The 56,471-nt window shown below is 56.6% G+C and carries 55 protein-coding genes, 4 tRNA genes and 1 riboswitch (1 of these 60 running past the window's edge); of the genes, 38 read left to right on the top strand and 21 right to left on the bottom strand.

The genetic code is table 11. The features are described 5' to 3' along the window. A protein-coding gene (locus JL015_RS06330) for a short-chain dehydrogenase (protein WP_201017851.1) crosses the window boundary here: on the bottom strand, position 1 shows a 1-nt sliver of it. It extends 725 nt beyond the left edge of the window; a 1-nt sliver of its 726-nt coding sequence is all that appears in the window; the start codon is cut by the window's left edge — 1 of its three bases falls inside, at position 1; the stop codon falls past the left edge of the window. Positions 2–1,393: 1,392 nt separating this feature from the next. Between JL015_RS06330 and JL015_RS06325 the strand changes: the two genes are divergently transcribed. The 3 genes from JL015_RS06325 to JL015_RS06315 all read left to right on the top strand — a co-directional run bounded on the left by JL015_RS06325 (position 1,394) and on the right by JL015_RS06315 (position 2,628). Then, on the top strand, positions 1,394–1,642 hold the full coding sequence (locus JL015_RS06325) for a hypothetical protein (RefSeq protein ID WP_201017850.1): 249 nt from the start codon (positions 1,394–1,396) through the stop codon (positions 1,640–1,642). Positions 1,643–1,765: 123 nt separating this feature from the next. Further along, positions 1,766–2,080 carry a hypothetical protein gene (locus tag JL015_RS06320; protein ID WP_201017849.1) on the top strand — a complete coding sequence of 105 codons (315 nt, stop codon included), beginning with the start codon at positions 1,766–1,768 and terminating at the stop codon, positions 2,078–2,080. Between the two features lie 209 nt (positions 2,081–2,289). Continuing rightward, positions 2,290–2,628, top strand: a complete 339-nt coding sequence (locus tag JL015_RS06315) for a hypothetical protein (protein ID WP_201017848.1) — start codon at positions 2,290–2,292, stop codon at positions 2,626–2,628. A gap of 33 nt (positions 2,629–2,661) precedes the next feature. Here JL015_RS06315 and JL015_RS06310 read toward each other — a convergent pair whose 3' ends face one another. Continuing rightward, positions 2,662–3,351: a DsbA family protein gene (locus JL015_RS06310; RefSeq protein WP_236250174.1), complete on the bottom strand. Its 690-nt coding sequence runs from the start codon at positions 3,349–3,351 to the stop codon at positions 2,662–2,664. 198 nt (positions 3,352–3,549) lie between these two features. On the opposite strand from JL015_RS06310, the gene JL015_RS06305 reads away from it, so the two are divergent. Next, positions 3,550–4,020 (top strand): cyclophilin-like fold protein, encoded by a 471-nt coding sequence (locus JL015_RS06305; protein ID WP_236250173.1) that lies wholly within the window; start codon positions 3,550–3,552, stop codon positions 4,018–4,020. A gap of 24 nt (positions 4,021–4,044) precedes the next feature. Here JL015_RS06305 and JL015_RS06300 read toward each other — a convergent pair whose 3' ends face one another. After that, positions 4,045–4,938 (bottom strand): LysR family transcriptional regulator, encoded by an 894-nt coding sequence (locus JL015_RS06300; RefSeq protein ID WP_201017847.1) that lies wholly within the window; start codon positions 4,936–4,938, stop codon positions 4,045–4,047. A 290-nt stretch (positions 4,939–5,228) separates the two neighbouring features. Between JL015_RS06300 and JL015_RS06295 the strand changes: the two genes are divergently transcribed. Then, complete coding sequence (locus tag JL015_RS06295; RefSeq protein WP_201017846.1) at positions 5,229–6,245, top strand: XdhC family protein; 1,017 nt, start codon at positions 5,229–5,231, stop codon at positions 6,243–6,245. A 77-nt stretch (positions 6,246–6,322) separates the two neighbouring features. Here JL015_RS06295 and JL015_RS06290 read toward each other — a convergent pair whose 3' ends face one another. Then, positions 6,323–7,231: a LysR family transcriptional regulator gene (locus JL015_RS06290; protein WP_201017845.1), complete on the bottom strand. Its 909-nt coding sequence runs from the start codon at positions 7,229–7,231 to the stop codon at positions 6,323–6,325. A 169-nt stretch (positions 7,232–7,400) separates the two neighbouring features. On the opposite strand from JL015_RS06290, the gene arfB reads away from it, so the two are divergent. Then, positions 7,401–7,814, top strand: a complete 414-nt coding sequence (gene arfB, locus JL015_RS06285) for an alternative ribosome rescue aminoacyl-tRNA hydrolase ArfB (protein WP_201003453.1) — start codon at positions 7,401–7,403, stop codon at positions 7,812–7,814. Here arfB and JL015_RS06280 read toward each other — a convergent pair. From JL015_RS06280 to phhA, 4 genes are all read right to left on the bottom strand, one after another. Beyond that, positions 7,808–9,022: an MFS transporter gene (locus tag JL015_RS06280; protein ID WP_201017844.1), complete on the bottom strand. Its 1,215-nt coding sequence runs from the start codon at positions 9,020–9,022 to the stop codon at positions 7,808–7,810. The two genes, arfB and JL015_RS06280, sit on opposite strands and share 7 nt — an antisense overlap. Before the next feature lie 150 nt (positions 9,023–9,172). Continuing rightward, positions 9,173–9,352, bottom strand: a complete 180-nt coding sequence (locus JL015_RS06275) for a hypothetical protein (protein ID WP_201003449.1) — start codon at positions 9,350–9,352, stop codon at positions 9,173–9,175. A 394-nt stretch (positions 9,353–9,746) separates the two neighbouring features. Continuing rightward, positions 9,747–10,103, bottom strand: coding sequence for a 4a-hydroxytetrahydrobiopterin dehydratase (locus JL015_RS06270; RefSeq protein ID WP_201003447.1), 357 nt, complete (start codon positions 10,101–10,103; stop codon positions 9,747–9,749). A gap of 14 nt (positions 10,104–10,117) precedes the next feature. After that, on the bottom strand, positions 10,118–10,921 hold the full coding sequence (gene phhA, locus JL015_RS06265; RefSeq protein WP_201017843.1) for a phenylalanine 4-monooxygenase: 804 nt from the start codon (positions 10,919–10,921) through the stop codon (positions 10,118–10,120). A gap of 226 nt (positions 10,922–11,147) precedes the next feature. On the opposite strand from phhA, the gene acs reads away from it, so the two are divergent. The 14 genes from acs to astE all read left to right on the top strand — a co-directional run bounded on the left by acs (position 11,148) and on the right by astE (position 26,830). Then, positions 11,148–13,103, top strand: coding sequence for an acetate--CoA ligase (acs, locus tag JL015_RS06260; RefSeq protein WP_201003443.1), 1,956 nt, complete (start codon positions 11,148–11,150; stop codon positions 13,101–13,103). A 522-nt stretch (positions 13,104–13,625) separates the two neighbouring features. Next, complete coding sequence (locus tag JL015_RS06255) at positions 13,626–14,402, top strand: ABC transporter substrate-binding protein (RefSeq protein WP_201017842.1); 777 nt, start codon at positions 13,626–13,628, stop codon at positions 14,400–14,402. A gap of 84 nt (positions 14,403–14,486) precedes the next feature. Further along, the gene (locus JL015_RS06250; protein ID WP_201003439.1) at positions 14,487–15,176 is read left to right on the top strand and encodes an ABC transporter permease; all 690 of its coding nucleotides are present in this window, start codon (positions 14,487–14,489) and stop codon (positions 15,174–15,176) included. Then, positions 15,173–15,871, top strand: coding sequence for an ABC transporter permease (locus JL015_RS06245; RefSeq protein ID WP_201017841.1), 699 nt, complete (start codon positions 15,173–15,175; stop codon positions 15,869–15,871). Before JL015_RS06250 ends, JL015_RS06245 begins: the two co-directional genes overlap by 4 nt. Before the next feature lies 1 nt (position 15,872). Further along, on the top strand, positions 15,873–16,985 hold the full coding sequence (locus JL015_RS06240) for a succinylglutamate desuccinylase/aspartoacylase family protein (protein WP_201003435.1): 1,113 nt from the start codon (positions 15,873–15,875) through the stop codon (positions 16,983–16,985). A 22-nt stretch (positions 16,986–17,007) separates the two neighbouring features. Further along, entirely contained in the window at positions 17,008–17,772 is a 765-nt protein-coding gene (locus tag JL015_RS06235; protein ID WP_201003433.1) for an ABC transporter ATP-binding protein, read from the top strand. Between the two features lie 132 nt (positions 17,773–17,904). Further along, positions 17,905–18,897, top strand: a complete 993-nt coding sequence (locus JL015_RS06230) for a GlxA family transcriptional regulator (protein ID WP_201003431.1) — start codon at positions 17,905–17,907, stop codon at positions 18,895–18,897. 232 nt (positions 18,898–19,129) lie between these two features. Beyond that, entirely contained in the window at positions 19,130–20,347 is a 1,218-nt protein-coding gene (locus JL015_RS06225) for an aspartate aminotransferase family protein (RefSeq protein WP_201003429.1), read from the top strand. A gap of 135 nt (positions 20,348–20,482) precedes the next feature. Beyond that, complete coding sequence (aruF, locus tag JL015_RS06220) at positions 20,483–21,514, top strand: arginine/ornithine succinyltransferase subunit alpha (RefSeq protein WP_201017840.1); 1,032 nt, start codon at positions 20,483–20,485, stop codon at positions 21,512–21,514. Positions 21,515–21,575: 61 nt separating this feature from the next. Then, entirely contained in the window at positions 21,576–22,601 is a 1,026-nt protein-coding gene (astA, locus tag JL015_RS06215; protein ID WP_201017839.1) for an arginine N-succinyltransferase, read from the top strand. Next, entirely contained in the window at positions 22,598–24,067 is a 1,470-nt protein-coding gene (astD, locus tag JL015_RS06210; protein WP_201017838.1) for a succinylglutamate-semialdehyde dehydrogenase, read from the top strand. Before astA ends, astD begins: the two co-directional genes overlap by 4 nt. A 54-nt stretch (positions 24,068–24,121) precedes the next feature. Continuing rightward, positions 24,122–25,468: an N-succinylarginine dihydrolase gene (astB, locus tag JL015_RS06205; RefSeq protein ID WP_201003421.1), complete on the top strand. Its 1,347-nt coding sequence runs from the start codon at positions 24,122–24,124 to the stop codon at positions 25,466–25,468. Positions 25,469–25,532: 64 nt separating this feature from the next. Next, a complete protein-coding gene (locus tag JL015_RS06200) occupies positions 25,533–25,823 on the top strand; it encodes a topoisomerase II (protein WP_201003420.1) in 291 nt (96 codons plus the stop codon). A gap of 14 nt (positions 25,824–25,837) precedes the next feature. Continuing rightward, positions 25,838–26,830: a succinylglutamate desuccinylase gene (gene astE / locus JL015_RS06195; protein ID WP_201017837.1), complete on the top strand. Its 993-nt coding sequence runs from the start codon at positions 25,838–25,840 to the stop codon at positions 26,828–26,830. 70 nt (positions 26,831–26,900) lie between these two features. Here the strand turns inward: astE and JL015_RS06190 are convergent, their stop codons facing one another. Continuing rightward, the gene (locus JL015_RS06190; RefSeq protein WP_201017836.1) at positions 26,901–27,413 is read right to left on the bottom strand and encodes a 6,7-dimethyl-8-ribityllumazine synthase; all 513 of its coding nucleotides are present in this window, start codon (positions 27,411–27,413) and stop codon (positions 26,901–26,903) included. Positions 27,414–27,537: 124 nt separating this feature from the next. Continuing rightward, a riboswitch (FMN riboswitch) is annotated at positions 27,538–27,706 on the bottom strand. Positions 27,707–27,918: 212 nt separating this feature from the next. Between JL015_RS06190 and ltaE the strand changes: the two genes are divergently transcribed. From ltaE to JL015_RS06155, 7 genes are all read left to right on the top strand, one after another. After that, positions 27,919–28,923 carry a low-specificity L-threonine aldolase gene (gene ltaE / locus JL015_RS06185; protein ID WP_201003414.1) on the top strand — a complete coding sequence of 335 codons (1,005 nt, stop codon included), beginning with the start codon at positions 27,919–27,921 and terminating at the stop codon, positions 28,921–28,923. A gap of 144 nt (positions 28,924–29,067) precedes the next feature. After that, positions 29,068–31,692 carry an alanine--tRNA ligase gene (gene alaS / locus JL015_RS06180; RefSeq protein ID WP_201017835.1) on the top strand — a complete coding sequence of 875 codons (2,625 nt, stop codon included), beginning with the start codon at positions 29,068–29,070 and terminating at the stop codon, positions 31,690–31,692. 93 nt (positions 31,693–31,785) lie between these two features. Further along, complete coding sequence (locus JL015_RS06175) at positions 31,786–33,018, top strand: aspartate kinase (protein ID WP_122313746.1); 1,233 nt, start codon at positions 31,786–31,788, stop codon at positions 33,016–33,018. A 175-nt stretch (positions 33,019–33,193) separates the two neighbouring features. Continuing rightward, positions 33,194–33,382 (top strand): carbon storage regulator CsrA, encoded by a 189-nt coding sequence (gene csrA / locus JL015_RS06170; RefSeq protein WP_002554426.1) that lies wholly within the window; start codon positions 33,194–33,196, stop codon positions 33,380–33,382. A gap of 62 nt (positions 33,383–33,444) precedes the next feature. Then, positions 33,445–33,535: transfer RNA gene (locus JL015_RS06165), tRNA-Ser, on the top strand. A 109-nt stretch (positions 33,536–33,644) separates the two neighbouring features. Beyond that, positions 33,645–33,721 (top strand) — tRNA-Arg (locus JL015_RS06160). A gap of 86 nt (positions 33,722–33,807) precedes the next feature. Then, a tRNA-Arg gene (locus tag JL015_RS06155) sits at positions 33,808–33,884 on the top strand. A gap of 43 nt (positions 33,885–33,927) precedes the next feature. Here the strand turns inward: JL015_RS06155 and bamE are convergent. Next, positions 33,928–34,407: an outer membrane protein assembly factor BamE domain-containing protein gene (gene bamE, locus JL015_RS06150; RefSeq protein WP_201018086.1), complete on the bottom strand. Its 480-nt coding sequence runs from the start codon at positions 34,405–34,407 to the stop codon at positions 33,928–33,930. Between the two features lie 322 nt (positions 34,408–34,729). Between bamE and mgtE the strand changes: the two genes are divergently transcribed. Then, on the top strand, positions 34,730–36,172 hold the full coding sequence (mgtE, locus tag JL015_RS06145) for a magnesium transporter (protein ID WP_201003408.1): 1,443 nt from the start codon (positions 34,730–34,732) through the stop codon (positions 36,170–36,172). Positions 36,173–36,235: 63 nt separating this feature from the next. Here mgtE and JL015_RS06140 read toward each other — a convergent pair whose 3' ends face one another. From JL015_RS06140 to JL015_RS27640, 4 genes are all read right to left on the bottom strand, one after another. Then, positions 36,236–37,315: a polyamine ABC transporter substrate-binding protein gene (locus JL015_RS06140; RefSeq protein ID WP_201017834.1), complete on the bottom strand. Its 1,080-nt coding sequence runs from the start codon at positions 37,313–37,315 to the stop codon at positions 36,236–36,238. A 189-nt stretch (positions 37,316–37,504) separates the two neighbouring features. Beyond that, positions 37,505–37,831 carry an Arc family DNA-binding protein gene (locus JL015_RS06135; protein ID WP_002554423.1) on the bottom strand — a complete coding sequence of 109 codons (327 nt, stop codon included), beginning with the start codon at positions 37,829–37,831 and terminating at the stop codon, positions 37,505–37,507. Positions 37,832–38,271: 440 nt separating this feature from the next. Further along, positions 38,272–38,457: a PA3371 family protein gene (locus JL015_RS06130; protein WP_201003404.1), complete on the bottom strand. Its 186-nt coding sequence runs from the start codon at positions 38,455–38,457 to the stop codon at positions 38,272–38,274. 36 nt (positions 38,458–38,493) lie between these two features. Continuing rightward, the gene (locus JL015_RS27640) at positions 38,494–38,994 is read right to left on the bottom strand and encodes a hypothetical protein (protein ID WP_236250172.1); all 501 of its coding nucleotides are present in this window, start codon (positions 38,992–38,994) and stop codon (positions 38,494–38,496) included. A 41-nt stretch (positions 38,995–39,035) separates the two neighbouring features. Here JL015_RS27640 and JL015_RS06120 point away from each other — a divergent pair. From JL015_RS06120 to JL015_RS06110, 3 genes are all read left to right on the top strand, one after another. After that, positions 39,036–39,112: transfer RNA gene (locus JL015_RS06120), tRNA-Arg, on the top strand. Positions 39,113–39,834: 722 nt separating this feature from the next. Further along, the gene (locus tag JL015_RS06115; protein ID WP_201017833.1) at positions 39,835–40,353 is read left to right on the top strand and encodes a BRO-N domain-containing protein; all 519 of its coding nucleotides are present in this window, start codon (positions 39,835–39,837) and stop codon (positions 40,351–40,353) included. A gap of 859 nt (positions 40,354–41,212) precedes the next feature. After that, complete coding sequence (locus JL015_RS06110; protein ID WP_201017832.1) at positions 41,213–41,830, top strand: hypothetical protein; 618 nt, start codon at positions 41,213–41,215, stop codon at positions 41,828–41,830. A gap of 52 nt (positions 41,831–41,882) precedes the next feature. On the opposite strand, the gene sfnG is transcribed toward JL015_RS06110, so the two are convergent. Together sfnG and JL015_RS06100 are read right to left on the bottom strand one after the other, a co-directional pair. Then, positions 41,883–42,971 carry a dimethylsulfone monooxygenase SfnG gene (sfnG, locus tag JL015_RS06105; RefSeq protein ID WP_201017831.1) on the bottom strand — a complete coding sequence of 363 codons (1,089 nt, stop codon included), beginning with the start codon at positions 42,969–42,971 and terminating at the stop codon, positions 41,883–41,885. A 182-nt stretch (positions 42,972–43,153) separates the two neighbouring features. Then, the gene (locus tag JL015_RS06100) at positions 43,154–44,056 is read right to left on the bottom strand and encodes a LysR family transcriptional regulator (RefSeq protein WP_201017830.1); all 903 of its coding nucleotides are present in this window, start codon (positions 44,054–44,056) and stop codon (positions 43,154–43,156) included. Between the two features lie 114 nt (positions 44,057–44,170). Between JL015_RS06100 and JL015_RS06095 the strand changes: the two genes are divergently transcribed. Further along, entirely contained in the window at positions 44,171–44,599 is a 429-nt protein-coding gene (locus JL015_RS06095) for a VOC family protein (RefSeq protein WP_201017829.1), read from the top strand. Next, positions 44,596–45,183, top strand: coding sequence for a glutathione S-transferase family protein (locus tag JL015_RS06090; protein ID WP_201017828.1), 588 nt, complete (start codon positions 44,596–44,598; stop codon positions 45,181–45,183). Before JL015_RS06095 ends, JL015_RS06090 begins: the two co-directional genes overlap by 4 nt. Here JL015_RS06090 and JL015_RS06085 read toward each other — a convergent pair. After that, positions 45,165–46,097 carry a LysR family transcriptional regulator gene (locus JL015_RS06085; protein WP_201017827.1) on the bottom strand — a complete coding sequence of 311 codons (933 nt, stop codon included), beginning with the start codon at positions 46,095–46,097 and terminating at the stop codon, positions 45,165–45,167. The genes JL015_RS06090 and JL015_RS06085 overlap by 19 nt on opposite strands. A 128-nt stretch (positions 46,098–46,225) precedes the next feature. Here JL015_RS06085 and JL015_RS06080 point away from each other — a divergent pair, with 128 nt between their 5' ends. Continuing rightward, positions 46,226–46,489, top strand: coding sequence for a DUF2798 domain-containing protein (locus tag JL015_RS06080; protein ID WP_201017826.1), 264 nt, complete (start codon positions 46,226–46,228; stop codon positions 46,487–46,489). 189 nt (positions 46,490–46,678) lie between these two features. Continuing rightward, on the top strand, positions 46,679–47,209 hold the full coding sequence (locus JL015_RS06075) for a glyoxalase superfamily protein (protein ID WP_201017825.1): 531 nt from the start codon (positions 46,679–46,681) through the stop codon (positions 47,207–47,209). Positions 47,210–47,219: 10 nt separating this feature from the next. Here JL015_RS06075 and JL015_RS06070 read toward each other — a convergent pair whose 3' ends face one another. After that, positions 47,220–48,110: a LysR family transcriptional regulator gene (locus tag JL015_RS06070; RefSeq protein ID WP_201003382.1), complete on the bottom strand. Its 891-nt coding sequence runs from the start codon at positions 48,108–48,110 to the stop codon at positions 47,220–47,222. A 141-nt stretch (positions 48,111–48,251) separates the two neighbouring features. On the opposite strand from JL015_RS06070, the gene JL015_RS06065 reads away from it, so the two are divergent. After that, positions 48,252–49,136, top strand: a complete 885-nt coding sequence (locus tag JL015_RS06065; protein WP_201017824.1) for an arginase family protein — start codon at positions 48,252–48,254, stop codon at positions 49,134–49,136. Positions 49,137–49,195: 59 nt separating this feature from the next. Here the strand turns inward: JL015_RS06065 and JL015_RS06060 are convergent, their stop codons facing one another. Together JL015_RS06060 and JL015_RS06055 are read right to left on the bottom strand one after the other, a co-directional pair. Beyond that, a complete protein-coding gene (locus JL015_RS06060) occupies positions 49,196–49,873 on the bottom strand; it encodes a type 1 glutamine amidotransferase domain-containing protein (protein ID WP_201017823.1) in 678 nt (225 codons plus the stop codon). A gap of 87 nt (positions 49,874–49,960) precedes the next feature. Further along, complete coding sequence (locus tag JL015_RS06055) at positions 49,961–51,379, bottom strand: coniferyl aldehyde dehydrogenase (protein ID WP_201017822.1); 1,419 nt, start codon at positions 51,377–51,379, stop codon at positions 49,961–49,963. A gap of 229 nt (positions 51,380–51,608) precedes the next feature. Here JL015_RS06055 and JL015_RS06050 point away from each other — a divergent pair, with 229 nt between their 5' ends. Next, the gene (locus JL015_RS06050; RefSeq protein ID WP_201017821.1) at positions 51,609–52,517 is read left to right on the top strand and encodes a LysR family transcriptional regulator; all 909 of its coding nucleotides are present in this window, start codon (positions 51,609–51,611) and stop codon (positions 52,515–52,517) included. 59 nt (positions 52,518–52,576) lie between these two features. On the opposite strand, the gene JL015_RS06045 is transcribed toward JL015_RS06050, so the two are convergent. Beyond that, positions 52,577–54,208 carry a methyl-accepting chemotaxis protein gene (locus tag JL015_RS06045; protein WP_201017820.1) on the bottom strand — a complete coding sequence of 544 codons (1,632 nt, stop codon included), beginning with the start codon at positions 54,206–54,208 and terminating at the stop codon, positions 52,577–52,579. 207 nt (positions 54,209–54,415) lie between these two features. Between JL015_RS06045 and JL015_RS06040 the strand changes: the two genes are divergently transcribed. Continuing rightward, complete coding sequence (locus JL015_RS06040) at positions 54,416–56,119, top strand: J domain-containing protein (protein ID WP_201017819.1); 1,704 nt, start codon at positions 54,416–54,418, stop codon at positions 56,117–56,119. The last annotated feature ends 352 nt before the right edge of the window (positions 56,120–56,471 follow it).

Here is a 56,471-nt window from a genome sequence, read left to right as displayed (position 1 = left end):
TGAATGGATTATAGGAGGAAACGTTTAAACAAAAGCTCTGTGGAGTTGGAAAACTTCCTATACTCTCCGGTATGCTAGAATTTTTACTCATTATTAAATTTTCTACATTGGTTTTAAGTGTAATGAAATAGTAAGAACTTCACACTCATGAGTGGGCAAGCCAACCTACCACGCACAGTATTCACCAAAGATCCATCAACAGGCTGATTACATAGCTTCAATCAGCCCGGATTTCTCCAGTTCATTCATGACGACAATTGCTGCGCAAAGATTTACCCAATAAGTGTTACTGATGTCGCTATGCTATTGCAACCCCAAATGCATGTCGAATTATCGCTTGATCTACGGTAAAATAATGTTTGCTGTGCTCAAGGCAGCCGTTTCAAAGGCTTGCCTTTTGACCGCGAGCCTGCCCCGGTAAAGTCATATTCCTAATTGGCCACCGCTGGCCTCACGCTTGAAAAACAGCAAGTACCCGACCGGCATAGGAAAACCGTAGGACCACTACATAAGGTTTATCAACGACTTACGAATTCACGGAAACCAAGCATGAAGTATGGGCACGATCAACCAATTGGCGCGGTTGCCTCTCGAGTTGTTTCTCGGGGTGAGTCTTTTGAATACAAGACTCTCGATTCAGCCCGTGACTCAAGTGTGCCGCTCCCGGTCAAAGACCCAAGTAAGGCAATGCGCGGCTCACCTACGTTCATCAATTTAACCGGTACCAAATTTGGAAGGCTAACTGTTCTTGGACTCTCGGCCGAGGTTGATGCGCGCTGGGTATGTAGGTGCTTTTATGGGGCTTACACCATGAGAACGTCAAAGGCTATCAAGGCAAAGGCAGGCGACGCCTCATGCTGCCAGTGCTACCTCCTAGCTGTTTCCAAGCGCAAGGAGTATGAGCGCCGCACTGGCAAATCCAAAGACACCAGTACCTTTTTCTAGGAAACCGGTGCTGACAGGTGCCTGATGATCAGTACCAGGCACCCGGCGATATGTTAAACCTCGCCGCGATTTCTGAGGCAGTCTATTTTTCTGGTAAGTAGCATACTTCGGTAGTCCGTCACATACCGATGATGACCGGGCTTGTGTATCACCAGTTGGTGCTTATCGGTGAGGGCGACGGCGACGCGCAGAACTACTGCCAGTGGTCAGAAGATTACTCGAGGCTGATGGGGCGGCTGTATATGTTCAGGTTAGTGCCAGCTCTGAATTGTTAGCTTTGTGCAGGTCACCTACAGCATGCATAGTGCTTCACCTGAAATGTGGGGCTGGGACGTATCGGGCCAGAACGGGTATGGCTGGGGTACAGCCCAGACAGAGCGTGAGGCGATGCAAGACTGCATCCCCTATTTGTAGAACAACCTACCTGCCAGTTGAGGAAAAAATCCCCATGAGCGAATGCCAGTTTCATAACAATTGCGGCGGATACTGCGAGACGCTTTCCCAGGTCGCGGCCAACCTGTGCGAAGACTGCCTGGACGCTGAACGGATGGATGAGGCGGTACGCCTGCGCACGGCTGCGGTTGTGGAGGCTGCTACCGAGCTGCTGGACGTGCTTGATGCGGCCGCTAACGTGGATGATCCAAGTCCCGATCAGCGTGCGTGGATGGAGCGCTTGCGCACTGCACTGGCCGCCTGAACGAACACCAGATGATCTAGGAATTCGGCTCAGCTGCACCCCAAGCCCTGGCCTCAAAAACCGGGGGCCAAGGCAGTAGGGAGAGGCGTGGTTATAGTGCCCTCAATACGAGGGATGGCTTCAATGGCAAAATATAGAGTTGAACAGTTTTCGAGCGCGATCAAGAACAACGGACGTGGATATGAAAATTTGTTCATTCTCTGCAAGCTGGTCAACTCAGTTGGTAATCCAGCATTGCGTGAATATCGGATTGCGCCTGATGAACGGCATGCCAATTTGAACGAATTGAGTCAGCTCATTACGCTTGGTTTTAATCAAGCGAAAGCGACTGGCAAGTCCGTTGAGATTTCCGAATTTAAAGAGCGCATGTACTTGTACCTCACCATGCCGGACGTCAACGATGGTCAGCCAATCCAAGTTACGGGTGAACGAGTATAAAAGCTCATTGCGGATAGGTTCCCGGCATGCCCTGCTGAGTGCGGGGCATGCTGAAAGCCGAACCGATGGGGCGGCTGCGGACAGTTACAGACACAACGGAAAATTCCGTTCACCTACTAGCCCCCAAGACATAACGCCGAGGAACCATGTCCGGAGAAACTTGCCGCTCGCAGCGCCCAAGGCTAGAAATAATCATGAGGAAACCGGGCGTGAGTGATGAGCGCTTTTACACAGCGGTAGTTGAAGAGTTAGAGACGGGAGCAATCATTCCTGGCCTCCGCGCGAAAGCGTTCGCTGAGGCAAATGGCGTAGAAACCCACGCACAGGCCCTTTACTTGAAATACCGCGTAGCTCAGCTTGTTCAGCAGGAGAGCGATGTGCAACGCACCGAAACAGAGGAACAAGCGCTTCGCAAAAGTCAGGAATGGTCAGCGAATTTAGCCTCGCAAGCTGCCAGAGCAAAGGCAGAGGGTCTTACATCAGTTCACTTCATTCTGCTCGGGCTTATGTGCTTGATCGTGGGTCTATTCATTTGGAAATTGTTATAGGAGTCGCGTAACGCCTGAACCCACCCCCTAATCTTACTTCACCGTTGGGGGATGTCGTTTTGCTGGCCAGCGAGCCAATCCAATTGCCGACATCAATACATTGTCATCGGCCGGCCCAGTAAGTTTGATCGAACGTCCGGTTTTATTGTCTGTGATAACAATCGTTGGGGTGGCATTGATCCCGAGAGCAGCAGCCTGTTGAGCTTGCTCTTTAACCCGTTCTGCAGCTTGCTCATTGAAATTCATGCAGTACTCCACAGCGCCCAATAGTCCTTGCTCATCCTGTCCTGACACATTCAGCCCTTCCGCAAGACCAGCACCATTGCCACGTGTTTGCTGATAAACCAGCTCCACTGCCTTCCAGAAGTCGCCGCTCCCGTTTCTTGCTCCGATGCACTCCACCAGTTGAGCATTCTTGCTCGCTGCTGGTTCATGGATCGATAGCGGAAGGTGGTGCCACTTCAGGTTTGCCTCGGGGTTCTGATCGATCCAGCCTTTGAGCTGAGGAAAGTATTCTCGGCAGTACGGACATTCCAGATCTGCGTATTCGGTTAGGGTGAAGCGGGCATTACCTGAGCCATAAATCCATGGCCCCTCAACCTGGGGAGCATCCACAAAACGTTCACTGACGAGAAATGCAGCTATCAAACTCGCAAGCCCAGCTATCACGATTGCAGGGACTAACACCTCTATTCGCAAGGCCACAGGCCTCAGATGCTTCATGACGTCGATTTTCCGAGCAGTTCACGCTCCAGGACCACAAGCAGATCCTGCTGAGCGGTATCAGGTTGACGAGCCGAGCGGACTTAAGTCAGTACCTTTGATGACTCTGATTCATGACTCCATTCGCTCCGGCAGGGTGCTTTCATCCGGCAGGTCGTTAAATATGACGACTTCATCCGAACGCTTCAGGAGACATGCATGCCGATCAGGAGCGCTGCACTGATGGCTTGTCTGCTTGTGATCCCCATGGCTGCCGGTATCGTGGAAGCTGCGGGGACGCAAGACCGGTCCAGCACTCGTCAGGAGAACTCAATGCACATCAGCATCGAAATAGAAGGCACGACCCTCGCTGCCACACTGGAGGACAGTGAAGCGGCCAGGGATTTCGCATCTCTGTTACCCCTGACGCTGACCCTCAAGGATTATGCCGCGACCGAGAAGGTCAGTGATCTGCCCAGGCCTTTATCCACTGCTGGTGCTCCAGAAGGGGTGACACCTCGAACCGGCGACCTGGCCTACTATGCGCCTTGGGGCAACCTGGCGATCTACTACAAGGACTTCGGTTATTCCAAAGGGTTGGTAAAACTGGGGCGTCTCGATTCGGGGGTGGAGTTGATGCGTCAGCCAGGTGCATTCAAGGTCACAATCCGCAGGGCACGGCAGCCATAGGGCATGCCATCGAAAGATGGCAGGCTACTCTTCGTAGCGCAGCTCATTGATGAGCGTCTGCATGGCCCGTGATTTTTCCCGCTTGCTTGAGTAATAGAGGTGCAGGCCCGGAAAGCTCGGCCACCAGCTTTCCAGGACCGGGATCAGAGTGCCGTCATCAAAATGCGGCTGGGCCATGTCTTCGGGAACGTAGGCCAGCCCAAAGCCGGATACGGCGGCATTGAGGATCTGCTTGATGCCGTTGAAAATCAGTTTGCCTTTGACCCTGACGTTGATTTCCTGGCCGTCTTTCTTCAGTTCCCAGGCATAGAGCCCGCCGCGAGTTGGCAATCGCATGTTGATGCAGTCGTGATCTGTGAGGTCCTGGGGCTTGGCAGGCATGGTGCGCGATGCCAGATAGGACGGCGCACCCACAATAACCAGACGCATGTCCGGCGCTATGCGTACAGCTTCGGTTTCTTTCGTCAGCCCGTCTCCCAGGCGAATGCCGAAGTCGAAGTTTTCAGCCACGATATCGGTCAAGCCATAGTCGATGCACATCTCTACGTTGATCTGCGGATACTTGGGCAGGATCTGCGCCAGCTTCGGCCAGAGCAGGCTATCGATGGTGTGGTCGGTGGCCGTGATGCGTATATTTCCCGCAGGTGTGTTGCTGAGTTCTGCCACGGCGATCAACTCGGCCTCGATTGCCTTGAGTCGTGGCCCGACCGTTTGCAGCAGTCGCTCGCCGGCTTCGGTCACTGAAACACTGCGCGTGGTGCGGGTGAGAAGGCGTACGCCCAATCGTGCTTCAAGTCCTTGAATCGTATGACTGAGCATGGATTGAGAAATCCCCAACTGAGAGGCCGCGCGCGTGAAGCTGCGCTCGCGCGCAACTGCAATGAGTGCGAGCAGGTCACTGTAGTTTTCCTTGGGCATTAATCAACTCTCTGCATGGGAGGTGCGCAACTGTATCAAGACGGACACGGTGCTGCAGCTTTGAACTGTGCAGCATTTCTGTTTCAGCCCATGGCAGCGATATTGATCAATATCGCTCATGACTATATTCGTCCATATGGCCTTTTCTTGCAGTCGTCCGGGCTCTCTAATGAGTCATATCCCGAAAAGGGTGGGGGCGCGGATTTCAGCGCTGTCTTCTATATTTCCCGGCATGAGCAAACACATGGCCCAGGCTTTTCGCCACATCTTGAATGGACAGGACGTTGATCATGGCGAGTATTGATGTGCTGGTGCTGCGCACGGCCTGTGACTGGCTGGCCAGTGGTCATAAGGTTCTGCTTGCCACGGTTGTGCGGACCTGGGGTTCATCGCCCAGGCCTGTTGGTTCGATGATGGTGCTTCGCGATGATGGCAGGGCGGTTGGCAGTGTTTCCGGTGGCTGCATCGAGGATGATCTTATCCATCGCTACACCACGGCTTACAGTTCGGGCAGCATCCCGCAGATGCCGCCGGAGGTGGTGCGCTACGGAGTGAGTGCCGACGAAGCGCATCGGTTCGGGCTGCCATGTGGCGGCACACTGGAGCTGGTTCTGGAGTTCAGCCCTCCGCTGCAAACCCTGGAGCAACTGGTTGCCCGGCTTGAGCAGGGTTCTCTGGTGCGGCGCATCGTGAACCTGGCCGATGGCAGCGTGAGTCTGGAGGCGACGCCGACCCCTGAAGAACTCAAGTTTGACGGTGAGCGTCTGGTCAATACCCTTGGCCCAGGCTATCGCATGCTGCTGATCGGTGCCGGTGCCCTGGCCGAATATGTCTCGATCATGGCTCTGTTCAACGGGTTCAAGGTGACCGTGTGCGACCCGCGAATCGAGTACATGGATACCTGGGCAGTTGAGGGCGTGGAAAAGAGCACTGGCATGCCCGACGATGTGGTGGCGGCGTTTCGGCCCGACCTTCGGACCTGCATTATTGCCCTCAGCCACGACCCCAAGCTGGATGATCTTGCGCTGCTGGAGGCTCTGAAAAGTCAGGCGTTCTACATTGGCGCGATCGGATCGCGGCGCAATAACCAGAGCCGCAGAGAGCGGTTGATAACTCACTTTGGCGAAACCGAGGCTTCGTTGCAGCGCCTGCGTGGTCCTATCGGCGTCTATATCGGCAGCAAAACCCCAGCGGAAATCGCCGTCAGCGTCATGGCTGAAATTCTCGCCGCCAAGAACAATGTTCCACTGCCCAGAGAGGCTTCGGTCGCTATTGCGAAGAGGCTGGAGGAAAGTTGTAAGCTGTAAGTTTCAAGCGCCAAGCCTCAAGCTGCAAGCTTCAAGTCAAAAGCTTGTAGCTTGTAGCTTAAGGCTTACAGCTGCTTTCATTCTTCATGCCTCAGCGCGGCGATCAGCAGAGACATTGCTCCCGAAGGCTGTCTGCGGCTCGGGTAGTACAGGTGAAAGCCCGACCACAGCGGGCACCATTCTTCCAGGCACTGGATGAAATGCCCGGAGCGGATATAAGGGCTGGCCATGTCTTCGGCGATATAGGCCAGACCCAGACCGGCAATCGCGGCGTCCAGGACTTCATACATGCTGTTGTAGACCAGCTGACCCTCGACACGCACGTTGAGTGTGTTGCCATCGCGTTCGAGTTCCCAGGGCCACAGGCCGCCATGAGTGGCGAGCCTGAGGTTGATGCAGTTCTGGTTAACCAGATCGTCGGGAGTCTGAGGGATTGGGTAGCGGTCGAAGTAGGCCTTGGTGCCCACCACGGCAAAGCGGATGTCGGGGCTGATACGGACTGCAATCATGTCCTGATCAAGAAATTCACCGAGCCGCACGCCCGCGTCGTAGCGTTGCGCCGCGATGTCCACAATCTGGTTCTCGGAGCAAAGCTCGACCTTGATGGCAGGGTATCTGGGCAGAAATTTCTTCAGTTTTGCAGACAATACGCTGCGGATGGCATGGTCGGAGGCAGTGATGCGGATTGTGCCGGTCGGGGTATCTCTCAGTTCTTGAAGCGACGCCAGTTCTGCGTCGATCTCTTCGAGTTGCGGGGCGACACTGCGCAGCAACCGCTCACCGGCTTCGGTGGGGATGACGGTGCGGGTGTTGCGCGCCAGCAGACGCACGCCCAGTGAGGTTTCCAGCCCTCGCACTGCATGGCTGACCGCCGACTGCGAAAGACCCAGTTGTGCGGCACCACGGGTGAAACTGCGCTCACGGGCTACAGCAATGAATGCCAGCAGGCCACTGAAGTAATCTCGCAGTGCGAAGTCCCTGATCATTTATGACTCTCTTGTCTGGTTCCGGGCTCTGCTCCCGGTCCGGGCAGCATACCTCTATTGTTCATGATCCATAAAAGCCTGTCTGACTGCATAAGGCCATGAATCAGATTGATCAGTGTGATTTTTTAATCGCGAGTAAGATGCTCTCTGCAATTGTCACGAGACCCCAATGTTAATCATCTCCAACAATGTTCATCTGCCGGACGCTGAAATCGAGTGGACAGCCATTCGTGCGCAAGGCGCGGGTGGGCAGAACGTCAACAAGGTTTCCAGCGCGGTGCATTTGCGTTTCGACATCAACGCTTCGTCGTTGCCGCCGTTCTACAAGGAGAGGTTGCTGGCGTTGCGCGACAGCCGCATTACCGGTGACGGGGTCATTGTGATCAAGGCGCAACAGTACCGGACCCAGGAGCAGAACCGGGCTGATGCGTTGCTGCGTCTGAGCGAGTTGATCGTCAGCGCCACCAAGGTCGAAAAGAAGCGCCGCCCCACCAAGCCGACTCTGGGTTCCAGGACCCGTCGGCTGGATACCAAGAGCAAACGGGGTTCGATCAAGGCCGGGCGGGGCAAGGTGGATTACTGATGAAGTTTCTGTTCCCGTAATACCTGCGCCTGCTTGTACAGATAGATGCTCAAGGCCAGCCCGCTCAGCGAGGCCAGCGCCGCGAACAGGAAGATCGACACAAAGCCGAACCCGGCAGCAATGGCGCCTGCCAGCGGGCCGGTGATGCCCAGTGACAAGTCGACGAACAGCGAGTAGGCACCCACCGCTGCGCCTCGGCTGGCAGCCGGCACCAGATTCACGGCTTCGACGCCCAGTGCCGGGAAGACCAGAGAAAACCCGAAACCGCTCAAGGCCGCTCCGGCCAGCGCCAGGCTTGGCGTGGGAGCTACCCAGAGCAGCAGCAACCCCAGGCTTTCCACCGACAGGCAGGCAATCGCCACACGAAAGCCGCCCAGGCGATTGATGAGGTTGCCGAACAGCAGGCGCGCAATGATGAAGCAGGCCCCGAACAGGCTCAGGCACAAGACCGCATCGGGCCAGTTGTTACTGGCGTAATACAGGGTGATGAAGGTCGCGATGGTGCCGAAACCGATAGCGCCCAGCGCCAGGCCCATGCCGTGGGGGAAAACCAGCTTCAGCACATGGGTAAAAGGCAGGCGTTCGCCCTGCACGATAGGCGCTGCCTGTTTTTTCAGGGTAAGCAGAAGACCGAGCGAGGACAGTGCAATGATGCTCGCGCCCATGGTCCACAGGCCTAGCGACTTGACCAGCCACACACCCAAGGGCGCACCGATCGCCAATGCGCCATAGCTGGCGATACCGTTCCAGGAAATGACTTTGGCGGTGTTGTGCGCGCCGACCCGGCCGATGCCCCAGCCAATCGACCCGGAGCCCACGAGGCTTTCGGCGCTGCCCAATAAGATCCGGCCGACAAACAGGCTGATCAGGCTCGCAACAGGCCAGCCGGGCATGCCGATGGGCAGCAACATGAAGACGCCGCTGAGCCCGCATCCCGCCAGGCCGTACTGCACGGCTTTCTTGCAACCCAGGTTATCGATGATGCGGCCTGCCCATGGCCTGCTGACCAGTGTGGCCAGATATTGCACGCTGATGACCAGCCCGGCCGTTACTGCACCGAACCCCAGATCGGTATGCACATAACCGGGCAGCACTGCGAGCGGGATACCGATATTCAGGTAACCGATGAACGTGAAAAAAACGATGGAAACGACCTGCAACGTAACCTTCAAGGGCGGTTGCGGGGTGGCGTCTTGTATCTGGGGCATGGGGTGGCGGACCCTTCTGGCGACGGATTGGCGAGAGGCGGGCATGAAACTGGCGCAGGAAAAATCCTTAGCAAGCTCTCGAAGTTGCCATGATAACGATCCAGCGGCGGATAGAGGTGATAAAAGCGAAGTTAAAGCGCAGTGAGTGACTTACCCGTTGCTGGAAGCCACGAGCTGAGTGGTGATCAGGGCTGCCAGGGCGTTTTCCTGAGTGCCGAAACGTGCGAGCAGGGCGCTCTGTTTCTCCGGGCTGAGGCGTTCCCAGATATTGATCATTTTTTCGGCGGCGCCAATAAGGGCTTTGGCCTGGTGTTCGGTGAAGTCGGTCATGAATCCGCTTTTCGTCGGTGGTTTTCCAGGCGTATCGAAACTCGGTCAAACCGGTTTCCATACGCCTGAAAACAATCGCCTTCAGTCTTTGCTTCGGGCTTTTTGGCTGGTTTGAGCCAGCGATGCTGCTTTCATTGCTGCAGTTTGACCAAGCTCCTGTTGAGCCAGGGGAGACTGCTTTGGTTCCTGTTGACTTGGGAAGGGGAAGTTTGGAATTTCATGCATCGTCGTCGCCTCGCAAGGGTTTGCAGATTGAACCGTGCTTTAAAAAGCTCCTGCAGGATACAACACTGAAAATGACAAACCGGATATTTTTTCAGTCCGTTGGTCCATTCGTGAAACAAAAAACGATTTTCAGTGTCCCGCGCAAGGCGCTCCAGTGCCGGTAAAACCGTTACTTGCGGCCCTCGGCGCCCTGTGCAACCTGGTCGGTGCGGGCTGCCATGATGAAGTCGTTGCGATGCAGCCCCTTGATCGAATGGCTCCACCAGGTAACGGTCACTTTGCCCCATTCGGTCAGCAGGCCTGGATGATGGCCTTCGGCTTCGGCAATCTCGCCGACTGCATTGGTAAAGGCCAGGGCGAATCTGAAGTTCTTGAAGAGGTAGACCTTCTCAAGCTGCATCACGCTGTCGCGCACTTCAATGTTCCAGTCGGGGATCTGTTTGATCAGATCGGCCAGTTCGGTTTCGCTGACCTGCGGCGCGTCGGCGCGGCAGGCTTCGCAATGGGCTTGGTTCAGAGATGACATGCCAGGACTCCTGTTCAGGCCGCATGGTTTTTTGTGGGCGGCCGTGGCTCGAATTTAGGGGAATGCAGGCCCAGTTGCATGGCTTGCCCGACCATATTCATGATGTCTTCATGAGCCAGATCGAACAGGCGCTTCAGGCTGGGCAATACGAAATACACGGGTTGCAGAATGTCGATGCGATAAGGCGTGCGCATCGCTTCCAGTGGGTCGAAAACCTGATGCTCCGGTGCCGTGGACAGGCTGTAAACTGCTTCCTTGGGTGAAGAAAGGATACCGCCGCCATATATCCTGCGCCCTTGTGCAGTATCCACCAGGCCAAACTCGATGGTCATCCAGTACAGCCGCGCCAGATAGACGCGCTGTTCCTTGCTCGCGTTCAGGCCCAGCTTGCCATAGGTGTGGGTGAATTCGGCGAACCAGGGGTTGGTCAGCAACGGACAGTGGCCGAAGATCTCGTGGAAGATATCGGGCTCTTGCAGGTAGTCGAGTTCTTCTTCGGTGCGAATGAAGGTCGCCACCGGAAAGCGCTTGCTGGCCAGTAGCTCGAAGAAGGTCTGGAAGGGAATCAATGCAGGTACACGTTCAACCTGCCAGCCGGTTGTGGCACCCAGCACCTTGTTGATTTCGCCTAGCTGCGGAATGCGTTCATGGGGCAGGTTCAACTGTTCGATGCCGTCCAGATATTCCTGGCAGGCACGGCTCTCGATCACCTTCATCTGACGGGTGATCAGGGTGTTCCAGACTGCGTGTTCGGCAGGCGGATAATCAATGAAGCCTCTGGCGTCGGGTTCGCGGGCCACGTATTGCGTCTGGCTCATGCTGACCTCTCCCTCGGGGAGTTATTGTTTTTTTACAGGGTAGCCTGATTGGGCTGGCGGCGACATACCGTTGTGGGCGCTCTGAACTTTTTTCTTCGGCTTGTCCCCCTTGCGCATGGGGGCGCGAAAGAGTAAAGGCGGTAAGACCATCGTCGAATGGCCCCATGAGTTGTGGCGGGATACAACAGAGTCATAAAACAACAACTATTCCACCGAGGTATCCAAGATGAGTGCAGCTTCTCTGTACCCCGTGCGCCCAGAAGTCGTAGCCAATACGCTGACCGATGAGGCGACCTACAAGGCCATGTATCAACAGTCGGTGGTCAACCCCGACGGTTTCTGGCGCGAGCAGGCCGGGCGCCTCGATTGGATCAAACCATTCACTAACGTCAAACAGACTTCCTTTGACGATCACCGGGTCGACATCAAGTGGTTTGCCGACGGCACACTGAACGTCGCTTACAACTGCCTGGATCGCCATCTGGAAGAACGTGGCGACAGCATCGCGATCATCTGGGAAGGTGACGATCCTTCCGAGCACCGCAACATCACCTACCGCGAGTTGCATGAAGAAGTCTGCAAGTTCGCCAACGCCCTGCGTGGTCAGGATGTGCATCGCGGTGATGTCGTCACCATTTATATGCCCATGATCCCCGAGGCTGTGGTCGCCATGCTGGCGTGCGCCCGGATCGGAGCGATTCACTCGGTCGTGTTCGGCGGCTTCTCGCCTGAAGCGCTGGCCGGCCGGATCATCGACTGCCATTCCAAGGTCGTGATCACCGCCGACGAAGGTTTGCGCGGCGGCAAGAAAACCCCGCTCAAGGCCAACGTCGACCGGGCATTGACCAACCCTGAAACCAGCAGCGTGCAGAAGGTCATTGTCTGCAAGCGTACCGGTGGCGAGATCGAGTGGAACCGTCACCGCGACATCTGGTACCACGCTCTGCTGGAAGTGGCATCGAGCATCTGTGCGCCGAAAGAGATGGGCGCTGAAGAGTCGCTGTTCATCCTTTACACCTCCGGCTCCACCGGCAAGCCCAAAGGCGTGCTGCACACCACTGCCGGTTATCTGTTGTATGCCGCGCTGACCCATGAGCGCGTGTTCGATTACAAGCCGGGCGAAATCTACTGGTGTACGGCGGACGTGGGCTGGGTCACTGGCCACAGCTACATTGTCTACGGCCCGTTGGCCAATGGCGCCACCACTCTGTTGTTCGAGGGCGTGCCGAACTATCCGGACATCACCCGCCTGTCGAAAATCGTCGACAAGCACAAGGTCAATATCCTCTATACCGCCCCGACTGCGATTCGCGCCATGATGGCCGAAGGCACCAAGTCCATGGAGGGCGCAGACGGTTCCAGCTTGCGTCTGCTGGGTTCGGTGGGCGAGCCGATCAACCCTGAGGCCTGGGGCTGGTACTACGACACTGTGGGCAAGAAAAACTGCCCGATTGTCGATACCTGGTGGCAGACCGAAACCGGCGGCATCCTGATCAGCCCGTTGCCGGGTGCAACAGCCCTGAAACCCGGTTCGGCCACACGTCCGTTCTTCGGCGTGATTCCGGCGCTGGTGGACAATCTGGGCAACCTGATCGAAGGTGCGGCTGAAGGCAATCTGGTGATTCTGGATTCCTGGCCGGGTCAGTCACGTTCGCTGTATGGCGACCATGACCGTTTCGTCGATACCTACTTCAAGACCTTCCGTGGCATGTACTTCACGGGTGACGGTGCTCGTCGCGACGAAGACGGCTACTACTGGATCACCGGGCGCGTGGATGACGTGCTCAACGTTTCCGGCCACCGCATGGGTACCGCCGAGATCGAGAGCGCGATGGTTGCGCACCCGAAAGTCGCCGAAGCCGCTGTGGTGGGTGTGCCCCATGATCTGAAAGGGCAGGGCATCTACGTTTACGTCACCCTCAATGCAGGCGAAGTGCCGGACGAAGCATTGCGTATCGAGTTGCGTAACTGGGTGCGCAAGGAAATCGGGCCGATTGCCTCACCTGATTTCATTCAGTGGGCGCCGGGCTTGCCGAAAACCCGTTCGGGCAAGATCATGCGCCGTATCCTGCGCAAGATCGCCACGGGCGAATACGACGCGCTGGGCGATATCTCGACCCTCGCCGATCCGGGCGTGGTCCAGCATCTGGTCGATACCCACAAGACCATGAGCGCTGCATGACCTCCTGAGCCAACGAAACGCCCCGTCCAGTACGGGGCGTTTTCATTTTCAGGAACGGATTCATGGTTTTGAAAAGGGATATATATCGATGTGTTACCCGTTCACTCAGCCAGCATCAGGTGTGCTTCCTTGTGGGACGAATTGATAGGGATTTGTAGGAATACGGTGCAATTACTGGCCTCTCGTCAGCGGTATGTAATGCTGGACTTGCCGTATTAGAAGGCTTTGCCAATAATGGGCGCGATTTTTGCTGAACTAACTGCTTTTCTTGATTTTTAGAATCATGAAGTTTTTGATAAGTCAATGAGGTGTTGTGGGTTTCTCGGTGCATCTGTAACTAGTTGTCGCATTGAAGAAATATCGACTTCGTACCTGCCGCTAAAATGCCCCTCACTTGTCAGAGGTCCTCTGGCCGGAATTCGGTATCAGTTGCCTGGCGTCGCTCTCTCCGGATTGTTCTTTCGCATCTTGGGCTACCGCTCACTTTGCCATTTGTCGTGTTTTACCGATGGAGTCCTGTAAATGAAAAAGCTCATGCTTCTTGGCGCGCTGGCGTTGTCTGTGCTTGCCCAGCCGGTTTTTGCCGATGAAAAACCGCTCAAGATCGGTATCGAAGCCGCTTACCCTCCGTTCGCCTCCAAAGCACCCGATGGTAGCATCGTGGGTTTTGACTACGACATCGGTAATGCCCTGTGTGAAGAGATGAAGGTCAAATGTACCTGGGTCGAGCAGGAGTTCGACGGCCTGATCCCGGCACTCAAGGTGCGCAAGATCGACGCAATCCTGTCTTCGATGTCCATCACGGACGATCGCAAGAAGTCCGTGGACTTCACCGGCAAGTACTACAATTCCCCGGCTCGTCTGGTGATGAAGGAAGGCACTGCGGTCAGCGACAGCCTCGCTGAACTCAAGGGCAAGAAAATCGGTGTGCAACGTGGCTCGATCCACGAGCGTTTTGCTCGTGAAGCCCTGGCACCGCTGGGTGTAGAAGTCACGCCTTACGGTTCCCAGAACGAAATCTACCTGGATATCACCGCTGGTCGTCTGGACGGCACCGTGGCTGACGCGACTCTGTTGCAGGACGGCTTCCTGAAAACCGACGCTGGCAAGGGCTATGCTTTCGCCGGGCCTTCGTTCACCGATCCGAAATACTTCGGTGAAGGTATCGGCATCGCCGTTCGCAAGGGCGACAAGGCCAACCTGGACCGGATCAACGCTGCCATCGCTGCGATTCGTGCCAACGGCAAGTACAAGGCAATCCAGGACAAGTACTTCGATTTCGATATCTACGGCAAGTAACGTCAGGTTCCTGATCTGGATGGCGCAAACAGGGCAGCCTGGATTGCGCCATTTTTTATACCCATGCTTGAGGACCGCACACACATGTTGAAAGGCTACGGGGCTGTAATCCTCGAAGGTGCCTGGCTGACCTTGCAGTTGGCCCTGTCATCGATGGCCCTGGCAATCGTTCTCGGTCTGATTGGCGTGGCGCTGCGTCTGTCGCCGCTGCGCTGGCTGGCGTGGCTGGGGGATCTGTATTGCACGGTGGTTCGCGGCATTCCCGATCTGGTCCTGATTCTCCTGATCTTCTACGGCGGTCAGGACCTGCTCAACAGGGTCGCGCCCTTGCTGGGCTTCGATGACTACATCGACCTCAATCCCTTGCTGGCCGGGATCGGTACGCTGGGGTTCATCTTCGGTGCCTACCTCTCCGAAACCTTTCGCGGTGCCTTCATGGCCATTCCCAAGGGGCAGGCCGAGGCAGGCATGGCTTATGGCATGAGCCGTCTCAAGGTGTTTTTCCGGATACTGGTGCCGCAGATGATTCGCCTCGCGATTCCCGGTTTTACCAATAACTGGCTGGTACTCACCAAGGCGACCGCGCTGATTTCCGTGGTCGGCCTGCAAGACATGATGTTCAAGGCCAAGCAGGCGGCAGATGCCACCCGCGAGCCTTTTACCTTTTTCCTGGCAGTAGCTGCGATGTATCTGGTGATTACCAGTGTTTCGCTGCTCGCCTTGCGTTATCTGGAAAAACGCTACTCCGTGGGCGTAAAGGCGGCTGACCTATGATCTTCGACTACAACGTCGTCTGGGAAAGCCTGCCGCTGTATTTTGGCGGCTTGCTGGTAACCCTGAAACTGCTCGGTATTTCCCTGGCTTTCGGTTTGCTCGCGGCCTTGCCGCTGGGCTTGATGCGGGTATCAAAGCGCCGCTGGGTCAATCTGCCGGCATGGCTGTATACCTACGTGATTCGTGGCACGCCTATGCTGGTGCAGTTGTTCCTGATCTATTACGGGCTGGCCCAGTTCGAGGCAGTACGCGAGAGCGTCATGTGGCCGCTGCTGTCCAGTGCCAGCTTCTGCGCCTGTCTGGCGTTTGCGATCAATACCAGCGCCTACACGGCCGAGATCATTGCCGGCAGTCTCAAGGCAACACCGGCCGGCGAGATCGAAGCGGCCAGGGCTGTGGGCATGTCGCCGTTCAAGATGTATCGCCGCATTCTGCTGCCTTCCGCACTGCGCCGGGCGCTGCCGCAATACAGCAATGAAGTCATCATGATGCTGCAGACCACCAGTCTGGCCTCCATCGTGACCCTCATCGACATCACGGGCGCGGCGCGCACGGTCAATGCTCAGTACTACCTGCCTTTCGAGGCTTATATAACCGCAGGCGTTTTCTATTTGTGCCTGACATTCATTCTGGTGCGGCTGTTCAAGATAGCTGAGCGTCGCTGGCTGGGTTACCTGGCCCCACGGAAGGTCTGACATGCAAAGAACCGATCATGTATTGCCGTGGGGCAGCCTCGGCACCGAGCGTCAACTGAGTGTCTTCCGCTTCGGCAGCGGCGAACGCAAGGCCTATATCCAGGCCAGCCTGCACGCTGACGAGTTGCCGGGTATGCGTACGGCCTGGGAGCTGAAAAAGCGCCTCGGCCAGCTTGAAGAGCAGGGCGCGCTCAAGGGCGTTATCGAGCTGGTGCCTGTGGCCAATCCGCTGGGGCTTGGGCAACTGCTGCAGGGCGCGCATCAAGGGCGTTTCGAGTTTGGCAGCGGCAAGAACTTCAACCGCGATTTCACCGAACTGAGCGAGCCTGTCGCCGAGTTGCTTGAAGGCCAGTTGGGCGACGATCCCCGTGCCAATATTCAACTGATTCGTCAGGCCATGACCGTTGCGCTTGAGCGTCTGCCTGCGCCGCAAAGCGAGTTGCAAGGCATGCAGCGTGTGCTGCTCGGTCATGCTTGCACCGCCGATGTGGTGCTTGATCTGCATTGTGATGCCGATGCGGCGCTGCACATGTATGCCTTGCCACAGCACTGGCCGCAGTGGCGTTCACTGTCGGCGCATCTGGATGTGAAGGTCGCGCTGCTGGCTGAAGACTCGGGCGGCAGTTCCTTCGATGAAGCCTGTTCGTTGCCGTGGTTGCGCCTTTCGCGAATTTTCCCCGAGGCACAGATTCCCCTGGCCTGTCTGGCGACGACCATCGAACTGGGCGGTCAGGCCGATACCGGCAAGGCCGAGGCCGAAGCTCATGCCGAAGGCATTCTGGCGTTTCTGGCCGAGCAGGGCTTTATCAGCGGCGACTGGCCGAAACCCGATCGAGAGGCCTGCGAAGGCATGCCGTTCGAGGGCACCGAATTGCTCTATGCACCTCATCCCGGCGTGGTGACGTTCCTGCGCGCTGCCGGGAGCTGGGTCGAGGTTGGCGAGCCCTTGTTTGAAGTCATCGATCCGTTATCCGATCGGGTCAGCACCATCTGTGCGAATACTGCCGGTGTGTTATTCGCCATCGAGCGGCTTCGCTATGCTCAACCGGGTTTCTGGCTGGCCAAAGTGGCGGGGCGCACTGCGCTGCGTCACGGGCGTCTGCTCAGTGACTGACTGTCTTGTGAGAATCGAAAGCATGAACAAACTGGAAGTCCAGGACCTGCACAAGCGTTATGGCAGTCATGAAGTGATCAAGGGAGTTTCCCTGACAGCCAAGGCAGGCGATGTCATCAGTATCATCGGCTCCAGCGGCTCGGGTAAAAGCACATTTCTGCGTTGCATCAATCTGCTTGAACAACCCCATGCCGGCAAGATCCTGCTCAACAACGAAGAACTCAAGCTGGTGCCGAACAAGGAAGGCGGCCTGAAGGCTGCCGACCCCAAGCAGTTGCAGCGCATGCGTTCGCGTCTGTCCATGGTGTTTCAGCACTTCAACCTGTGGTCGCACATGACGGCCTTGCAGAACATTATCGAAGCGCCGGTGCATGTGCTGGGCGTGCCGAAAAAGGAAGCGCTGGAAAAGGCCGAGCATTATCTGGCCAAGGTGGGCGTAGCCCATCGCAAGGATGCCTATCCGGGTCATATGTCCGGTGGCGAGCAGCAGCGAGTGGCGATAGCCCGTGCCTTGGCCATGGAGCCGGAGGTCATGCTGTTCGATGAACCGACCTCTGCGCTGGACCCGGAGCTGGTCGGCGACGTGCTCAAGGTCATGCAGGGGCTGGCTCAGGAAGGCCGGACCATGGTGGTGGTCACTCACGAAATGGGTTTTGCCCGTGAGGTGTCGAACCAGCTGATTTTCCTGCACCAGGGTGTGGTGCTGGAGCGGGGCGACCCGCGAGAGGTGCTGGTCAATCCGCAGTCCGAGCGTTTGCAACAGTTCCTCTCGGGCAGCCTCAAGTAATCATCGGCGTCGCTTCGGCGATGTCTTTTACAACAGAACAGGGCATGCTGCGCACCACGCAACATGACCTGGCCACTCCAGAGCGAGCCTGTTGAGGTTCGGCCCTTGAGGCGATACGTATCGGATGTCCCAATGACTGCCCATCGAATAGGTTTCCTTGTCTGGCCCGGCACCAAAGCCTTGACCCTGGCGTTGGCTGAGGAAGCCTTGCGTGTTGCCCAGAGCGTTCACCCTGACGTGGTCTATGAATTGTCATTCCTCCAGGCCGAGGTTGCCGACGAACCTGCTGTCGCGGGTGCATGGCAATTGCCGGGTGAGCCGTGGACCGGTCGCATCGACGGGTTTCAGAAGCTGTTCCTGCTGGCGGACGAGCCGCCCGCTCCGATGTCGGCAGCTCTGGCCAGTGCCCTCAAGCAAGTGGTGCGTGCCGGGTGTGCGATTGGTGGGCTTTCTGCTGGCGTGTATCCGCTGGCACAGCTTGGCTTGCTCGATGGTTATCGGGCCGCCGTGCACTGGCGCTGGCAGGATGACTTCAGCGAACGCTTCCCCAAAGTCATTGCGACCAGTCACTTGTTTGACTGGGATCGTGACCGGCTGACCGCCTGTGGCGGCATGTCGGTGCTGGATCTGTTGCTGGCGGTCCTGTCCCGTGATCATGGCGCGGAACTGGCCGGTGCCGTCTCCGAAGAGCTGGTGGTCGAGCGCATTCGCGAAGGCGGCGAGCGCCAGCGCATTCCGTTGCAGAATCGCCTGGGCTCCAGCCATCCGAAGCTGACCCAGGCGGTCCTGCTGATGGAGGCCAATATCGAAGAGCCGCTGACCACCGATGAAATCGCCCAGCATGTCTGCGTGTCGCGTCGGCAACTGGAGCGGATCTTCAAGCAGTACCTCAATCGCGTGCCAAGTCAGTATTACCTGGAGCTGCGTCTCAACAAGGCGCGACAGATGCTGATGCAGACCAGCAAGTCGATCATCCAGATCGGCCTGTCCTGCGGCTTCTCCTCCGGTCCGCACTTTTCCAGCGCCTACCGCAACTTCTTCGGCGCCACCCCGCGTGAAGACCGTAATCAGCGACGCAGCAACAGCCCTTTCGAGCTGTCTTCCGTTCCAGCCGAGCGTGGTTGATGGGCTTCGCGAATGAATTCGCTCCTGCGAGGTGTAGGAGCGAATTCATTCGCGAAAGCAGATAAACTGCGCCTTTGTGACGCAATATGTCGCATTGCCGAAAACTCTGAAAAAAACCGGTTTTGCGCTGTAACAAGATGTCGCCTGGCGACAAGGCCGAACAGAAATCAATCCTTACAATCTTCCCATCGCTTGCCGGTTTCAGGCAGGCGTTCCTCTTCAGGAGACTCCGATGTCCGTTGAGCAAGCTGCGGTGCAACGCGCCGATTTCGACCAGGTGATGGTCCCCAACTATGCACCGGCCGGGTTCATCCCCGTGCGTGGCGCGGGCTCCCGGGTCTGGGATCAGGCCGGGCGTGAGCTGGTGGATTTCTCCGGCGGGATTGCCGTCAACGTACTGGGCCATTGCCATCCGGCGCTGGTCGGTGCATTGACTGAGCAGGCCAACAATCTGTGGCATGTCTCCAACGTCTTCACCAACGAGCCGACCTTGCGTCTGGCCCGCAAACTGGTGGACTCGACCTTCGCCGAGCGCGTGTTCTTCTGTAACTCCGGTGCCGAGGCCAACGAAGCGGCCTTCAAACTGGCGCGTCGCGTTGCCCACGACCTTCATGGCCCGGAAAAGTACGAAATCATCGCGGCCCTGAACAGCTTCCACGGCCGCACCCTGTTTACCGTAAGCGTCGGTGGCCAGCCCAAGTACTCCGATGGTTTCGGGCCGAAGATCACGGGTATCAGCCATGTGCCATACAACGATCTGGAAGCACTGAAAGCCGCCGTGACCGACAAGACCTGCGCCGTGGTTCTGGAGCCGATCCAGGGCGAGGGCGGTGTCTTGCCTGCCGAGCTGGAATATCTGCAAGGCGCGCGCAAGCTGTGCGACGAGCACAATGCACTGTTGATCTTCGATGAAGTGCAGAGCGGCATGGGCCGTAGCGGTCATCTGTTTGCCTACATGCATTACGGCGTGACCCCGGACATCCTTTCCAGCGCCAAGAGCATTGGTGGCGGTTTCCCTCTGGCGGCAATGCTGACCACCGAGAAACTGGCCAAGCACTTTGCCGTTGGCGTACACGGCACGACCTACGGCGGCAACCCGCTGGCTTGTGCGGTAGGCGAGGCGGTGATCGATGTCGTCAATACCCCTGAGGTATTGAAGGGCGTAGAAAGCAAGCATCAGAAGTTCAAGACCCGTCTGGAAGCGATCGGCCAGCAATACGGCGTGTTCACTGAAGTGCGCGGTCTTGGCCTGCTGATCGGCTGCGTGCTGTCCGATGCCTGGAAAGGCAAGGCCAAGGACATCTTCAACGCTGCAGAAACCGAGAACCTGATGATCCTGCAAGCCGGCCCGGACGTGGTTCGCTTCGCGCCAAGCCTGGTGATCGAAGATGCCGACATCGAAGAAGGTCTGAACCGCTTCGAGCGCGCCATCGCCAAACTGACAGCCTGATTCATCGCTTGACCTTCCGGTGTTCGCCTTGTGGCGGGCGCCGGACATTTTTCCTGTGCCGGGCGGCTTTCAGGCTGCTCGGTGCTCTTTTTAGTGCCGGTGTTTCCGGCCTGTGATCTGGTAAGGAGTGGCACCATGCTGGTGATGCGCCCCGCGCAAATGGCTGACCTGGCAGAAGTCCAGCGCCTCGCCGCCGACAGTCCGATTGGTGTGACGTCCCTGCCTGACGATGCTGGTCGCCTGGGCGACAAGATCAGCGCTTCGGAAGCATCGTTCGCGGCTGAAGTCAGTTTCAATGGCGAAGAAACCTACTTCTTTGTGCTTGAAGACAGCGAGAACGGTCGTCTGGTGGGTTGTTCCGGCATCGTCGCTTCCGCGGGTTACTCCGAGCCGTTCTACAGCTTTCGTAACGAGACATTCGTGCATGCCTCCCGCGAGCTGAAGATCCATAACAAGATCCACGTCCTGTCCCAGTGCCATGACCTGACCGGCAACAGCCTGCTGACCAGCTTCTATGTGATCCCCGAACTGGTGGGCACGGCCTGGTCGGAGCTCAATTCCCGCGGCCGCTTGCTGTTTGTCGCCAGCCACCCCGAGCGTTTCGCCGATTCGGTGGTGACCGAGATCGTGGGCTACAGCGACGAGAACGGCGATTCACCGTTCTGGGATGCCATCGGCCGCAACTTCTTCGACCTGAACTACGCCGAGGCCGAACGCTTGTGTGGCTTGAAAAGCCGGACCTTCCTGGCCGAGCTGATGCCGCATTATCCGATCTATGTTCCGCTCCTGACCGACGCTGCTCAGGAGGCCATGGGGCAAGTACATCCTCGTGCCCAGATCACCTTCGACATCCTGATGCGCGAAGGCTTCGAGACAGATCATTACATCGATATTTTCGACGGTGGCCCGACCTTGCACGCTCGGGTATCGGGGATTCGTTCGATAGCCCAGAGCCGTCTGGTGCCGGTCAAGATCGACACCGGCGCAACGGACGATGCCGGAAAAGGCGGGCGCCTGTATCTGGTGACCAATGGGCTGTTGCAGGATTACCGCGCAACCTTGCTGGAGCTGGACTGGGCACCCGGTCGCCCGGTGGTGTTGAGCCTGAAGGCCGCCGAGGCTCTGGGTGTCGGCGAAGGTGCCAGCGTGCGCCTTGTCGCAGTCTGATTTCGATCCAGCAGATTAGCCAGTTTTCCGGGCTCCATGAGAGCCCGGTCGAGGAGATAACATGATCGTTCGCCCCGTACGCAGCAGTGACCTGCCCGCACTGATCGAGTTGGCGCGCAGCACTGGCGCAGGCCTGACGACATTGCCTGCCAATGAGCAGCGCCTGGCGCATCGGGTGGGTTGGGCAGAGAAGTCCTTTCGTGGCGAAGCCGAGCGTGCCGATGCCGATTACCTGTTCGTGCTCGAAGACGATGACGGGCGTGTGATCGGGATTTCTGCCATTGCCGGCGCCGTGGGATTGCGCGAGCCCTGGTACAACTACCGCGTCGGGCTGACAGTCAGTGCCTCTCAGGAACTCAATATCTATCGTGAGATTCCGACCCTGTTCCTGGCCAACGACCTGACCGGCAACTCCGAACTGTGCTCGCTGTTCCTGCACAGCGATTCGCGCACCGGTCTCAACGGCCGCCTGCTGTCCAAGGCGCGCATGCTGTTCATTGCCGAGTTCCCGAAACTGTTCGGCAACAAGATCATCGCCGAGATGCGCGGCATGTCCGATGAGAACGGGCGTTCCCCGTTCTGGGAAAGTCTGGGGCGACACTTCTTCAAGATGGAGTTCAGCCAGGCCGATTACCTGACCGGTGTTGGCAACAAGGCTTTCATCGCCGAATTGATGCCCAAGTTTCCGCTGTACACCTGTTTTCTTTCGCAAGATGCGCGCAGTGTCATTGGCCGTGTTCATGCTGACACCGAACCCGCTCTGACGATGCTCAAGAGCGAGGGGTTCAACTATCAGGGTTATGTCGACATTTTCGATGCAGGCCCTGCCATCGAGTGTGAAACCACCAGGATCCGTGCCGTGCGTGACAGCCAGACACTGGTGCTGGCCATCGGTACGCCCGGTGATGATGCGCCGAAATTCCTGATCTATAACCGCAAGCGCGAAGAGGGCCGGATTACCATCGGGCAGGCTCGCATGGCGGCCGGTGCGCTGGTGGTCGACCCGCTGACGGCCCGGCGTCTGCGCATGAGCCCGGGCGACAATGTGCGTGCGGTGCCTTTGTCTGCGGTGCGGGAGGGCGTTTGATGAGCACGCTGTATATCGCAGGTGCCTGGCAGGCCGGACAGGGCGAAGCATTCGATTCGTTGAACCCGGTGTCCCAGCAAGTGCTGTGGTCCGGTCAGAGTGCAAGTGCCGCTCAGGTCGAGACGGCCGTGCAGGCGGCGCGTCAGGCTTTTGCGAGCTGGGCTTCGCGCTCGCTGGAAGATCGTATTTCGATGCTGGAAGCGTTTGCTGCCAGCCTCAAGAATCATGCGGACGAACTTTCGCATTGCATTGGTGAGGAAACCGGCAAGCCGCTCTGGGAGTCGGCTACCGAAGTGACCAGCATGGTCAACAAGATTGCCATCTCGGTGCAGAGCTACCGTGAGCGAACCGGCGAAAAGAGTGGTCCGCTGGGCGATGCCACAGCGGTGTTGCGCCACAAGCCTCATGGCGTGGTGGCGGTCTTTGGCCCTTACAATTTCCCCGGCCATTTACCCAATGGGCATATCGTGCCTGCACTGCTGGCGGGCAACACGGTGCTGTTCAAACCCAGTGAGCTGACGCCAAAGGTTGCCGAGTTGACGGTCAAGTGCTGGATCGAAGCCGGCTTGCCCGCTGGTGTATTGAATCTCCTGCAAGGCGGGCGCGAGACGGGTATTGCTCTGGCGGCCAATCCGGGGATCGACGGCCTGTTCTTTACCGGCTCCAGCCGTACCGGCAATGCCTTGCATCAGCAATTCGCCGGGCGTCCGGACAAGATTCTGGCACTGGAGATGGGTGGCAATAACCCGCTGGTGGTCGATCAGGTTCAGGATGTCGATGCCGCGGTGTACACCGTGATTCAATCGGCCTTCATTTCGGCTGGCCAGCGCTGTACCTGCGCCCGTCGCTTGCTGGTGCCGCAAGGTGCCTGGGGCGATGCATTCCTGGCTCGGCTTGTGGCAGTGACTGCAACCCTTGAAGTCGGAGCGTTCGACCGGCAGCCTGCGCCGTTCATGGGGTCGGTGATTTCTCTGGAAGCGGCTTCTGCATTGCTTGCCGCTCAGGCGGATCTGCTGGCCAAAGGCGCAGTTGCGTTGCTGGAAATGACCCGGCCGCAGGATCAGGCCGCCTTGCTCACGCCGGGTATTCTCGATGTGAGCGCTGTCAGCGAGCGTCCTGACGAGGAACTGTTCGGCCCGTTGTTGCAGGTGATTCGCTACGCCGATTTCGATGCCGCCATCGCTGAAGCCAACGACACGCAATATGGTCTGGCAGCAGGCCTGCTGTCGGACTCCGAAGCGCGTTACAAGCAGTTCTGGCTGCAAAGCCGTGCCGGTATCGTCAACTGGAACAAGCAACTGACCGGGGCGTCGAGCAGTGCGCCTTTCGGTGGTGTCGGGGCTTCGGGCAATCATCGGGCCAGCGCCTATTACGCCGCGGATTATTGTGCTTATCCGGTAGCGTCGCTGGAGGCTGGGGCGTTGACCTTGCCCGCAGCGCTGACACCGGGCGTCAAGCTTGATTGATAGCAGCACTGCACAAAGATGCACCTATAAAAACAGATCTACGGAGCCTTGCCGATGAAATCCTGTGAAGTCAATTTTGACGGTCTGGTTGGGCCTACTCACAACTACGGCGGTCTGTCCTACGGTAATGTGGCTTCTCAGCGCAATAGCCAGCAGTGCTCCAACCCTCGCGAAGCGGCATTGCAGGGGCTGGCGAAAATGAAGGCGCTGATGGACATGGGATTTACCCAGGGTGTACTTGCACCCCAGGAGCGTCCTGATGTGGCGGGCCTGCGTCAACTGGGTTTCAGTGGCAGCGATGCTCAGGTGATCGAGCAGGCTGCAAAGGATGATATGCCGCTGCTGGTCGCCAGTTGTTCGGCATCGAGCATGTGGGTCGCCAATGCCGCGACTGTCAGCCCGAGTGCCGACACCGCCGATGGCCGCGTGCATTTCACGGCCGCCAACCTGAACTGCAAATATCACCGCAGCATCGAGCATCCGACCACCAGCCGTGTGCTGAGCGCGATGTTCGCCAACGAGCACCATTTTGCCCATCATGCTGCGCTGCCAGCAGTTGCACAGTTTGGCGATGAAGGTGCGGCTAACCATACGCGCTTCTGCCGGGATTATGGCCAGGCGGGGGTGGAGTTTTTCGTGTTCGGGCGCAGTGCTTTTGACACGCGCTACCCTGCGCCGCAGAAATACCCGGCCAGGCAGACCCTTGAAGCGTCCAGGGCTGTGGCCCGGCTGCACGGCCTGAGTGATAGCGGCGTGGTCTACGGTCAGCAGAACCCGGCCGTGATCGATCAGGGCGTGTTTCATAACGACGTCATCGCGGTGGGCAATGGCGAAGTGCTGTTCCATCACGAGGATGCGTTTCTCAATACCGAATCGATGCTGAACGAACTGCACGACAAGCTCAGCCGTACCGGTGGCCTGTTTCAGGCGATCTGCGTGCCGCGAGACGAAGTGTCGGTCGAGGACGCCGTGCGTTCCTACCTGTTCAACAGCCAGCTCTTGTCCCGCGCCGATGGTTCGATGCTGTTGATCGTGCCTCAGGAGTGCCAGGCCAATCTGCGCGTCTGGAATTACTTGCAGCGACTGCTTGCCGATGGCGGCCCGATCCGGGAAGTGAAGGTCTTCGACCTCAAGCAAAGCATGCAGAACGGTGGTGGTCCGGCGTGTCTGCGCTTGCGTGTGGCCCTTAACGAAACCGAGCTGGCGGCGGTCAACCCTGGCGTCATCATGACCGTGCCGTTATACGAAACCCTGACCCGATGGGTCGATAAGCACTACCGTGATCGCATGAGCGAAAGCGATCTGGCTGATCCACAATTGTTGACTGAATGCCGCACAGCATTGGATGAGCTCACGCAAATCCTTAAACTGGGCAGCGTTTACCCCTTTCAACTGGTTTGAAAGTTCTGACGCGCAGGCACTGATGCCCTGCGCGTGATTTCCATCTCTATAGAGAATCCCGAACATGAGCGACGCCCTGCAACTGATCCTTGAAGACACCGATGGCACCCAGCTGGAAACTTCCTGCACCCGCGTAGCCGTCCTCTGGCAGGGTAAAGAGCTGTGGATTCAGCAAGACGGCCGTGGCCAGTTGCTGATTGGTGTCGACGTTGAAGAAGGCGATGCCGAATACGCCAACCTCCTGCTGCGCCCTCTGGCCACCAACCTGGTCAGCCTGCAACTGGAAATGGAGCCGGCTGATCCGAGTGACGCTGAAGAAGACGGTCACGTACACGGCCCGGACTGCAATCACTGATCAGGAGCCTGCCTATGCTCGCCCTCGGTAAACTGCTTGAACTGACTCTGGCCGGGCGCGAGCCCACGGAAAAGACTCAACTGACCGTCGGCGGCGTGCGTATGCGCTGGCTGGGCGAAGGTGCGCTGGAAGTGCGTGCGCCTCAGGACCTGGACAACGGCACTGACTTGCTGTTTTCCGCCGGTATCCATGGCAACGAAACAGCGCCCATCGAGCTGCTGGACGAATTGATCCGCAGCATTGCACGCGGCGACCTCAAGCCGCGTGCCCGCATTCTGTTCCTGTTCGGCAACCCCGAGGCCATGCGACGTGGCGCTCGTTATGTCGAGCAGGACGTCAACCGGCTGTTCAATGGGCGTCATGAGCAAAGTGGCGGTTCAGAGGCCATGCGTGCCTGTGAGCTGGAGCGTCTGGCGGCCAGCTTTTTCAGTGTGCCGGACCGCTATCGCTTGCATTACGACCTGCACACGGCCATTCGCGGCTCGAAGATCGAGCAGTTTGCCCTGTATCCCTGGAAAGAAGGACGCCAGCATTCCCGCCGTGAACTGGCGCGCCTGCGCACTGCCGGCATGAGCGCGGTACTGCTGCAGAACAAGCCTTCCATCGTATTCAGTGCCTATACCTACGATCAGCTCGGAGCCGAGTCTTTCACGCTGGAACTGGGCAAGGCCCGGCCATTTGGTCATAACCAGCAGGTTAACCTCACGCCTCTGCGCAAGGTTCTGGAGCAGATGATCGAAGGTGTCGAACCTGAGTCGAGCGATGACCTGGAGGGCTTGCAGCTATTCAGCGTGGCGCGGGAGATCATCAAGCGCAGCGATGCATTCACCCTCAACCTGCCTGACGACGTGCAAAATTTTGCGCCGCTGGAAAAAGGCTATGTGCTTGCCGAAGACGCGGGTGGCTCGCGCTGGGTGGTGGAGGAGGAAGGGGCGCGGATCATCTTCCCCAATCCGAAAGTCGGGAATGGTTTGCGCGCCGGGATTCTGATCGTCCCGGCGGTGTAACTTTATCGGCTTCTTCGCGAATGAATTCGCTCCTACTGGACCGGTGTAGGAGCGAATTTATTCGCGAAAATCAGCTGGCGGCTTTCTGCAGCGGCTCAAGACGGCGCAGTGCGCGAACCTTGTTCAGGGTATCGGCACAGGTCTTGGCCGCTTCCTCACCCTTGTGTACGAAATGCTCGAAGAAGAACTTGTGATGCTCTTCGCCGGCATGGAAATGGTGAGGGGTCAGGACCACCGAGAAAACCGGCACTTCGGTTTCCAGTTGAACCTGCATCAGTGCGCTGACCACTGATTGCGCCACGAACTCGTGACGATAGATACCGCCATCCACCACCAGACCGGCAGCGATGATGCCTGCATAGCGGCCAGTGTTGGCCAGCAGTTTTGCATGCAGGGGAATTTCAAAGGCGCCGCCGACTTCAAAGAAATCGATATCACTCTCGGTGTAGCCATGGTTGGCCATTTCAGCGACGAAGCCTTTGCGGCTCTGGTCGACAATATCCTTGTGCCAGCAGGCCTGGATAAAGGCAATGCGCTCGTTCGAGTGGTTTTTGCTTTTGCTGTCGATTGCAGTAGGTTGCACGTGTTCTGACTCCTGTTTATGAAAAAAACAGGGCATTGGATCGAAAGGGATGCAGGTTGCGTAAGAAAACCTCATGAACCTTGTAGTTCATGCAGAGGTTTTGCAGACGGTCCTGTGGACGCTATCCCGTTCTCTCTTCATCCGGACTATGACCGTCGGCCCCGGAATCACACCGGGTCTGCTGACCTTGAAGAGTTTCAGTTCAAGCCTGAATCCCGACAAGCGCTCGCGGGCTAGACGCATTGCGCGCCATTACCGCCGGTGGGGAATTACACCCCGCCCTGAGAACGTTACCGACATTGTCTGTTGTCGGGGCGGGATTTTTATCACAGTTTTTTCCATCATGCATGGACACTTTCGTACGGTGTCCCTACCTTTTGCTTATAAGAGGATTGGAGTGCCGTCGGCCTGGGACCTTGATTATCATGTCAAACCTCAGTAATGCCTTGTTGCAACCTTGAGGTTGCCTGCATTATCGGCCTTCGAGTTTTCAGGGAGCGTTTTCGTGACTGTTATCGATCTGCGTAGTGACACTGTGACCCAGCCAACCGCTGGCATGCTTGACGCTATGGCGCATGCCCCCGTCGGGGATGACGTCTACGGTGAGGACCCCACAGTCAATCTTCTTGAAGCCACACTGGCGAAGCGCCTGGGTTTTGCTGAGGCTCTGTTTGTGCCCACGGGTACGATGAGCAACCTGTTGGCCTTGATGGCGCATTGTGAGCGTGGTGATGAATACATCGTCGGCCAGCAGGCTCACACCTATAAATATGAAGGTGGCGGAGCGGCGGTATTGGGTTCGATCCAGCCTCAGCCGCTGGAAGTCCAGGCCGATGGTTCGCTGGACCTGAATCAGGTGCTGGCAAGCATCAAGCCCGATGATTTTCATTTTGCCCGCACACGTCTGCTGGCTCTGGAAAACACCATGCAGGGCAAGGTGTTGCCATTGAGCTATCTGGCAGCGGCCCGCAAGTTCACCGAAGAGCACGGTCTGGCCCTGCATCTGGACGGTGCGCGTTTATATAACGCAGCGGTCAGGCTTGGCGTCGATGCCCGTGAAATTGCTGGCTACTTCGATTCGGTGTCGGTGTGTCTGTCCAAGGGGCTTGGCGCACCAGTGGGGTCTGTGCTGTGCGGCTCACCGGAACTGATCGCCAAGGCTCGTCGCCTGCGCAAGATGGTCGGTGGCGGCATGCGTCAGGCCGGGATTCTGGCGGCTGCCGGTTTGTATGCGCTTGATCATCAGGTCGAACGCCTGGCCGAGGACCATGCCAATGCGGCATTTCTGGCCGCGGGCTTGAGCGAGCTGGGGTATGAGGTCGAGCCTGTGCAGACCAACATGGTGTATGTGCAGATGGGTGAGCGTGCTCATTCGCTCAAGGCATTCTGTGCCGAGCGCGACATCAAGCTCAGCGCTGCGCCACGCCTGCGCATGGTTACTCACCTTGATGTATCCCGTGCTCAGCTTGAACGGGTCATTGCAGTATTCGCCGAGTTTTCACGCATATAAGATGCCGATAGTCCAGTTACTGGTTTCTATCGTACAAACACGCTGTACCGAGGACGCAACGCCTATATAATGCGGCCCTTTGCCGTTGCTACGTCATTTTGGCGTCATGCACTGCTTCTGGCCGCAGTCTCCGTGGAAGAACCTATGAAAAGCGCAGAAATCCGTGAAGCCTTCCTTGGCTTCTTCGAAGAGCAAGGCCACACACGTGTCGCCTCCAGCTCCTTGATTCCGGGCAATGACCCAACCCTGCTGTTCACCAACGCAGGTATGAACCAGTTCAAGGATTGCTTCCTGGGCCAGGAAAAGCGTGCCTATACCCGCGCTGTCACCAGCCAGAAATGCGTGCGTGCCGGTGGCAAGCACAACGATCTGGAAAACGTCGGCTACACCGCTCGTCACCATACTTTCTTCGAGATGCTGGGCAACTTCAGCTTCGGTGACTATTTCAAGCGCGATGCGATCACTTACGCCTGGACCTTCCTCACTTCTGAAAAGTGGCTGAACCTGCCCAAGGAAAAACTCTGGGTAACGGTCTACGCCACCGATGACGAAGCCTACGATATCTGGACCAAGGACATCGGCATTCCGGCCGAGCGCATGGTCCGTATCGGCGACAACAAAGGCGCGCCTTATGCGTCCGACAACTTCTGGACCATGGGCGATACCGGCCCGTGCGGCCCTTGCTCCGAGATTTTCTTCGATCACGGCCCTGAAATCTGGGGTGGCCCGCCAGGCTCGCCGGAAGAAGACGGCGACCGTTACATCGAAATCTGGAACAACGTTTTCATGCAGTTCAACCGTACTGCCGATGGCGTACTGCACCCGTTGCCAGCACCGTCGGTGGATACCGGTATGGGGCTTGAGCGTGTCAGCGCAGTCCTGCAGCACGTGCATTCCAACTATGAAATCGACCTGTTCCAGAGCCTGCTGGCCGCTTCGGCCAAGGCCATCGGTTGCAGCAACGACAATCAGGCATCGCTCAAGGTCGTAGCGGATCACATTCGCTCCTGCGGTTTCCTGATTGCCGATGGTGTTCTGCCGTCCAACGAAGGTCGTGGCTATGTATTGCGCCGCATCATTCGTCGGGCCTGCCGCCATGGCAACAAGCTGGGTGCCAAGGGCAGCTTCTTCCATCAGATCGTGGCCGCTCTGGTTGCCGAGATGGGCACTGCATTCCCTGAGCTGACTCAGCAGCAGGCGCATATCGAGCGTGTGCTCAAGGCTGAAGAAGAACAGTTTGCCAAGACTCTGGAGCAGGGCCTGAAAATCCTTGAACAGGATCTGGCCGAGCTCAAGGGCACTGTTGTGCCTGGCGAAATCGTGTTCAAGCTTTACGACACCTACGGTTTCCCGATGGACCTGACGGGCGATATCGCCCGCGAACGTAACCTGACCCTCGACGAGGCGGGTTTCGAGCGCGAGATGGAAGCCCAGCGTGAGCGTGCCCGTTCGGCCAGTTCGTTCGGCATGGACTACAACAGCCTGGTCAAGGTTGATGTCGCGACCCAGTTCACCGGCTATACCGCCACCAGCGGTGCAGCACAGATCGTTGCTCTTTATAAGGACGGTCAGTCGGTCGAGCAGTTGAGCGAAGGCGAAGAGGGCGTCGTGATTCTCGACACCACGCCGTTCTATGCCGAATCGGGTGGTCAGATCGGTGACAGCGGTTACTTGCAGGCGGGTGCCGTACGTTTCGATGTTCGCGATACCACCAAGACCGGCGGCGCATTCCTGCACCACGGCGTTGTTGTCGCTGGCAGCCTGAAAGTCGGTGTGCAGCTTGAAGCCCAGGTTGCTGCCGAGGTTCGTCTTGCGACTTCGCTGAACCACTCTGCCACTCACTTGCTGCACGCTGCATTGCGTCAGGTGCTGGGTGAGCATGTCCAGCAGAAAGGCTCGCTGGTCGACAGTCAGCGTCTGCGCTTCGACTTCAGCCATTTCGAGGCCATCAAGCCCGAGCAACTGCGGGCTCTGGAAGATATCGTCAACGCTGAGGTTCGCAAGAACACTCCGGTCGTCACTGAAGAAACCGATATCGAAACCGCCAAGAAGAAGGGCGCCATGGCGCTGTTCGGCGAGAAGTACGGCGACAGCGTGCGCGTACTGAGCATGGGCGGTGAATTCTCCGTTGAGCTGTGTGGCGGTATTCACGCCAACCGTACCGGTGATATCGCACTGTTCAAGATTGTCAGCGAAGGTGGCGTGGCCGCAGGCGTGCGCCGTATCGAAGCTGTGACCGGTGCAGCCGCACTGGCCTGGCTGAACTCGGCTGAAGATCAACTCAAGGAAGCCGCGACCCTGGTCAAGGGGAATCGCGACAACCTGCTGGACAAGTTGTCGGCTGTGCTTGAGCGCAACCGTCAGCTGGAAAAACAACTGGAGCAGTTGCAGGCCAAGGCTGCCAGCGCGGCGGGCGATGATCTGTCTGCCGCTGCCCTGGACGTCAAAGGGGTCAAGGTTCTGGCTACCCGCCTGGATGGTCAGGATGGCAAGGCGCTGTTGGCGCTGGTCGACCAGTTGAAGAACAAGCTCGGCCGCGCAGTGATCCTGCTCGGCAGTGTTCATGAGGACAAGGTTGTCTTGGTTGCAGGCGTGACCAAGGACCTGACTGGCCAACTCAAAGCCGGTGATTTGATGAAACAAGCGGCCGCTGCCGTCGGTGGTAAAGGTGGCGGGCGTCCTGACATGGCTCAAGGTGGTGGTGTCGATGCCGGTGCTCTGGATGCAGCGCTGGCTCTGACCGTTCCTTTTGTAGAGCAGGGTATCTGAGTCGAACCTCCAGGCCTGTCAGTGCATGACAGGCCCGGCACTTGGATTTGAGAATTAATGGGTGCCCTTAACGGGTTCTGAGGCGGCTTTGAGATGGCTTTGATCGTACAAAAATTTGGAGGCACCTCTGTTGGCTCTGTAGAGCGCATCGAGCAGGTAGCCGACAAGGTTAAGAAGTTCCGTGAAGCGGGCGATGATCTGGTGGTCGTATTGTCGGCCATGAGCGGTGAAACCAATCGCCTGATCGAACTGGCCAAACAGATCAGCGATCAGCCGGTTCCTCGTGAACTGGATGTGATCGTGTCCACCGGCGAGCAGGTCACCATTGCCTTGCTGGCGATGGCGCTGATGAAGCGCGGCGTGCCTGCGGTGTCCTACACCGGTAATCAGGTGCGTATCCTGACCGACAGCGCCCACAACAAGGCGCGTATCCTTCAGATCGACGATCAGAAGATCCGCTCCGACCTCAAGGCAGGTCGTGTCGTGGTTGTCGCCGGTTTCCAGGGTGTCGACGAGAACGGCAACATCACCACGCTCGGTCGTGGCGGTTCCGACACCACTGGCGTGGCGCTGGCTGCTGCCTTGAAGGCCGACGAGTGCCAGATCTACACCGACGTGGATGGCGTGTATACCACCGATCCGCGTGTCGTTTCGCAAGCTCAGCGTCTGGACAAGATCACCTTCGAAGAGATGCTGGAAATGGCCAGCCTCGGTTCCAAGGTGCTGCAGATCCGTGCGGTAGAGTTCGCAGGCAAATACAACGTCCCGCTGCGCGTTCTGCACAGCTTCAAGGAGGGGCCGGGCACCCTCATTACCATTGATGAAGAGGAATCCATGGAACAGCCGATCATTTCCGGCATCGCTTTCAACCGCGATGAAGCCAAGCTGACTATCCGTGGTGTGCCAGACACGCCGGGTGTTGCCTTCAAGATTCTCGGCCCGATCAGTGCTGCGAACATCGAAGTCGACATGATCGTGCAGAATGTCGCGCACGATAACACCACCGATTTCACCTTCACGATCCATCGCAACGACTATCAGTCGGCGTTGCAGGTCCTGGAAACCACCGCCCGCGAAATCGGTGCTCGTGAGGTTTCCGGTGATACCAAGATTGCCAAGGTTTCCATCGTCGGCGTCGGCATGCGTTCCCACGCAGGTGTTGCCAGCCGCATGTTCGAGGCTCTGGCAAAGGAAGGTATCAACATCCAGATGATCTCCACTTCGGAAATCAAGGTCTCGGTGGTGATCGAAGAGAAGTATCTGGAGCTGGCCGTGCGCGCATTGCACACAGCCTTTGAGCTGGATGCTCCTCGGCAGGGTGAGTGATCTGCCATTGACGGGCGCGGCTTGACCGCGCCTTTCGTTTTCCTGTGCTGCACGCAAAGACTGTTCTTTTCTTCGCGTTAGTCAATACTCAGGCTTGGCTCGTGGCTTTTTCGTCGCAGGCTTGTGCCTACTGGTTTTGCAGACTGTTGTTCCTGAAATGCATAAGGAGAAAGGTATGCTGATTTTGACTCGTCGGTGCGCAGAAAGCCTGATCATTGGTGATGGTGAAATCACAGTGACTGTGCTCGGCGTCAAGGGTAATCAAGTGCGTATTGGTGTCAATGCGCCCAAGGAAGTCGCTGTGCATCGTGAAGAAATTTACCTGCGCATCAAGAAAGAGAAGGACGAAGAACCAAGCCATTAATTTTTATTGAATTTTTGGTTTGCAAACGGGGAAAAGGGTGGTTATTATACGCCCCGTGTTGCGGAGAGCTGGCCGAGTGGCCGAAGGCGCTCCCCTGCTAAGGGAGTACACCTCACAAGGGTGTCGGGGGTTCGAATCCCCCGTTCTCCGCCATTATTTCTGTAGTGCGTTGAATCTGGCTTCTTCTGTAAGTTGTTGAAATTACTAGAAAAAGTGCTTTACAAAATGATTTAACGACCTATAATGCGCGGCACCAACACATGCACTCGTAGCTCAGCTGGATAGAGTACTCGGCTACGAACCGAGCGGTCACAGGTTCGAATCCTGTCGAGTGCACCATTTAAGGTTAACTGGTCTGATGTAGTTAAATACAACTTCCAGATAACCGGCTTCAACCAGAGGTGATCTGGTCTAAAAATACCAATGCACTCGTAGCTCAGCTGGATAGAGTACTCGGCTACGAACCGAGCGGTCACAGGTTCGAATCCTGTCGAGTGCACCATACACCAGAAAGCCCGCATCGAAAGATGTGGGCTTTTTGCTTTCTAGCGTTTTCCTTTCACGCATCCGTTCTCATCGAATGTCACATTGTTGCTGCGACCATTTTTCAGTTGGTAGGTGTAGCGCAGTTCTCCGTTGCGGTTGGTGATCTTGTCCGGGCGGCCCAGCAGGCTTTCAACGTCGCGCTTTGTCATGCCCGGCGGTGTACGCTGATTGATAACGGCTTGCCGGCGCTGTGCTGCGCTCAGTCGATTACCGCAGCCATCGTCTTGCTGGCCTACCACCACGATTTCCTTGCTGGCTTTATTGTTTCGCCTGTCTGCGCCAGGAAGAAGGGGCGTGATGCTTCCCGGAGGCGCATTGAAGGCTTCTTGCGGCTGACTGTTTTGCCCGGCCGGGCAGCCCAGAGTGGTAAAGAGGATTCTTCCGGACGGGTCTTCACATCGCTGAACAGTATTGGCTTCTGTGTAAAGTGGCAGGCAGAGCAGGTTGCTCCATAAGAAAATGCGGGGCGTGATACGCATTGCCGAGTCCTCCATGACGTGCCAGCCCATCCTAGTGGTGGTCTTTCCCATGGGCGAGCGTGTTTTCTTCGCTGAATGTAACGTCGTAACCCTGTCTGTTCGCAAAACATTCAGGTTTGTCTCGCAAGCGCCTGTTCTAGCCTGAATTTTCTCGCGTGCGATCCGCCCAAAGCGGTGTATCATTGCGCCCGTCAGCCCCGCCGGGGCTTGTGGAATACCTCCATGGACTTACCCAGTAGTTACTCAATAGCTCGTTTCACCAATCAAGAATCAACTGATTGATCCTCCCGGCGTGCTCCGCTGCTGGGAGTGGAGTTCGCCTATGACTGAAATAGAAGTTAAAAAAACGCAGGAAAGCTTGCAGGATCGCCTTGCCCAAGTGGTCGATCTGTTGCAGCGTCAGCGTGTGGTCGAAGACCTGATCCACCGCCAGGAAGGTCAAAATCAGGATCGCGTAGAAAACCTCGTTCATCGTCAGAACCTTGTCGAGCTGCAACGCAAGCTCGATGATCTGCACTCTGCGGACGTCGCTTACATCCTCGAGGCATTGCCTCTTGAGGAGCGCCTGACCGTCTGGCAACTGGTCAAGGCAGAGCGCGACGGCGATATCCTCCTTGAAGTGTCCGATTCCGTCCGGGAAACCCTGATCGCCGACATGGATGATCACGAGTTGCTGGCGGCGGCCAAGGAGATGGACGCCGACGAACTCGCAGACCTGGCTCCCGAACTGCCTCGCGATGTCGTTCACGAACTGATGGAAGCGCTGGACGTCCAGCAGCGTGAGCGTGTCCGTTCTGCGCTCTCCTACGACGAGGAGCAGGTCGGTGCGCTGATGGACTTCGAGATGGTGACGATCCGCGAGGATGTCAGCCTGGAAGTCGTATTGCGTTACCTGCGGCGCTTGAAGGAGCTGCCGAGCCATACCGACAAACTGTTTGTGGTCGATTACGACGGCGTGCTCAAGGGCGTGCTCCCGATCAAGCGTCTGCTGGTCAATGATCCGGACAAGCAGGTCGGCGAAGTCATGGCTGACGACCCTGTCAGCTTCCACCCGGAAGACGATGCCTACGACGCCGCACAGGCTTTCGAGCGTTATGACCTGATTTCCACGCCGGTGGTCGACAAGAGCGGCAAGCTGATTGGTCGTTTGACCATCGACGAAATGGTTGACCTGATTCGTGAGGAGAGCGAGAGCGAAGTCCTCAACATGGCGGGTTTGCGTGAAGAGGAAGATATCTTCGCTTCGGTATGGCGCTCGCTGCGTAACCGCTGGGCCTGGCTGGCGATCAACCTGATTACAGCGTTCCTGGCTTCGCGTGTCATCGGCCTGTTCGAGGGTTCGATCGAGAAGCTTGTGGCTCTTGCGGCGCTGATGCCGATTGTGGCCGGTATCGGCGGCAACTCCGGGAACCAGACCATTACCATGATCGTTCGCGCCATGGCGCTGGACCAGGTCAGTACCGGCAATACCACGCGCTTGCTGCGCAAGGAACTGGCGGTCGCTTTGCTCAATGGTCTGATATGGGGCGGGGTGATCGGTGTTGTGGCCTATATGCTCTATGACAGTTGGTCGCTTGGCGTGGTCATGACGGCTGCAATGACGCTCAACCTGCTGCTGGCTGCTTTTATGGGGGTCTTGATCCCTATGACGCTTGCACGTCTTGGCCGCGATCCAGCCATGGGTGCCAGCGTCATGATTACTGCGATGACGGACAGTGGCGGTTTCTTTATTTTCCTGGGGCTGGCAACCATTTTTCTGCTTTGATCGCTTTCACCATAAAAAAACCGCCTGTTCAGGCGGTTTTTTGTTTTGGGGCTGCAAAGGTAGTCACTGTCTTTCTTTGACTTCCTTCCATGTGCGTAGCCTCAGCGCGTCAATGTCGGCAGGCGTCGCTTGCTGGACGAACAGGGTGCCAAGGGTTTCCTCATCGGGGTAGATTCTGGGGTCGTTGCGTACTGCTGCGTCCACCAGTGCCTCGGACTTCTCGTTTCCGTTCGCATAATGCAAGTAGTTGGAGATGCCCGCGATTACCTTCGGCGTGAGCAGGTAGTTCATAAAGACGTAGGCGGCTTTTTCGTCAGGTGCATCGACGGGCATGGCGATCATGTCAAACCACATCGGAGCGCCTTCCCTGGGGATGACGTAGTCGATTTTGATGCCGTTGCCTGCCTCCTGAGCGTTGCGCTCCGCCAGCATGACATCTCCTGAATAGCCGACCGCGACGCAGATCTTGCCACTGGCCAGATCCGTAATGTACTGGGTCGAGTTGAAATAGCGCACGTAGGGTCGGATCGCCAGCAAGGCAGCTTTTGCCTTGGTGTAATCCTCGGTTTTTTCGCTGTGGGGTGGCAGGTTCAGATAGTTGAGCGCGATGGGCACTATGCTGGGGGCGCTGTCGATAAAGGCTACGCCGCATTCAGCCAGCTTTTTAATGTTCTCGGGCTTGAAGATCAAGTCCCAGGAATTGAGTGGCGCATCCTTGCCCAGAACAGCCTTGACCTTGGCCGCGTCATAGCCGATGCCGGTGGTCCCCCATAGATAGGGAAAGGCGTGCTCGTTGCCTGGGTCGATGCCTCTGAGCGCCTTGAGCAGAACCGGATTGAGGTTTTTCCAGTTGGATAGCTGGCTTTTGTCCAGCTTCTTCAAGTCCCCACGCTGAATCTGGCCAGCCATGAAGTGGCTCGACGGCACCACAATATCGTAACCGGAGTTTCTCGCCTTGAGCTTTTCGTCCAGGGCATCGTTACCATCGTAGGTGTCATAGGTGGCTTCAATGCCGGTGTCTTTCTGGAAGTTTTTCAGCGTGTCCGGTGCGAAGTAATCCTCCCAGTTGAACACCTTGACGGTCTGGGCTGCCTGGCTCATTGATGCAACCAGCATCAGGGGGACGAAGACTTTACCGAGCATTTTGTGGCTCCTCGCATGACTTGATAATCGCGATGCACGGGAAAACCATCGCCTCAGGAGCCGTGACCAGGAAAAGCATTGGCTGAGATGTCTACATTATAAGAAAGAGTCTTATAAGTATTGGGGAAAAGTACTACGGCAAAAAAAAGCCAGCTTTCGCTGGCTTGAATGCTTTTTTTCACTGATTTCTTACGACTCTTCTGAAGCAAGTTCCGTGTCGTGAGCAATCAGGGACACCAGAGCGTTCTGCTGGCGGTGTGAGAGTTGACGAAAACGTTGCAGCAACTCGCGTTCGTGCAGGGACAGCTCAGGACTATCAAGGCGCAGACTTGGCTCATCACCAAGAGCTCCTTCCTGAATCAGGCTCTGTTCGAGTCGAGCAATGATTTCCGAGTTCATGCTGCGATGGTGGTTTTTGGCTACCTCTTGCACGCGATTACGCATGCCGTCTGGTAGGCGAACGACGAACTTGTCAGCCGTGCGGCTGGAATAAGTAGCCTGTTTCATAGGGCTCATATATTTAACCGGTTAGTTCAGGGGGAGCGGTTTCGCAAGTGGCCGCAAGATTGTCAATGTAGGACAGTCCTTTTGGCCAAATGTTCAACCGAGTTATCCAAAGGGCGCGGCATCATGCCCTATTACGTCGAATCCTTGGCGTCAATTCTGTGACAAATATTGACTCAGATAAAGGCGTTTAGCCAGCACCAATTATCAGAATTGCGAGCAGATTTGCAAAGCTTGCCAATTCCAGCCCATCCGGGTGACACGACGAACGCCTGACTACTTTTTGCCATGATGGCTATCTGTCTTCAGCGTAGATGGTTATTCACAAGAATACGAAAGATGCCGACGGGCGTGTCATGGCGGGAGAAGGCGAGGGTAGGCTGAGAGGCCGATGACCTAGTCAGCAGTGGTTTGAGCCCTGTTGACCAGTACAACCATCAGCGGATATTCAGTCAGCGTAGAACCGGATCGAACTTGAAGCGACGCCCGATCACCATGGCCGCAACGAAGAGGCTGACAAACAGCCCTGCGGCAATTTTGGAGGCGGAATTCAATGCATGCGCCTGCTCGGGGAGGAGAAGATCAGTGGCAACAGCCATCAGTGCCAGGATCATGAATGACAATGCGGGTTTTGACATGGCTACTCTCTCGTGAAGGTGGGCTATGTGACGATCTCAGAAGATCCAACGCTCTTCAGCACGATTTGGCAGCGGGGCTTCCTTGACCTCATGACCCAGCGTAGCTGCATTGACGCTTCTGTCACTCATGATGGCCAATTGAGGGGCCTTGCGAACCAGCTCATATGATTGAGGTTGCGTGCCGATCTTGTCATCGTGAATGCGGGTATCCTGAAAATGAAATGCCACCAGAGCCACCAGAGCTACTGCATTCAACACTGAGAGAGTCATGTTCATTTTCAGGTACCTTGCGTGGAGTATCGTCACTGGTACTGATAATGCAGCCTGCATGCCAGATTTATTTTGAATAAAAATCCTTATAAAACAATGGCTTGTGATTGTTTTAAAGCGATTAAACATTGCGTTTTGCAATGATGGCTTTTTGGGGTAATGCAAAATGCACGACCGCCCCTGCAAGCGCTCTACGCCGGGATGTGGACTACGATTATCGAAGGCAATGACGACATGACAAAATCCCTCCATGCCGTTAACATGCACGCCGTCCTCGCTGGCACCGTTCGGTGTGCTGGCAACTCAGTGTCTCAGTAGCTCAATTGGATAGAGCATCCCCCTCCTAAGGGGAAGGTTGGCAGTTCGAACCTGCCCTGGGACACCAATATGATCAGGTGGTTAGCTGGATTTCCCGATAGCTCCTCGATTGAGTTTTCTCTCAAGTCTCCACTTCTCTGAGTGTTCGGTATTGAGTCAACTTTTCAAGGGAATCGGATTCTTCTGGCCGATTTTTGAAATTGATGCTTAGGCCGTTCTCTCTACCTGCGTAATTGAATCCCAATTGAAAAGTCATTGTGTATTTCAACTGATCCCCAGCGTCGGATTTGGCCCGCGCGCTTCGTAAAAATGATAAATGTGGCCTGTGGTGGCGACAGGCCAAAATCGGGCATGACAGTTCGGCAATCCTGCGCGGGGCTCGACTGATTTTGTCCTTATCCCTAGGTGGTTGCTACAAAATCATCCGCAATTTCCTCTCCCCCGCAGTCCCAAAGCCATCTCCACCCCGAGCATCTTCCCTTTCCCTTGAACGAAATTTCCTAGAAAATCCCGACCCCTTGCGTGTGTCAGTTGCGGCATTTAATGTGCCGCGTCGCTGCAAAATCAGCGGCCGGGTTTAGCGATCCGAACCTTACACTCGCAATCAGCTCATGCTGCCTTATGCCTTTCAGGTTTGAGGCCGTGTCATGGCGGCTGTGCGTCGGAGATCTTCGGGTCTGCCGGTGTGTGCGAGTAAAAGACCGGTTCGCTAACCTTCGCACAGCTGCCACCCTTCATTCGTTTAGCGACGTCTGCGGCAGCTCTTTTCTCATAAGGAGCTTTCACACCATGGACCTTCCATATCCTTCACCTCCCTGCACCGATCATTTCGAGCCAACCGTTTTCATCCGTCACCACCGTATGCTGCGTGCTGTCATGCGCGATACCCAAGTCTGGTTTCCCTTGTCGGATCTGGCACGTCTGATGGGCAAGCAACTGGACGAGCGCGCCACACTCAAACTCGATGCCGACCAACGCCACACAGCCTGGCTGTTGACCCACGGGCAGTGGGAAAAATGCCTGATGATCAGCGAGTCGGGTGTTTTTGCGTTGCTGGTGCATCACTACGTACCGGAAAACCGTGCACTGCGCCGTTGGCTGGTTCAGGAGGTGTTGCCGGTTTTCGAGGTTCCCAAGGTAGATTCCAGCGATCAACCTCAGCGATATGAGATGCGCTGGCAGGGCAATGTCTTGGGGACATTACAATGGCATGGGGAGTTATGGGTGAGGTTGCGTGATATGCCGGAATTGGTTCAGGTGCAGCCAGATGCGGTCAGAGAATCCTGGTGGCGCCGGTTGGTTGCCTGAAGCAATTCGTTTTCTGCGTGATGTGAGTTTGATCGTTCCGGTTGGGCGGGGCGATCAATATGAGGTCAGGGAAGGTCGGCGACACTGCTTGGGCCCTTGAGCATCGACAGATCAAGAGCCCTCTCAGTGACAGGCACCCGGCCTTGTCCTACCGCGTTTACTTCTCCGACTTGCCGACTCCTCACCAGCGGGGCCATCGCCTGAGCGGGCCCCGGATTGGATTGGCGTTACTCATCCCACCAGGTTTTCATTACACGCTGAATGACCGCCCTGAATAACTCTCTGAACAAGGCACGTGCCGCCTGCTCTGCCAGCCACTGTCCCACCGATTTTAGCCCTTGCATTGATTACTCCTCATCAGTTTGATTTCAGTAAACGCACCTTCGTCGGAAGGTCGATACTTCCCGCTGCTCATTGAGTTGCGTGGATGTGGCTAATGATGAGCTCTTGTAAAGAGGGCTTTGAGGTGGGGTTTGCATCGTTTTCACGCTCCGGCTGTTCGCTTTGTCGAACCAGTGGATAGCACGAAAACAGCTCATGGGTTATGGGCGAGTTGCGCGCTTAACAGGGCAGAACGGGCGAAAATGCCCTCAATATGCGATGCATCGTCCGACTTTTAGCAAATAGCGCTGCGTGTCGAGCAAATTACGCCTTGCCGCCGCTTCGCGGCAAGTTGATCGGAGCATCCCTAAAAACACATTAGGAAATCGGCAGTGCAAGCACCATATCAACACTTTCGAGAGCTCAGTACTCTCAGACAAGCACTGCTCTCACTCTACAAAAATGACTATGATCGTCACCTGACATGCTTGAAAGACATGCACCAGACTTTTCACGAAGCGAGATAGGGACGATTGCCGTGTTTCAAAAAAAAGCAGGCTTTGGCGCATTGTTGAAGATGGTTCACTTGAACTTCAGTACAGAGGTTCTGGACGAGTTTCGTGATCATTTCAACCGGTCGATTTCTCAGCAGGAGAAATCGATCAAAGAGTATTTCAAGGCAGCAACCGCGAGCGATTTCGAGTCCAGAGATGATTATGAAGACTACTTGTCTTCGTTGCATGATGACTTCTTGCAGTCTGATGATGTGCGAAGTCTCGGAGAAGAGCTTGCAATTGTCGGGCTTCACCGATTGGTGGAAATCAAGATCGGAAAGGTCTTGAAGGGGACATTTCCAAACCTCCCGGACAAGAAGAAGCAGGATCTTATTGCAGGCAAGCCTGGAGTGATCGACTGTCCAAGTCTGGCTGGTTTTGCAGCCGCACATGAACTGCGGTTGATCAACAATTGTGTGAAGCACAATAATTCCATCGTCGATGAAAAACTGGCGATTGCCTTTCCGTCGTGGAGCAAGGGCGACCCTCTAAAGAATCTAGGCACCCACTATTCGCATCTGAAGGTCGGTGTTACCGAGTACATCAAGGCATTTGTTACAGAAGCCCATGCCAAAACAACCGAGTTTTCTTCTGTACCTTAATCTGCTCAGCACCCACAGGCGGATCTCCCTGATCCGCCTACATGATCCCCCGTCAAACCCTCACCACCACCCCAACCCCCTCCAGCTCTCTCACCAACGGCAACACCCGCTCCCCAAAATACTCAACCTCTTCCTGAAAATGCAGAAACGCTGACAGCACCAGGTCCACGCCTATTTCTTTCAGCGCGACGATACGTTCGGCAATCTGTTGGGGTGTACCAATAAGGTTGGTCTTGAAACCATCGTTGTACTGCACCAGATCGGTGAACGATGATTTGGCCCAGTTGCCTTCTCCTTCGGGGCTTGCCTTGCCTGCCTGTTTTGCGGCATCGCCGAAGGCATTCACGGCTTGCGGGTCGGCTTTGTCGATGATTTCCTGTAATACCGCTCGCGCTTCTTGTTCGGTGTCGCGGGCGATGATGAAGGCGTTGACGCCGATCTTCACTGAATGCCCGTTGGCTGCGGCCTTTGCCCGAATATCGTCGACCTGCGCCTTGATGCCTTCCAGGGTGTTGCCGTTGGTGAAATACCAGTCCGATACTCGGGCCGCCATGTCACGGGCTGCCCGGGAGCTGCCGCCTTGAAATATCTCGGGATGCGGACGCTGAATGGGTTTTGGCCGCAAGGTGTAGTCATGAAAACGATAGAAGTCGCCCTTGAAGGTGAAGTTGTCGGTGGTCCAGATTCCTTTCAGCGCCTGGATGAACTCCTCCGAACGCCGGTAACGTTCGTCATGTTCCAGCCACGGTTCCCCAATGGCCTGAAACTCACCCTTGAACCAGCCGCTGACAATATTCACGGCAACCCTTCCGGCCGTGAGCTGGTCGATGGTCGCCAACTGTTTGGCTGCCACCGACGGCGTCCAGGGACCTGGCAAGATGGCCGCGATCACTTTCAACCTTTCGGTGGAAGCCAGTAGTGCGTGACTGAATGCCACCGACTCATGCTGATTTTCCGCACCGTATCCGGCGGTAAAGCGGATCTGCGTCAGTGCGTATTCAAAGCCTGATTGCTCCGCGATTTGCGCGAGTTTGCGGTTGTAGTCGATATCCCAACTGGTGCGTTGTTCGATCTTGCTGACAACGAGTCCGCCGCTGACGTTAGGAACCCAGTAGGCGAACTTGATAGGTAAGTGGCTCATGAGATATCTCCGAAAACGACGAAGTGGATTGCCGTTTCGACAGTGCAGCATGCATGCCACAGGGGATTGTCATGAATTACAGTGAGTTACGACTCGCTGAAAACCTGGCCACTGGTCTCTTTCAAATATAAATGCTGATGAGATGTTGCTGAGCAGACAGCCCAATAATGGCTAAATAGCCTCTATTCCCCACCCGGATCAGGCGTCAGCCTCTCCAGTTGCGGGCACGCCCACTCCACAAAAGCCCTCACTCTCGGTGACAACTGCAAGGAGTGCGGGTAGACCAACTGTATCGGTAAATCCATAGGCTCAAAATCCCGCAGGATCCTGACCAGTCGACCATCAGCCAGTTCATCCGCCACTTGGTAATGCATCAACCGGGTAATTCCCACGCCCTGCACACAGGCCTGGCTGGCAGCTCGAACCTGATTGCAGACCAGTCTCGGTACGATGTCTTCAACCAGTTCTTTTTCCTTGTGACGGAAGTACCAGTGTCGCCCTTGTGAGGCCAGGGTGATGCAGGAATGCTCCCGCAGCGATTGTGGGCTAGCGATGGCGGGAGCGGCATGCAGGTAATCCGGGCTGGCGCAGGTGACGAGCCGGGTTGTGCCGACCTTGCGCGCCACCATGGCCGAGTCGGGAAGATGGCCGATGCGCAGGGCCAGGTCGAGGCGTTCATCAAGCAAGGGGATGACCTGGTCGCTCAGGCTCAACTCGGCTGCCATTTCCCCATGATCCTTGAGAAATGCATTCACCAGCGGTGCCAGGTAGCGTTGCCCGAACTCTACGGGGGCTGTCACCCGAAGCAAGCCGCGGGCGATGCCATCGCGAGCTTCCAGCCGTTGCTCCATGTCAGCGAAGTCCGCGAGCATGCGGCGGCTCCAGGCCAGATATTCTTCGCCTTCATCCGTCAGGGCCATGCGTCGGGTGCTGCGGTTCAATAACCGGACCCCCAGATAGCGCTCCAGAGCTGCCAGCGAGCGGACAAGGGAAGCGACCGATTGTCCAGTCACATCCGCCGCCGAACTCAGACTGCCGCTGTCGACGATCCGAACGAAATTGGCCATTGCCTTGAGCCTGTCCATTGCCACCTTTCGATTTGTGCGATTACTGCATAGGTCTTGTCAGGTCCGCGCCATAGGTGAAACGCGCAGCCCGGTGGAAACTTCAGGGATTGTTTTCAGCCGGAGTCGCAACCCATGAGCCAACGACCAAATCCCGCCCGGATTCTCGCATACGATCACATCGGAATTCGTGTCAGCGACCAGAATCGGTCGATGTCTTTTTATCAGGCACTCGGATTCAAGGAGACCGCACGTTTTCCGCTGTACGAAGCCAACGAAATGCTCAGCCCGGACGGCGTTCGTATCAATCTGATCTTCAACGGTGCTCGCGTCCCCGACTCTCACAACGTCCTGCTGGATGCTCCGGTGAAGCTTCCCGGCGTAACGCACCCTGCCTTTATTGTCGATGACCTCCAGGTATTTCAGGCCTGGCTGGGCGAGCAGGGGATCGTGATCACTCAGGGGCCGCATCACATCGGTCCCAGAAGAATCGCGCTTTTTATCCGCGACCCCGATGGCAATGTTCTTGAATTCAATCAACTCGTCGATGGAGAACCGAAATGAAACTGTACGACCTGGATGTATCTGGAAACTGCTACAAAGTGAGGCTTTTTGCTGCTCTGGCCAATATCGGGCTTGAAGTGGTTGCAGTCGATTTTCTGGGCGGAGAACACAAGAAGCCGCCGCTTTCAGACATGAATCCTCTTGCTCAGCTACCGGTTCTGGAGGACGGTTCGTACGTCATCCGCGACTCGCAGGCCATTCTGGTTTATCTCGCTGGCCAATACGGTGGTCTGGCCTGGTGGCCGGCTCATCCGCAAGGCCAGGCCGATATTGTCCAGTGGCTCTCGTTTGCCGGTAATGAGGTTCAGCACAGCCTTTGCGCTGCGCGACTGGTGCAGAAGTTTGGTGCGGAGCTGGACAAGGCGCAGGCTCTGGCGAAAGCGACCGTTGCCCTCTCGATACTCGACAGACACCTGGAAAACCACGACTGGCTTGCAATCGGCCGTCCCTCGATTGCCGATTGCGCGGTATACCCCTATGTCGTGCTTGCCCCTGAAGGCGGTGTGGATCTTGAACCCTATGTAAATGTTGCACGCTGGATCAAGCGGGTAGAGGCATTGCCAGGTTATCTGCCCAAGCCTTGAGCGGGTGTGCTTTGCAGTGCCTTTTCGAGAAACTCGATAAACGCCCGCACCTTTGTATTCAACGCCGAGCGCTCGGCAACGCACGCATAGATATCCATCGGCTCTGACTCTGCACTGGCAACGTTGCGGCTGTCAGGCTCGAACAGCGGCAGCAGGCGGCCGCTGTCGAGGTGCGGTTGGGCGATGAAGCTGGCGAGGCGGGCGATGCCGCCGCCATTGACGGCGATTTGCGCGAGCATGTCGATGTCGTCGCAGACAAAGCCGGGATTGACCTTCGCTTCGACACGTTTGCCGTTGACCATGAAGTTCCAGGGCAGGAAGCGCCCGTCGGTTGGGTAGCGAAAGACCAGGCAGGCATGTTGTTTCAGGTCTTCGATAGTGGTGGGCACGCCTGCATGGTCGAGATAGGCGGGCGATGCACAGAATATGAACGGGAGTGACGCGATGCGGCGGGCAACCAGTCCGTCGCTCAGTTGTGCCTCGATGCGGATACTGACGTCGACACCTTCCAGGCGATGGTCGACGCGCCGGTCTGTGCTGATCAGCTCAATATCGATACGCGGATGTGCGGCTTTGAACGCAGGTATCAGCGGCGCAAGGACGTGGCGGCCAAATGCAGCGGTGGTGGCGATACACAGCGGCCCTTGAGGCTCGGTGGTGATGGTCGCGGCGTGTGAAGCAAGATCGATATCACGGGGGATGTGGCGGACCTTCTCGAAATAGCGCATGCCGCTTTCGGTCAGCGCCATTCTGCGGGTGGTGCGCGAAAGCAGGCGCACGCCCAAATGGGTTTCAAGCCGCGTGATGCTCTGGCTGACGGCGGCTGCGCTCATCCCTTGGGCTCGGGCTGCCGCCGCGATGCTGCCGGTTTCTACCACGCGGATGAAACTGTTGATCAAACCCAGAATGTCCATCGGATACTTGTCATTCCATTCGTTGGTTTTACTTAATAATGATTCAAGCGCAGCACCTCTACTGGTGCGTATAACCGATTGTTAGCTTAACCGCTCTTCCACTACTCAAGGTTGACGAGGGTTAATCGATGACTGCCAGAACCAACAGTAATACTGCCCGATTCCGTTTCCCAAGCCGGGCGACGCCTTATGTGTTTGCTTTCTATATGGCAACCATCATGGCGTTTCTCATGTGCCTCGTGATCACCCTCGCTGAATTCGGCATTGACGAACATTACATGGGAAATGTGATGAGTGCGTATCGCGTTGCAATGCCCTCTGCCTTCTTTTGTGTGATCGTCGTGCGTCCGATTGTTGCCCGGCTGGTCGCCTGGACCGTGCATGGTCATTGAGTAAATGCTCACGAAGCAACTTTCGCTCAGCGCAAGGCTTGGGTATTCTCGGCGCTGGCCGATGCTGCCCGCCGCTCGCTCCCGAAGGGAAGGTGAAAGCATTTCTTCATGTTCCGAACCCTGTCGTATTTCTCTACGGTCGAGTTTTGGCAACGCGAGCACCAGAATGCCTCGACTTCAGGAGGAACGATGTTTTCAATCGAGCAAGCCAAGCAGATGGCCAAGAGGCTGCGCGCCTCGCTGGCGGCGGGCAATCAAGAGCTGTCTCATTCGGCTGCACTTGAACTGGTCGCGCAGCAACTGGGTTACAAGGACTGGAACACGGCTTCGGCGCTACTCGCGCAGAGCACTCCCCAGCCTGCCATTACTTTCGAGAAGCCCATCCCGATATTGCGGATGTTCGACGAAGCCAAGGCACGCGAGTTCTACCTTGATTTCCTGGGTTTCAGTGTCGAATTCGAGCACCGATTCGAGGCGGACCTGCCACTTTACCTGGGCATCAGCCGGGATGGTCTGCAGCTTCATCTTTCCGAGCATCATGGCGATGCAAGCCCCGGCGCGACGATTTTTGTCCCCATGCACAATATCGAACGGCTTCGCGATGAATTACTTGCCAAGCGTTACGGATATGGTCGCCCGGATATTGTCGAGCAGGGCTGGGGGAAGGTTCTGGAAATACACGATCCGTTCGGTAACCGGATTCGTTTTTGTCAGAGTTGATATCGCCGGGTCACTCAGGCTGGCCCGCAAGCCGTTCGGATAGAAAGTCGATCAATGTCCTCAGCGCATGGGGCATGCGCTGACGTGACAGGTATACGGCATGGATGCCAAGCGTTTCGACCCGGGATTCGGGGAAGAGCCGGGTCAGGCGTTTCTCTCGAATGGCTTGTTCGGCAGCGAAGTGCGGCAGCATCGCGATGCCGGTTCCACTCAAGGCAGCACGCACAATGATGGATGCTTCGTTGGTGCTGAAATTACCGGTGACCGGCACCGCGATGTTTTCGCCATTCACGTTGAAATGCCAAAGGTTGCGACCGTAATACGCATAGGTCAGGCAGTTATGAACCTGCAGGTCTCGCACGTCGCCCGGAACACCGTATTTTTCCAGATAAGCCGGGCTGGCGCAGATGAATGAGCGTACCTGGCCCAGCTTTTTCGCGATCACGTTCGGGTCGAGGTGATTGGTCACCCGAATTGCCAGATCGACCCCGTCCTCAGCCAGGTTGGTAGTGCGATCCACGATCTGCAGATCAATGGTTACAGCAGGATAAAGCTGAAGAAACTCCATCAGCGCGTCGGTCAGGCAGTATTCCGCGAAGATTGAAGACGCCGTGACACGCAGTAACCCCTTTGGGGCGTTTTCCGTTTGTGTTGCCTGTGTGCTTACGTCCAGCGACAAGGCCACCAGGTTTTTGCAGGTGGGCAGCAGTTGTTCTCCTGCGGCGGTCAGGCTGAGTTTGCGTGTGGTCCTGTGCAGCAAGCGCGCTTCGGCCCATTCTTCCATCACGCCGATATAGCGAGTCGCCATGGCGCGGGACATGCCCAAGTGCATTGCTGCCGCCGAGATGCTGCCGCGTGCCACTGTTTCCAGAAATACCTTCGCTGCGGTTAGTCGATCCATATGCTCAATCTGTGCAACAAAGCGTCAACTATAAGCCTGTATATCTCCGTTTTGTAACTCAATAAAGTACAGCGACTCTCTTCGTGCCAGGCCATCGGCATCTTCCTGTGGCACTGCTGATCCCCATTCAAGGAAACGCCCATGTCTGCGCCCACCGACAAGACCTTGCGATTGCTATTCCCGCAATGGCAGGGCGGTAACAACCCTCCTTACCATTTCGGCTCTCGGCTTCTGGCCTGGCTGGCTCCGGAACACCGCGGTCCGGTCGAGGAGGTGCCTGTTGTGGAGCCGCACGAATCGCCGCTGCCGCTTGAAGACGGGATTGTTGGCCGCAACGCACTGCTTGATCAGTTGCACGCTGCACGAGCATTGATCGACAAACATCAACCTGATCGTCTTGTTGTATTGGGTGGCGACTGCCTTGTGGATCTGGCGCCTTTTGCCTATCTGAATGAGCGTTACGCGGGTGACCTGGCGGTGCTTTGGGTCGATGCCCATTCGGATATCATGACACCGCAACAGTTCCCCCATGCTCACGCGATGGTGCTCGGTAACCTGCTGGGCAACGGGGACCCTGACTTCGTCAAAGCGGTAGCCCGTCCCGTCAAGCCCGGTAATGTCATGTATGTTGGCCTGCATGACCCGAGCGAATGGGAAGCCGCCGAGATGCAGCGGCTGGGGCTGCAAAATGTTGGCCCCGAGCAACTGGCTCGACAAGGCAGCCAGCCTGTCATCGAGTGGTTTGAATCCACTGGCGCAAAGCACCTGGCAATCCACTTCGATCTTGATGCTCTGGACCCTGCCTTTTTTCGGGCTCTGCTGTTCGCCAGGCCAGACATTGCAGCGGGAACCTTCGATGGCGTTGCGCAGGGCGAACTGACGATCGAACAGGTCGTTCAGTTGCTGGGGGAAATGGCTGAAGTAGCTGATGTGGTGGGGCTGGGTATTGCCGAGCACCTGCCATGGGATGCGTTGGCCATGAAAAACATGCTTGCCAGGTTGCCATTGATTGGCAAGCCAGCCTGAATATATGGAAACAAGGAGTCACGCTTTATCGGCCTGACTCCCCGTTTTTCTGCAAAGGCTTACGCCAACTGTTTCAGCAAAGCCTTGGCGACGGCTTCAGAGCTGGCAGGGTTCTGGCCAGTCACCAGTTTGCCGTCTTCGACCAGGTAGGGCTGCCAGTCGGGGCCTTTTTCATAGAGGCCGCCCAGTGCGATGAACTCGTCCTCGATAAGGAAGGGAACGACATCGGTCAGTTCTACCGCTTCTTCCTCGCCATTGGTGAAGCCGGTGACGCGACGGCCTTTGATCAACGGCTCGCCATTGGCGGCCTTGACGTGACGCAAGACGCCCGGCGCATGGCAGACGAAACCGATTGGCTTGTTGGCGCGCTCAAAGGATTCGATCAGTTCGATGGAACGCTTCGACTCTGCCAGGTCCCAGAGCGGGCCGTGGCCGCCTGGATAGAAAACCGTGTCGAAATCCTGCTGGCTGACGCTGTCCAGTTTGACGGTGGTCGCCAGTACTTTTTGCGCGGCCGGGTCAGCCTTGAAGCGCTGGGTCAGTTCGGTCTGGAAGTCCGGCAGGTCGCTTTTCGGGTCCAGAGGCGGTTGACCACCGGCAGGCGAGGCCACGACTATTTCAGCGCCGGCATCCTTGAAGGTGTAATAAGGGGCTGCGAACTCTTCGAGCCAGAAGCCGGTTTTCTTGCCGGTGTTGCCCAGTTGATCGTGAGAGGTCAGTACCATCAATACTTTCATTGCAGTTTCCTCGTAATGTCCATGAGTCAGGTGAGGCACAGGCGGTCGGGTTGACTGCCTGCGCATTATCTTCATTGCAAGTGACGGTCAGCCTTTCAGGAAGGCTTCGAGCGGTGCCGATTTATCGCCATAAGGTGCGCGCAGTCGCAGGTTTGAAGCGCCATCTTCGCTCTGTATAACGACGGGTTTTGCATGGGTAAAACGTCTGAAACCGTGAACGCCATGGTAAGCGCCGATACCGGATGCTCCTACGCCACCAAACGGCAGGGTATCGATGGACACGTGGCTCATCACATCGTTGACCACCAGAGCGCCTGAAGTGGTTTGGATTGCAAAGGCGTGTTGTCGTTCGCTGTCATTGCCGAAGTAATAGGCAGCGAGCGGGCGCGGATTGGCATTGATATAGGCCACTGGCTCAGCCCTGTCGGTGTAGGTCTTGATTGGCAGCAGCGGGCCGAAAATCTCTTCCTGCATGACCTGCATGTTATCGTTCACATCCAGCAGCAGATGAGGCGCAATCTTGCGTGACTTGGCGTCGAAGCCCGGTTCGCCTTCCGGCGCCAGATTGACGATCGTTGCACCTTTGTTACGTGCATCATCGATCAGGCCCACGAGTCGTTCATAGTGGCGCTGGCTGATGATGGAGGTGTATTCCTGATTTTTCTGGATGCTCGGGAAACTGCTGGCAACGAAGCGCTTGCTGGCATCGGTCAGTGCCTCGACCTTCGACTTCGGAATCATCATGTAATCCGGCGCCAGGCATATCTGGCCCGCATTGAATGTCTTGATCGTCAGGGTGCGCTCTATTGCCGTGCGGATATCGAAGTCCTCATCCACGACGACCGGCGACTTGCCGCCCAGTTCGAGGGTGACGGGGACCAGGTTTTCAGCCGCTGCCCGCATCACATGACGTCCCACCGTGGTGCTGCCGGTAAAGACCAGATGATCGAAAGGCAGCCCGCTGAACGATGCGCCAACATTCGCATCTCCCAATACCACCGCCAGTTCCAGAGGGTCGAAATAACCTGCGATCAGTTCTGCCAGTAGTTCCGATGTTCTGGGCGTCAGCTCGGATGGCTTGAGCATGGCGGTATTGCCAGCTGCAAATACACCTGCGAGCGGGCCGAAGGCCAGGTTGATCGGGAAGTTCCAGGGGCTGATCACACCGACCACACCCAGAGGTTGCTGCTGGATCCAGGCCTGCATGCCGGGTGCCGGGTCTGTAACCTGTTCAGGCTTCATCCACTCAGCCACATGCTCGGCAGAATGCTGAAGCATTTTTACCGTCATGACAGTATCTGCCATCAGAGACTGATAGAGGCTGCGATTGCCGAAGTCTGCATTGATGGCTTTGCCAATGACTTCATGGTTATCGCTGAGCAGTCTGGCACCACGGATCAGTCGGTCCTGGCGCAGTTTTGCATCCGCCGGGCCTGCTGCTGTGTGGGCACGTTTCATGTTCAGCAGAAGGGCTTTCAATTCTTTGGTATCTGGCTGGAAAGGCATGGCCTTTGCTCCTGAGCTATTGACGTTATGTGGATGATGTTGAGCGGAACATGCAGATCGACCGAAAGAGGTCAGGTTGATCTGCTATAAAATTTTGTTCGGCAAAAAGTCATTCGTTTCGTCGTTCATGAGCGCTTTTCTCAAGCGATGTGGCTATCTTATGAGGGCCAAGCCCTGATGTATAACAACGGCTTTTTTGTGCAGTCATAAAATAATTTATGGGATATGTATGTCTCTTGTTCGTTTGAGGACCTTTATCGAGGTTTACCGACAGCGTTCGATCAGCGGTGCGGCGCGTACTTTAAGCCTCACGCAGCCTGCGGTGTCGCAGCACATTTCGGGGCTTGAAGCTGCGATAGGCAGGAGCCTGTTCGAGCGTCAGTCGCGGGGCGTCGAACCTACGTCCGCAGCGGACGAACTGGCAGCGGATATCGGAGACAAGCTCGATGCAGCCGAAGCCGCGCTGTCATCGGCAAGAGCGCGTTCGGTGGAGTTGGCGGGGGCGTTGCAAATCATCGGGCACGCTGATGTTCTGGCTGAAGTGGTGGCCAGACAATTGCTGCCTCTGCTGGAGGTCGGCATTCGCATCAGGATGCAGAGCGGAAACCAGGAATCGATCACGCATATGCTGATCGAAGGTCACTGCGATCTCGGGATCTCTGCCGCACCCCCCAATAATAAGCGCCTGCGCAGTGAGCTGATGTTTGTCGATGACGTCCTGGCGGTGGCGGCACCGTCCGTGGTTCAGCGTTTGACTCGTGCGCCGGATTTCAATGAAGCGTTGCTGGGTGAGCCGGTACTTGCCTATAACCTGGACCTGCCGCTCATCGATGGCTGGCTGGAAGTGAACAGGATAGAAGCCCCCAATCTGATGCCGGCGATGGTAGGCCAGGACTTGCGTACTTTATGCAGTCTGCTCAAGGAGGGATTTGGCTGGAGTGCGTTGCCGGCTTATTTATGCCGCCCTTATATTGAACGCGGCGAGCTTCTGGAAATACCGGCTCCGGTTGGTCCGGCCAGTCGTGAGTATTACTTGCTGTGGATTCCCAGCGCCTTGCGTCAGCCACGTGTGGCACATGCACGACAGTCCTTGTTGTGGCGGTTGCGGGCTGACCGTCAAAGCGCTGAGGGTGAGTGAGCCGGTCGCTTTCGAGCAATTAATTGCCCGGCGACCAGCGTTTTCAAGAGTTGATGAGCTTACATCCGGAACTGCAACACCAACTGATTAAGGCCGACTGCCAGCTGCGACAGCTCTCCGCTGGCTGCCGAAGTCTGGTTTGCACCTGTAGCGTTCTGGGCTGAAAGGTCTCGAATGCTGGTCAGGTTGCGATCCACTTCACGGGCCACTTGCGCTTGTTGTTCCGTGGCTGAGGCGATGCTGGTGTTGCGCTCGTTGATCTGCACAATCGCTGCGGTGATTTCCACCAGTGCGTGGCCCGCTGCCTGTGCGACGTCGAGGCTGGTACGAGCCCGTTCGCTGCTGTGGCCCATTGCGCTGACGGCCTTGCTTGCACCGCCCTGAATGGACGCGATCATTTTCTCGATCTCGGCAGTCGACTGTTGGGTGCGATGAGCCAGTGCCCTTACCTCATCGGCAACCACCGCAAAGCCACGACCTGCTTCGCCGGCCCGAGCCGCTTCGATTGCTGCGTTCAAGGCCAGCAGGTTGGTCTGATCGGCGATACCCCGGATGACATCCAGAACCCCGCTGATGCTTTGCACCTCGACAGCCAGACCATCGATTTCAATGGCGGTAGCGCCGACCGATTCGTGCAGCTCGTTGATCACGCTGACAGTCTCGTCTACACGTTTACGGCCATTTTCTGCCGACTTGCTGGATTCCTGTGCGGCGGTGGAGGCCATGATGGCGTTACGCGCCACTTCTTCAACCGCTGCGCTCATCTGATTGATTGCGGTGGCGGCCTGATTGATTTCATCGTTCTGGCGTTGAACGCCGCGCAGGGAATCTTCGGTCACGGCCGTCAATTCTTCGGACGTGGAAGCCAGTTGATTGGATGAGTTACCCAACTCACTCAGCGTGCGTCGCAGGTTCTGCTGCATGATCGAGAGGGCGGCCAGCAAGCGTCCCGGCTCATCCTTGCCGTCGGCTGCAATGGGTTTGCTGAGGTCATTGACCGCAATCTGTTCGGCCACCGCCAATGCCTTGGCAATCGGTGCCGTCAGGCTGCGGGTAAATATGCCGGCCAATGCCAGCGTCGCGGCGAGCGCGACAAGAATGGCAATGATCGTGACATTGCGAGCCTGGGCATAGGTCTTGTCGGCGGCGACATCGGATTCTGCGACCTTCAAGTCTGACAGGCGGGAAATCTCAGCGATGTCCTTGGCCAACAGATCGGCTGCCAGGGTCATTTCACCTGTCGGTTGGGTCAGCGCGGTGATTATGTCCTCGCGTTTTTGCGTCATGGCCTCCAGGTACCGCGAGTGTATGGCCAGATAGTTGTTCAGATTGCGGGACATGCTGTCGTATGTCTTCTTGCCTTCATCGGTGACCAGCAAGGACTGTAATTTGCGGACATCGGCTTCAAGGCTGCTACGAGCCTGAACGACACGCTGTTGGGCTGCATTGGTCGCGGTGGCGTCCTGTGCCAGGCGCAGACCGCTGTTGCCAAGTCGAATGGTCAAAAGATCGCTTTTGATCTGATCGACTGCCTGAACCGTTGGCAATACGTTGTCTTGCAGTGTTTCCCGGGACTCTTTCAAGTCAGATGATTGCAGCAGTGAGAAGAGTCCCAGTGCTGTAACCAACAATGCAAAAAAGCCGAAGCAAAGCAACGACCGTGGGGCGATGTTGAGGTTTCTGAGAGTCATGGGAAGTGCCGTCGATAGGGAGTTGACAGTCTGAAACTATCGACCTAAAGCGGTTCAGCTTTAGAAAGTTGCCGATATTTGCTGGAATCAAGTCGCAGAATCGACAGTCTGCTGCGGTTATGATGATGCACTGCCTGTATCACTTGGTAATGGAAAGATCGGCTGGAGGGAGCGCATTGACGACTTTGAATAAAGTGAGTGGCAGCGATGAGTGATTGCTGGACGGTTCTGTCACTGCCTGATGACGCCGACGAGCGCAGCATCAAGCGGCAGTATGCGCGGCTGCTTAAAAGCAATCGTCCTGATGACGATGCCGAGGGCTTTCAGCGCCTGCGCGATGCTTATGAGCGGGCTTTGCATATTGCTCGCTATCGGGACGAAAGCGATGAGGTTGCCGAACTGCCTGATCAGGTGGTGCCAGCCAGGCATGATGCATCGCCGTCATGGCGGGTGCTGGTTGATCAAACAACAGTCGATAATCTGCCTGAGCACTATCTTCAGGCTCAGGCACTGGGTTGTACGCAAGATTTTGAGCAAGAACTGTTGCTGCGTTGCCTTGCCGATCCTGAGGGTGAGGTCAATCTGCTCCGGGCCGCGACTCGACATTTGAACTGGCTCACTCCATGGCAACAAGCGCCTATGAATGGTGATCAGGCTGTCTGGTTGACCCAGGCATTGCTCGACTCCCATCAGTCGCAATTGCAGGCTCGGCTGCAAGTCGAAGATACAGAGGCCTTCATTGATGAGTTGCAGGCGTTGCGTCAACAGCCCTGGCTGGCGTCGCTGGAACGCAGTGAGCATTTGCAGCGTTGGGTCATGATCCTGCTGCACAACACAACCGGCTGGAACTCTGCCTTGTTCGAGCAGGTTTGTTCCCTGTTTGGCTGGGATGCGAAGCAAGACCTGCACCCGGAGCCTGCCTTTATCTGGCAGCGACTGATCGAACGCGGCGAGAGGGATGATTTTGTCCGACATCTGCAGCGTCTGCTCAGTAAAAAGCCGTTCAGTGCCGAGGGGCGTGCCGTGCATTTATTGCTGGGTGCTTATAGTCCTGTTGAGCGCAGGCGAATGGCCAGGGCTGAAGATGACAATGTACGTGTTATCTGCAAACGGCTTGTCGAGCAAATGACGCTGCGATATCCCGGTGTTCTCGAAGCCTTTCCCGATGCCGACCTTGAATGCTGGAAGCGGGCGCATGAGCCTTTTTCTCCTGAGGCCAGGCGCTGGCTGGGGCTTGCGGCGTTGCCTGTAGTTTTGCTGTTCGGCCTTTCGCTGTATTTCCAGCGGGATCAGGATCTGTGGTTTCTGATTCTGTATCCCTTGCTGATGGTTCCTGGCCTTATGGCGTACATGTATATATGGCGTCCGCTCTGCGAGGTTGTTGCGACACTGGATGAATGGCTGAGCCTTCGTCTTCTGCCTGATGTCATCAGCGGGCCGACCGCGAACGCCAAGGTGGTGCAGCACGCACTGCCGCTTGCTGTCATGGGCGGGGTGATGGGGTGGAAAGGCGGCGGGCTTGGGTTGGCGCTTCATTGTTCCGTGACTCTGATATGGATAGCGTTCGCCCCTTATCGCTATCCCAGGCCCTATGCCGCCCTGACACGGATGTTCAGAGCCAGGAAAATGATGTTTGGCGGTGTGTTTCTTGGTGCTTTCTTCTGCATGCTGAGTGCTGGCTTCTTCGTCATGTCACAACCTGGAGGTACCAGAGAGCGATCCGCGGCATCTCAAGGCAGTTATCAGTCTGACTGCAACCCGGATAACCTGCGCCGGACGATGTCGCAAGCTTGTCGGGCAGCTCTCGACTCCAATGAGTGTGCTCAGAGCGAGTGGGCGCAGAGAGTGCACATGTGTCGCTCGGCTGCGGATATGGCGAAGAAGGCGATGGAAGCTGTTCACCAGAAGTGATCCCGATCTGGGTTGTCTCCGGAGGCGTGGCGGCTTTCTTTATATAAGCATCGGAAGCGGGCTTTCAGATTGATGTAAAAAAGTTGAGATAAGGGGTTTGACAGCTTTCTCAAGTGCTGTATAGTTCGCCTCCCGCTAACGAGCAACGCGAAGTTGATCGAAGCGCAAGTGGTTGAAGTTGCAAAGGAAACTTTGAAACTTGTTGAAATAACCGCTTGACAGATACAGAGGACGCTGTAGAATGCGCGCCTCGGTTTAGGCGAAAGGCTCAACCCACCGCTCTTTAACAACTGAATCAAGCAATTCGTGTGGGTGCTTGTGGTGTAAGACTGAAGTCAACAGATTATCAGCA

It is taken from the genome of Pseudomonas cichorii (genome assembly GCF_015471405.1).
Lineage (GTDB): Bacteria > Pseudomonadota > Gammaproteobacteria > Pseudomonadales > Pseudomonadaceae > Aquipseudomonas > Aquipseudomonas serbiensis.
The sequence above is the reverse complement of the archived record's forward strand: the minus strand, read 5'-3'. Positions and strand labels throughout refer to the sequence as shown.

Coding starts and splice junctions, on each gene's coding strand:
- JL015_RS06325 (WP_201017850.1), top strand. CDS start 1,394: ATGAGCGAATGCCAGTTTCATAACAATTGCGGCGGATACTGCGAGACG.
- JL015_RS06320 (WP_201017849.1), top strand. CDS start 1,766: ATGGCAAAATATAGAGTTGAACAGTTTTCGAGCGCGATCAAGAACAAC.
- JL015_RS06310 (WP_236250174.1), bottom strand. CDS start 3,351: ATGAAGCATCTGAGGCCTGTGGCCTTGCGAATAGAGGTGTTAGTCCCT.
- JL015_RS06305 (WP_236250173.1), top strand. CDS start 3,550: ATGCCGATCAGGAGCGCTGCACTGATGGCTTGTCTGCTTGTGATCCCC.
- JL015_RS06300 (WP_201017847.1), bottom strand. CDS start 4,938: ATGCCCAAGGAAAACTACAGTGACCTGCTCGCACTCATTGCAGTTGCG.
- JL015_RS06295 (WP_201017846.1), top strand. CDS start 5,229: ATGGCGAGTATTGATGTGCTGGTGCTGCGCACGGCCTGTGACTGGCTG.
- JL015_RS06290 (WP_201017845.1), bottom strand. CDS start 7,231: ATGATCAGGGACTTCGCACTGCGAGATTACTTCAGTGGCCTGCTGGCA.
- arfB (WP_201003453.1), top strand. CDS start 7,401: ATGTTAATCATCTCCAACAATGTTCATCTGCCGGACGCTGAAATCGAG.
- JL015_RS06280 (WP_201017844.1), bottom strand. CDS start 9,022: ATGCCCCAGATACAAGACGCCACCCCGCAACCGCCCTTGAAGGTTACG.
- JL015_RS06275 (WP_201003449.1), bottom strand. CDS start 9,352: ATGACCGACTTCACCGAACACCAGGCCAAAGCCCTTATTGGCGCCGCC.
- JL015_RS06270 (WP_201003447.1), bottom strand. CDS start 10,103: ATGTCATCTCTGAACCAAGCCCATTGCGAAGCCTGCCGCGCCGACGCG.
- phhA (WP_201017843.1), bottom strand. CDS start 10,921: ATGAGCCAGACGCAATACGTGGCCCGCGAACCCGACGCCAGAGGCTTC.
- acs (WP_201003443.1), top strand. CDS start 11,148: ATGAGTGCAGCTTCTCTGTACCCCGTGCGCCCAGAAGTCGTAGCCAAT.
- JL015_RS06255 (WP_201017842.1), top strand. CDS start 13,626: ATGAAAAAGCTCATGCTTCTTGGCGCGCTGGCGTTGTCTGTGCTTGCC.
- JL015_RS06250 (WP_201003439.1), top strand. CDS start 14,487: ATGTTGAAAGGCTACGGGGCTGTAATCCTCGAAGGTGCCTGGCTGACC.
- JL015_RS06245 (WP_201017841.1), top strand. CDS start 15,173: ATGATCTTCGACTACAACGTCGTCTGGGAAAGCCTGCCGCTGTATTTT.
- JL015_RS06240 (WP_201003435.1), top strand. CDS start 15,873: ATGCAAAGAACCGATCATGTATTGCCGTGGGGCAGCCTCGGCACCGAG.
- JL015_RS06235 (WP_201003433.1), top strand. CDS start 17,008: ATGAACAAACTGGAAGTCCAGGACCTGCACAAGCGTTATGGCAGTCAT.
- JL015_RS06230 (WP_201003431.1), top strand. CDS start 17,905: ATGACTGCCCATCGAATAGGTTTCCTTGTCTGGCCCGGCACCAAAGCC.
- JL015_RS06225 (WP_201003429.1), top strand. CDS start 19,130: ATGTCCGTTGAGCAAGCTGCGGTGCAACGCGCCGATTTCGACCAGGTG.
- aruF (WP_201017840.1), top strand. CDS start 20,483: ATGCTGGTGATGCGCCCCGCGCAAATGGCTGACCTGGCAGAAGTCCAG.
- astA (WP_201017839.1), top strand. CDS start 21,576: ATGATCGTTCGCCCCGTACGCAGCAGTGACCTGCCCGCACTGATCGAG.
- astB (WP_201003421.1), top strand. CDS start 24,122: ATGAAATCCTGTGAAGTCAATTTTGACGGTCTGGTTGGGCCTACTCAC.
- JL015_RS06200 (WP_201003420.1), top strand. CDS start 25,533: ATGAGCGACGCCCTGCAACTGATCCTTGAAGACACCGATGGCACCCAG.
- astE (WP_201017837.1), top strand. CDS start 25,838: ATGCTCGCCCTCGGTAAACTGCTTGAACTGACTCTGGCCGGGCGCGAG.
- alaS (WP_201017835.1), top strand. CDS start 29,068: ATGAAAAGCGCAGAAATCCGTGAAGCCTTCCTTGGCTTCTTCGAAGAG.
- JL015_RS06175 (WP_122313746.1), top strand. CDS start 31,786: ATGGCTTTGATCGTACAAAAATTTGGAGGCACCTCTGTTGGCTCTGTA.
- csrA (WP_002554426.1), top strand. CDS start 33,194: ATGCTGATTTTGACTCGTCGGTGCGCAGAAAGCCTGATCATTGGTGAT.
- bamE (WP_201018086.1), bottom strand. CDS start 34,407: ATGCGTATCACGCCCCGCATTTTCTTATGGAGCAACCTGCTCTGCCTG.
- mgtE (WP_201003408.1), top strand. CDS start 34,730: ATGACTGAAATAGAAGTTAAAAAAACGCAGGAAAGCTTGCAGGATCGC.
- JL015_RS06140 (WP_201017834.1), bottom strand. CDS start 37,315: ATGCTCGGTAAAGTCTTCGTCCCCCTGATGCTGGTTGCATCAATGAGC.
- JL015_RS06135 (WP_002554423.1), bottom strand. CDS start 37,831: ATGAGCCCTATGAAACAGGCTACTTATTCCAGCCGCACGGCTGACAAG.
- JL015_RS06130 (WP_201003404.1), bottom strand. CDS start 38,457: ATGTCAAAACCCGCATTGTCATTCATGATCCTGGCACTGATGGCTGTT.
- JL015_RS06115 (WP_201017833.1), top strand. CDS start 39,835: ATGGACCTTCCATATCCTTCACCTCCCTGCACCGATCATTTCGAGCCA.
- sfnG (WP_201017831.1), bottom strand. CDS start 42,971: ATGAGCCACTTACCTATCAAGTTCGCCTACTGGGTTCCTAACGTCAGC.
- JL015_RS06100 (WP_201017830.1), bottom strand. CDS start 44,056: ATGGACAGGCTCAAGGCAATGGCCAATTTCGTTCGGATCGTCGACAGC.
- JL015_RS06095 (WP_201017829.1), top strand. CDS start 44,171: ATGAGCCAACGACCAAATCCCGCCCGGATTCTCGCATACGATCACATC.
- JL015_RS06090 (WP_201017828.1), top strand. CDS start 44,596: ATGAAACTGTACGACCTGGATGTATCTGGAAACTGCTACAAAGTGAGG.
- JL015_RS06085 (WP_201017827.1), bottom strand. CDS start 46,097: ATGGACATTCTGGGTTTGATCAACAGTTTCATCCGCGTGGTAGAAACC.
- JL015_RS06080 (WP_201017826.1), top strand. CDS start 46,226: ATGACTGCCAGAACCAACAGTAATACTGCCCGATTCCGTTTCCCAAGC.
- JL015_RS06075 (WP_201017825.1), top strand. CDS start 46,679: ATGTTTTCAATCGAGCAAGCCAAGCAGATGGCCAAGAGGCTGCGCGCC.
- JL015_RS06070 (WP_201003382.1), bottom strand. CDS start 48,110: ATGGATCGACTAACCGCAGCGAAGGTATTTCTGGAAACAGTGGCACGC.
- JL015_RS06065 (WP_201017824.1), top strand. CDS start 48,252: ATGTCTGCGCCCACCGACAAGACCTTGCGATTGCTATTCCCGCAATGG.
- JL015_RS06060 (WP_201017823.1), bottom strand. CDS start 49,873: ATGAAAGTATTGATGGTACTGACCTCTCACGATCAACTGGGCAACACC.
- JL015_RS06055 (WP_201017822.1), bottom strand. CDS start 51,379: ATGCCTTTCCAGCCAGATACCAAAGAATTGAAAGCCCTTCTGCTGAAC.
- JL015_RS06050 (WP_201017821.1), top strand. CDS start 51,609: ATGTCTCTTGTTCGTTTGAGGACCTTTATCGAGGTTTACCGACAGCGT.
- JL015_RS06045 (WP_201017820.1), bottom strand. CDS start 54,208: ATGACTCTCAGAAACCTCAACATCGCCCCACGGTCGTTGCTTTGCTTC.
- JL015_RS06040 (WP_201017819.1), top strand. CDS start 54,416: ATGAGTGATTGCTGGACGGTTCTGTCACTGCCTGATGACGCCGACGAG.